Annotated in this window: 59 protein-coding genes and 1 tRNA gene (1 of these 60 running past the window's edge); 31 read left to right on the plus strand and 29 right to left on the minus strand. The window is 61.7% G+C overall.

What is annotated here, in order from left to right:
* Both AC1D0N_RS20905 and AC1D0N_RS20910 read left to right on the plus strand, forming a co-directional pair.
* Nucleotides 1-170 (plus strand): ATP-binding protein (locus AC1D0N_RS20905; RefSeq protein ID WP_477243127.1); only part of this gene is annotated, 170 nt, incomplete at its 5' end.
* Nucleotides 171-484: 314 nt separating this feature from the next.
* On the plus strand, nt 485-706 hold the full coding sequence (locus AC1D0N_RS20910; RefSeq protein WP_477247213.1) for a DUF768 domain-containing protein: 222 nt from the start codon (nt 485-487) through the stop codon (nt 704-706).
* A gap of 53 nt (nt 707-759) precedes the next feature.
* On the opposite strand, the gene AC1D0N_RS20915 is transcribed toward AC1D0N_RS20910, so the two are convergent.
* Nucleotides 760-1,434 (minus strand): DUF4145 domain-containing protein, encoded by a 675-nt coding sequence (locus AC1D0N_RS20915; protein WP_477247215.1) that lies wholly within the window; start codon nt 1,432-1,434, stop codon nt 760-762.
* Nucleotides 1,435-2,376: 942 nt separating this feature from the next.
* On the opposite strand from AC1D0N_RS20915, the gene AC1D0N_RS20920 reads away from it, so the two are divergent.
* The gene (locus tag AC1D0N_RS20920) at nt 2,377-2,640 is read left to right on the plus strand and encodes a hypothetical protein (protein WP_477247217.1); all 264 of its coding nucleotides are present in this window, start codon (nt 2,377-2,379) and stop codon (nt 2,638-2,640) included.
* A gap of 226 nt (nt 2,641-2,866) precedes the next feature.
* Here the strand turns inward: AC1D0N_RS20920 and AC1D0N_RS20925 are convergent, their stop codons facing one another.
* The 4 genes from AC1D0N_RS20925 to AC1D0N_RS20940 are packed head-to-tail and all read right to left on the minus strand — an operon-like array spanning nt 2,867 to nt 4,373.
* Entirely contained in the window at nt 2,867-3,202 is a 336-nt protein-coding gene (locus AC1D0N_RS20925; protein WP_477247219.1) for a helix-turn-helix domain-containing protein, read from the minus strand.
* Nucleotides 3,199-3,585, minus strand: coding sequence for a type II toxin-antitoxin system RelE/ParE family toxin (locus AC1D0N_RS20930; RefSeq protein WP_477247221.1), 387 nt, complete (start codon nt 3,583-3,585; stop codon nt 3,199-3,201). The genes AC1D0N_RS20925 and AC1D0N_RS20930 overlap by 4 nt, the downstream gene beginning before the upstream one ends.
* Nucleotides 3,586-3,639: 54 nt before the next feature.
* Nucleotides 3,640-4,143 (minus strand): hypothetical protein, encoded by a 504-nt coding sequence (locus AC1D0N_RS20935; protein WP_477247223.1) that lies wholly within the window; start codon nt 4,141-4,143, stop codon nt 3,640-3,642.
* Complete coding sequence (locus AC1D0N_RS20940; RefSeq protein ID WP_477247225.1) at nt 4,140-4,373, minus strand: helix-turn-helix domain-containing protein; 234 nt, start codon at nt 4,371-4,373, stop codon at nt 4,140-4,142. The genes AC1D0N_RS20935 and AC1D0N_RS20940 overlap by 4 nt, the downstream gene beginning before the upstream one ends.
* A gap of 89 nt (nt 4,374-4,462) precedes the next feature.
* On the opposite strand from AC1D0N_RS20940, the gene AC1D0N_RS20945 reads away from it, so the two are divergent.
* From AC1D0N_RS20945 to AC1D0N_RS20955, 3 genes are read left to right on the plus strand one after another with little or no spacing between them, the layout of a single operon-like run.
* Nucleotides 4,463-4,615, plus strand: coding sequence for a hypothetical protein (locus AC1D0N_RS20945; RefSeq protein WP_477247227.1), 153 nt, complete (start codon nt 4,463-4,465; stop codon nt 4,613-4,615).
* Nucleotides 4,612-5,022 (plus strand): hypothetical protein, encoded by a 411-nt coding sequence (locus AC1D0N_RS20950; RefSeq protein WP_477247228.1) that lies wholly within the window; start codon nt 4,612-4,614, stop codon nt 5,020-5,022. Before AC1D0N_RS20945 ends, AC1D0N_RS20950 begins: the two co-directional genes overlap by 4 nt.
* A complete protein-coding gene (locus AC1D0N_RS20955; protein ID WP_477247230.1) occupies nt 5,019-5,246 on the plus strand; it encodes a hypothetical protein in 228 nt (75 codons plus the stop codon). The genes AC1D0N_RS20950 and AC1D0N_RS20955 overlap by 4 nt, the downstream gene beginning before the upstream one ends.
* Nucleotides 5,247-5,332: 86 nt before the next feature.
* Here the strand turns inward: AC1D0N_RS20955 and AC1D0N_RS20960 are convergent, their stop codons facing one another.
* On the minus strand, nt 5,333-6,274 hold the full coding sequence (locus AC1D0N_RS20960; RefSeq protein WP_477247232.1) for an SDH family Clp fold serine proteinase: 942 nt from the start codon (nt 6,272-6,274) through the stop codon (nt 5,333-5,335).
* Nucleotides 6,275-6,757: 483 nt separating this feature from the next.
* Nucleotides 6,758-6,843, minus strand: a tRNA-Leu gene (locus AC1D0N_RS20965).
* A 254-nt stretch (nt 6,844-7,097) separates the two neighbouring features.
* Between AC1D0N_RS20965 and AC1D0N_RS20970 the strand changes: the two genes are divergently transcribed.
* Complete coding sequence (locus AC1D0N_RS20970; RefSeq protein ID WP_477247234.1) at nt 7,098-8,603, plus strand: HAL/PAL/TAL family ammonia-lyase; 1,506 nt, start codon at nt 7,098-7,100, stop codon at nt 8,601-8,603.
* 146 nt (nt 8,604-8,749) lie between these two features.
* Here AC1D0N_RS20970 and AC1D0N_RS20975 read toward each other — a convergent pair whose 3' ends face one another.
* The 3 genes from AC1D0N_RS20975 to AC1D0N_RS20985 form a co-directional block, all read right to left on the minus strand.
* Nucleotides 8,750-8,947, minus strand: a complete 198-nt coding sequence (locus AC1D0N_RS20975; protein WP_477247236.1) for a hypothetical protein — start codon at nt 8,945-8,947, stop codon at nt 8,750-8,752.
* Nucleotides 8,948-8,960: 13 nt separating this feature from the next.
* Entirely contained in the window at nt 8,961-9,203 is a 243-nt protein-coding gene (locus AC1D0N_RS20980; protein ID WP_477247237.1) for a hypothetical protein, read from the minus strand.
* 125 nt (nt 9,204-9,328) lie between these two features.
* Nucleotides 9,329-9,916, minus strand: a complete 588-nt coding sequence (locus AC1D0N_RS20985; RefSeq protein ID WP_477247239.1) for an NUDIX domain-containing protein — start codon at nt 9,914-9,916, stop codon at nt 9,329-9,331.
* 154 nt (nt 9,917-10,070) lie between these two features.
* Here AC1D0N_RS20985 and AC1D0N_RS20990 point away from each other — a divergent pair, with 154 nt between their 5' ends.
* The 4 genes from AC1D0N_RS20990 (at nt 10,071) to AC1D0N_RS21005 (ending at nt 12,305) form a co-directional block, all read left to right on the plus strand.
* The gene (locus AC1D0N_RS20990; protein WP_477247241.1) at nt 10,071-11,174 is read left to right on the plus strand and encodes an NADH:flavin oxidoreductase/NADH oxidase; all 1,104 of its coding nucleotides are present in this window, start codon (nt 10,071-10,073) and stop codon (nt 11,172-11,174) included.
* A 132-nt stretch (nt 11,175-11,306) separates the two neighbouring features.
* Nucleotides 11,307-11,624 carry an SH3 domain-containing protein gene (locus AC1D0N_RS20995; RefSeq protein WP_477247242.1) on the plus strand — a complete coding sequence of 106 codons (318 nt, stop codon included), beginning with the start codon at nt 11,307-11,309 and terminating at the stop codon, nt 11,622-11,624.
* Nucleotides 11,625-11,755: 131 nt separating this feature from the next.
* The gene (locus AC1D0N_RS21000) at nt 11,756-12,034 is read left to right on the plus strand and encodes a DUF982 domain-containing protein (RefSeq protein ID WP_477247244.1); all 279 of its coding nucleotides are present in this window, start codon (nt 11,756-11,758) and stop codon (nt 12,032-12,034) included.
* A 31-nt stretch (nt 12,035-12,065) separates the two neighbouring features.
* Nucleotides 12,066-12,305, plus strand: a complete 240-nt coding sequence (locus tag AC1D0N_RS21005; protein ID WP_477247246.1) for a DUF2188 domain-containing protein — start codon at nt 12,066-12,068, stop codon at nt 12,303-12,305.
* A 77-nt stretch (nt 12,306-12,382) separates the two neighbouring features.
* On the opposite strand, the gene AC1D0N_RS21010 is transcribed toward AC1D0N_RS21005, so the two are convergent.
* On the minus strand, nt 12,383-12,661 hold the full coding sequence (locus AC1D0N_RS21010) for a hypothetical protein (protein ID WP_477247248.1): 279 nt from the start codon (nt 12,659-12,661) through the stop codon (nt 12,383-12,385).
* Nucleotides 12,662-12,714: 53 nt separating this feature from the next.
* Nucleotides 12,715-13,728, minus strand: coding sequence for an alpha/beta fold hydrolase (locus AC1D0N_RS21015; protein WP_477247250.1), 1,014 nt, complete (start codon nt 13,726-13,728; stop codon nt 12,715-12,717).
* A 176-nt stretch (nt 13,729-13,904) separates the two neighbouring features.
* Between AC1D0N_RS21015 and AC1D0N_RS21020 the strand changes: the two genes are divergently transcribed.
* Nucleotides 13,905-14,648: a competence/damage-inducible protein A gene (locus tag AC1D0N_RS21020; protein WP_477247252.1), complete on the plus strand. Its 744-nt coding sequence runs from the start codon at nt 13,905-13,907 to the stop codon at nt 14,646-14,648.
* An 81-nt stretch (nt 14,649-14,729) separates the two neighbouring features.
* Nucleotides 14,730-15,563: a universal stress protein gene (locus AC1D0N_RS21025; protein WP_477247254.1), complete on the plus strand. Its 834-nt coding sequence runs from the start codon at nt 14,730-14,732 to the stop codon at nt 15,561-15,563.
* 11 nt (nt 15,564-15,574) lie between these two features.
* Here AC1D0N_RS21025 and AC1D0N_RS21030 read toward each other — a convergent pair whose 3' ends face one another.
* The gene (locus tag AC1D0N_RS21030) at nt 15,575-16,486 is read right to left on the minus strand and encodes a LysR family transcriptional regulator (RefSeq protein ID WP_477247256.1); all 912 of its coding nucleotides are present in this window, start codon (nt 16,484-16,486) and stop codon (nt 15,575-15,577) included.
* Nucleotides 16,487-16,816: 330 nt separating this feature from the next.
* On the opposite strand from AC1D0N_RS21030, the gene AC1D0N_RS21035 reads away from it, so the two are divergent.
* The 4 genes from AC1D0N_RS21035 to AC1D0N_RS21050 all read left to right on the plus strand — a co-directional run bounded on the left by AC1D0N_RS21035 (nt 16,817) and on the right by AC1D0N_RS21050 (nt 19,915).
* Nucleotides 16,817-18,220 carry a pyridoxal phosphate-dependent decarboxylase family protein gene (locus tag AC1D0N_RS21035; protein ID WP_477247258.1) on the plus strand — a complete coding sequence of 468 codons (1,404 nt, stop codon included), beginning with the start codon at nt 16,817-16,819 and terminating at the stop codon, nt 18,218-18,220.
* A gap of 74 nt (nt 18,221-18,294) precedes the next feature.
* A complete protein-coding gene (gene gpt / locus AC1D0N_RS21040) occupies nt 18,295-18,795 on the plus strand; it encodes a xanthine phosphoribosyltransferase (RefSeq protein ID WP_477247260.1) in 501 nt (166 codons plus the stop codon).
* Nucleotides 18,796-19,004: 209 nt separating this feature from the next.
* A complete protein-coding gene (locus AC1D0N_RS21045) occupies nt 19,005-19,493 on the plus strand; it encodes an NUDIX hydrolase (protein ID WP_477247262.1) in 489 nt (162 codons plus the stop codon).
* A 110-nt stretch (nt 19,494-19,603) separates the two neighbouring features.
* Entirely contained in the window at nt 19,604-19,915 is a 312-nt protein-coding gene (locus AC1D0N_RS21050; RefSeq protein ID WP_477247264.1) for a PilZ domain-containing protein, read from the plus strand.
* A gap of 65 nt (nt 19,916-19,980) precedes the next feature.
* Here AC1D0N_RS21050 and AC1D0N_RS21055 read toward each other — a convergent pair whose 3' ends face one another.
* Together AC1D0N_RS21055 and AC1D0N_RS21060 are read right to left on the minus strand one after the other, a co-directional pair.
* Nucleotides 19,981-21,786 (minus strand): ABC transporter ATP-binding protein, encoded by a 1,806-nt coding sequence (locus AC1D0N_RS21055; RefSeq protein WP_477247266.1) that lies wholly within the window; start codon nt 21,784-21,786, stop codon nt 19,981-19,983.
* A 408-nt stretch (nt 21,787-22,194) separates the two neighbouring features.
* Nucleotides 22,195-23,877, minus strand: coding sequence for an NAD+ synthase (locus tag AC1D0N_RS21060; protein WP_477247268.1), 1,683 nt, complete (start codon nt 23,875-23,877; stop codon nt 22,195-22,197).
* A 338-nt stretch (nt 23,878-24,215) separates the two neighbouring features.
* On the opposite strand from AC1D0N_RS21060, the gene AC1D0N_RS21065 reads away from it, so the two are divergent.
* Nucleotides 24,216-24,641: a hypothetical protein gene (locus AC1D0N_RS21065; protein ID WP_477247270.1), complete on the plus strand. Its 426-nt coding sequence runs from the start codon at nt 24,216-24,218 to the stop codon at nt 24,639-24,641.
* Between the two features lie 14 nt (nt 24,642-24,655).
* A complete protein-coding gene (locus AC1D0N_RS21070) occupies nt 24,656-25,612 on the plus strand; it encodes an SEL1-like repeat protein (protein ID WP_477247272.1) in 957 nt (318 codons plus the stop codon).
* Between the two features lie 174 nt (nt 25,613-25,786).
* Here AC1D0N_RS21070 and AC1D0N_RS21075 read toward each other — a convergent pair whose 3' ends face one another.
* Nucleotides 25,787-26,500, minus strand: a complete 714-nt coding sequence (locus AC1D0N_RS21075) for a DNA-3-methyladenine glycosylase I (RefSeq protein WP_477247273.1) — start codon at nt 26,498-26,500, stop codon at nt 25,787-25,789.
* A 96-nt stretch (nt 26,501-26,596) separates the two neighbouring features.
* On the opposite strand from AC1D0N_RS21075, the gene AC1D0N_RS21080 reads away from it, so the two are divergent.
* Both AC1D0N_RS21080 and AC1D0N_RS21085 read left to right on the plus strand, forming a co-directional pair.
* On the plus strand, nt 26,597-27,154 hold the full coding sequence (locus tag AC1D0N_RS21080; protein ID WP_477247275.1) for a DUF1003 domain-containing protein: 558 nt from the start codon (nt 26,597-26,599) through the stop codon (nt 27,152-27,154).
* On the plus strand, nt 27,151-27,756 hold the full coding sequence (locus tag AC1D0N_RS21085) for a DedA family protein (protein ID WP_477247276.1): 606 nt from the start codon (nt 27,151-27,153) through the stop codon (nt 27,754-27,756). The genes AC1D0N_RS21080 and AC1D0N_RS21085 overlap by 4 nt, the downstream gene beginning before the upstream one ends.
* Nucleotides 27,757-27,772: 16 nt before the next feature.
* On the opposite strand, the gene AC1D0N_RS21090 is transcribed toward AC1D0N_RS21085, so the two are convergent.
* From AC1D0N_RS21090 to AC1D0N_RS21100, 3 genes are all read right to left on the minus strand, one after another.
* The gene (locus AC1D0N_RS21090) at nt 27,773-28,366 is read right to left on the minus strand and encodes a hemerythrin domain-containing protein (RefSeq protein ID WP_477247278.1); all 594 of its coding nucleotides are present in this window, start codon (nt 28,364-28,366) and stop codon (nt 27,773-27,775) included.
* Between the two features lie 40 nt (nt 28,367-28,406).
* Nucleotides 28,407-28,766 carry a diacylglycerol kinase gene (locus tag AC1D0N_RS21095; RefSeq protein WP_477247279.1) on the minus strand — a complete coding sequence of 120 codons (360 nt, stop codon included), beginning with the start codon at nt 28,764-28,766 and terminating at the stop codon, nt 28,407-28,409.
* Between the two features lie 94 nt (nt 28,767-28,860).
* On the minus strand, nt 28,861-29,280 hold the full coding sequence (locus AC1D0N_RS21100; protein WP_477247281.1) for a GFA family protein: 420 nt from the start codon (nt 29,278-29,280) through the stop codon (nt 28,861-28,863).
* A 332-nt stretch (nt 29,281-29,612) separates the two neighbouring features.
* On the opposite strand from AC1D0N_RS21100, the gene AC1D0N_RS21105 reads away from it, so the two are divergent.
* From AC1D0N_RS21105 to AC1D0N_RS21115, 3 genes are all read left to right on the plus strand, one after another.
* Nucleotides 29,613-30,683, plus strand: coding sequence for a GGDEF domain-containing protein (locus AC1D0N_RS21105; RefSeq protein ID WP_477247283.1), 1,071 nt, complete (start codon nt 29,613-29,615; stop codon nt 30,681-30,683).
* A 106-nt stretch (nt 30,684-30,789) separates the two neighbouring features.
* Entirely contained in the window at nt 30,790-31,173 is a 384-nt protein-coding gene (locus AC1D0N_RS21110) for an antitoxin Xre/MbcA/ParS toxin-binding domain-containing protein (protein WP_477247285.1), read from the plus strand.
* Nucleotides 31,133-31,906 carry an RES family NAD+ phosphorylase gene (locus AC1D0N_RS21115; RefSeq protein ID WP_477247287.1) on the plus strand — a complete coding sequence of 258 codons (774 nt, stop codon included), beginning with the start codon at nt 31,133-31,135 and terminating at the stop codon, nt 31,904-31,906. Before AC1D0N_RS21110 ends, AC1D0N_RS21115 begins: the two co-directional genes overlap by 41 nt.
* A gap of 157 nt (nt 31,907-32,063) precedes the next feature.
* Here the strand turns inward: AC1D0N_RS21115 and AC1D0N_RS21120 are convergent, their stop codons facing one another.
* From AC1D0N_RS21120 to AC1D0N_RS21135, 4 genes are all read right to left on the minus strand, one after another.
* Nucleotides 32,064-32,768, minus strand: coding sequence for a hypothetical protein (locus AC1D0N_RS21120; RefSeq protein WP_477247289.1), 705 nt, complete (start codon nt 32,766-32,768; stop codon nt 32,064-32,066).
* A 189-nt stretch (nt 32,769-32,957) separates the two neighbouring features.
* Nucleotides 32,958-34,331 carry a class II 3-deoxy-7-phosphoheptulonate synthase gene (locus AC1D0N_RS21125; RefSeq protein WP_477247291.1) on the minus strand — a complete coding sequence of 458 codons (1,374 nt, stop codon included), beginning with the start codon at nt 34,329-34,331 and terminating at the stop codon, nt 32,958-32,960.
* Between the two features lie 130 nt (nt 34,332-34,461).
* Nucleotides 34,462-37,953: a transcription-repair coupling factor gene (mfd, locus tag AC1D0N_RS21130; RefSeq protein WP_477247292.1), complete on the minus strand. Its 3,492-nt coding sequence runs from the start codon at nt 37,951-37,953 to the stop codon at nt 34,462-34,464.
* An 8-nt stretch (nt 37,954-37,961) separates the two neighbouring features.
* Nucleotides 37,962-38,249 (minus strand): FAD assembly factor SdhE, encoded by a 288-nt coding sequence (locus AC1D0N_RS21135; protein ID WP_477247293.1) that lies wholly within the window; start codon nt 38,247-38,249, stop codon nt 37,962-37,964.
* A gap of 93 nt (nt 38,250-38,342) precedes the next feature.
* Here AC1D0N_RS21135 and recG point away from each other — a divergent pair, with 93 nt between their 5' ends.
* Nucleotides 38,343-40,451, plus strand: coding sequence for an ATP-dependent DNA helicase RecG (gene recG / locus AC1D0N_RS21140; RefSeq protein ID WP_477247295.1), 2,109 nt, complete (start codon nt 38,343-38,345; stop codon nt 40,449-40,451).
* On the opposite strand, the gene AC1D0N_RS21145 is transcribed toward recG, so the two are convergent.
* From AC1D0N_RS21145 to AC1D0N_RS21170, 6 genes are all read right to left on the minus strand, one after another.
* A complete protein-coding gene (locus tag AC1D0N_RS21145; protein WP_477247297.1) occupies nt 40,403-41,161 on the minus strand; it encodes a DUF502 domain-containing protein in 759 nt (252 codons plus the stop codon). The two genes, recG and AC1D0N_RS21145, sit on opposite strands and share 49 nt — an antisense overlap.
* Nucleotides 41,162-41,242: 81 nt before the next feature.
* Entirely contained in the window at nt 41,243-41,542 is a 300-nt protein-coding gene (locus tag AC1D0N_RS21150) for a HigA family addiction module antitoxin (RefSeq protein ID WP_477247298.1), read from the minus strand.
* 36 nt (nt 41,543-41,578) lie between these two features.
* Nucleotides 41,579-41,860, minus strand: coding sequence for a type II toxin-antitoxin system RelE/ParE family toxin (locus AC1D0N_RS21155; protein WP_477247300.1), 282 nt, complete (start codon nt 41,858-41,860; stop codon nt 41,579-41,581).
* A 117-nt stretch (nt 41,861-41,977) separates the two neighbouring features.
* Nucleotides 41,978-43,801 carry a glutamine--fructose-6-phosphate transaminase (isomerizing) gene (gene glmS / locus AC1D0N_RS21160; RefSeq protein WP_477247302.1) on the minus strand — a complete coding sequence of 608 codons (1,824 nt, stop codon included), beginning with the start codon at nt 43,799-43,801 and terminating at the stop codon, nt 41,978-41,980.
* A 190-nt stretch (nt 43,802-43,991) separates the two neighbouring features.
* Nucleotides 43,992-45,350 carry a bifunctional UDP-N-acetylglucosamine diphosphorylase/glucosamine-1-phosphate N-acetyltransferase GlmU gene (glmU, locus tag AC1D0N_RS21165; RefSeq protein WP_477247304.1) on the minus strand — a complete coding sequence of 453 codons (1,359 nt, stop codon included), beginning with the start codon at nt 45,348-45,350 and terminating at the stop codon, nt 43,992-43,994.
* A 125-nt stretch (nt 45,351-45,475) separates the two neighbouring features.
* Nucleotides 45,476-46,222 (minus strand): cytochrome c biogenesis CcdA family protein, encoded by a 747-nt coding sequence (locus AC1D0N_RS21170; RefSeq protein WP_477247306.1) that lies wholly within the window; start codon nt 46,220-46,222, stop codon nt 45,476-45,478.
* A 196-nt stretch (nt 46,223-46,418) separates the two neighbouring features.
* On the opposite strand from AC1D0N_RS21170, the gene AC1D0N_RS21175 reads away from it, so the two are divergent.
* The 6 genes from AC1D0N_RS21175 to AC1D0N_RS21200 form a co-directional block, all read left to right on the plus strand.
* Nucleotides 46,419-46,796, plus strand: a complete 378-nt coding sequence (locus AC1D0N_RS21175; protein ID WP_477247308.1) for a COG4315 family predicted lipoprotein — start codon at nt 46,419-46,421, stop codon at nt 46,794-46,796.
* Nucleotides 46,797-47,169: 373 nt separating this feature from the next.
* A complete protein-coding gene (gene topA / locus AC1D0N_RS21180) occupies nt 47,170-49,806 on the plus strand; it encodes a type I DNA topoisomerase (protein ID WP_477247310.1) in 2,637 nt (878 codons plus the stop codon).
* 4 nt (nt 49,807-49,810) lie between these two features.
* Entirely contained in the window at nt 49,811-52,117 is a 2,307-nt protein-coding gene (gene rnr, locus AC1D0N_RS21185; RefSeq protein ID WP_477247312.1) for a ribonuclease R, read from the plus strand.
* Nucleotides 52,117-52,569 (plus strand): DUF983 domain-containing protein, encoded by a 453-nt coding sequence (locus tag AC1D0N_RS21190; RefSeq protein ID WP_477247313.1) that lies wholly within the window; start codon nt 52,117-52,119, stop codon nt 52,567-52,569. Before rnr ends, AC1D0N_RS21190 begins: the two co-directional genes overlap by 1 nt.
* A gap of 176 nt (nt 52,570-52,745) precedes the next feature.
* Complete coding sequence (locus AC1D0N_RS21195) at nt 52,746-53,486, plus strand: NUDIX hydrolase (protein ID WP_477247693.1); 741 nt, start codon at nt 52,746-52,748, stop codon at nt 53,484-53,486.
* Between the two features lie 23 nt (nt 53,487-53,509).
* Nucleotide 53,510, plus strand: a 1-nt sliver of a protein-coding gene (locus tag AC1D0N_RS21200) for an MFS transporter (RefSeq protein WP_477247315.1). The gene runs 1,175 nt beyond the window's last position; just 1 of its 1,176 coding nucleotides falls inside the window; only part of the start codon is in view: it crosses the right edge, with 1 base visible at nt 53,510; its stop codon lies beyond the right edge, outside the window.

Below are 53,510 nucleotides of genomic sequence, written 5' to 3' on the forward strand. Positions count from 1 at the left end.
CCTCCAATCGGGTCGTGCAGGACTGGGGGACATATCTGCGAGACAACACCATGAGCACGACGATACTCGATCGGCTGATGCATCATTGCCATCTGCTTGAGTTCGATGGACGCAGCTATCGCCTCAAAGAGGCCGCTGAAGCCCTTGCTCGGGAAACAAAGTCAAACTAACAAGTCCACTTCTGTCCTGTCTTGCGGGTGGGGGATTTTGACTGACCCTACATGGAGGAATTTGAAGTGACCCGCGGGGTTTGTAGTCGTTTCTGCACTCTTTGCCTTGGAAGCTTTTAAAGGCTTTTGCATCGGCCATGCTGCTCAAAAGCATTCCTGAGCACGCTACCATCAAGCCCAGCCACAGATGCTTCCCCATTAGCCCTCTCCCCTGTTGCTCCAATAAATTAGGGTACGCTAATGGTAAGGGCTCTGCAATCCAGCGCCAACCAAGATGAGCGGAACCTAACTTACGGCGCGCGCTTTATCTGCCCATGAGCACACGCGGCACCAACTTCCTTCACAAGTGGATTTCCAGCAACGTCCCCGAAACGGTCGGCGCCGACATCATCTCAGTCGCCGAACTGACGCAAAACCTGTTCGCTGACGCCAAGGCGATCGGCATTAGCAGCGTGGAAATCGAGGAAGACACCGGCAGTGTCTATCAGGCAATTCTCGACGCGATCGTGCATCACAATGCCGGCTTGGCGGACTGACTGCCATAGCTCTATACTGACGCCATGCGCGCAGGACCTGCGCAACCAATTTATCATGGTGGTGTGGCGCCGGTAGCTGCTGCGATGCCACGTGTAATCTTGGCACTAAGGACAAACAGGAAATTCCCAAGTGCCTCCGCGAAGTCCACGGATTGCTTTGCCTCGTCGGGCAAAACATGCGGACGCGAGGCGTCGGCATGCCTGGGGCGGTTGGAGCCCAATCGAACAGAATGCGCCCACTCAGCCATTTCCTTTGTCAGAAGATTGGCCGCAAGCGCTTCATCGATCCTGTCGTAGAGACTTCCCTTCGTCAGGCCCTTCTCCTTCAGCATGGCGTCGACTGCACTTCCAGCCATGACAGCGGCGGCGTCTGGCGCGTGTAGCGTGTCGTATGCCTGCTGAAGATATTGCCGAGCAACTGGCGGAATGTCTTCATGAGCCTGTTTCGGCTCCGGGAAAAGCTGAACGCCGATGAACTTGGCGCCACCGTCATGGACGCCGGTAGCAGACACCGCCGAACCGCAAGAAATGCAGAGGTAGGTTGCCCAGTGACGGGGCACCCCTCCATCTCTGCGCACTGTGGGGCCTTCGCTGCCCCAGACGCGCGCCAGCGTTGGCGCGGCGATCGAACATTGAGGGCACCGCGTTAGACCGAGCAGTTGCTGCCCCATGCGGTAGCCGCTGACATGGTCAACCAATGTTGTCGCAACGCCCACAATCGATGCCATCGACCCCCCCCTCAAATTGAGGCGAGCACCAAATCACCATCGCAGCGCCTGCACAAGGACTCGCCAGGACGTTCGGAGCGCTTCCACACTGTAGGACAGCGGCCTACGGAACGCGCGCTGGTGAGGCTCTGGCGCGGCGTCAATCCTGTGTTACAACCCTTTTGGCAATACATGGGGGCAGTAATGAAGCAGCTTTTTCTAGGCTTAGTCATTGTGGCGGGATCAGTCGTTGTAGCCTTAGCGGGCCCGCCGGCAAGCTGCCGCGATAAGTTCGTTGGTACGTGGAAATCATCCTTTGGGGGATCTACCGAGGTCCACGCCGACGGTACCGCTACGCCTAGTACGGGTGTCAAATCTCAAACTTGGACCTGCGATGGAGACAAATACATTTTCAGCAATCCGGATGGACAGACCTGGACAGCGACACTCTCGCCCGATGGCAATAAGCTGATAGGTCCAGGTGTTGCCACGCGCGTTGGAGCTCCCCCGACGCCAAATGGTGGTAGTGTTGGTAAGCAGGGTCGATCAAAGGAAACAGCGCCCCGATGCGGGTCTGGAAGTGACCCTCACCAATGCGTGTCGCTTGAACAGCGGGGCACAAGTGGTCACTGGCATAACTATCGGTTAGTCAATACCTGCAACAGGCGATTTAAGGTCTCGGTGTCTTCGTGTGACGCAAAATGGGCGGGCGGATGTAAGGTTGAGAAGCTTTCGGTTGGCGCTTGTGAAACTACCGGCAGTGCAAACGAAGGAAAGCAGTCATGGGGCCAAGATGCGAAAGCTCTTTGGTAAAGATTTTTCTGTGGGCTCGCGATATTAGCAATTCGTGATGCCAGCCTCGCGCAGCCTCAGCCGAGTGCAACCCGGCTTGCTATCGCCACCAGTTTCAGGAATATAATCCTCCGTTGCGGCGATCCCCCTCAAACGGAGTTCGCCATTCCCATGACAATGAAATACCCCTTCGTCGAGGACACGCTCGGCAAGAAGCTGCAGGCCGGAACGGGGCTTTCGGTCGACTGCATGACCTGCCATCGAAACGTGAAGCTCGATGTCCAGGCGCTCGTCGACCGGTTGGGCGAAGATCACGGCTGCATGCACTGGGATCTGATCAAGGTGCTGTTCTGCCAACAATGCCGCGAGGCCGGACGAGGTGACCGAAATCTCGCCTTCACCAACCATGCCGTGACGCCTGACCAGCGGCGCTAGACGAATAGGCCCCGGCGCCAGGGTGAATGCGCCGGGGCCATTTCACCAAGTCCGCCGCACTTTAGCGATATCTGATTCTTGACGTAGCGTCATGTCGGGCTTGCCCGCCAGCTAACCGACCTTATCGCGCAACGGCTTCCTGCGTGTCGGCGCCACGAACTGAAACCCGTTACTTTGGAAGGTAACCGAAAACCCCGGCGCGAGGCCGGGGTTGAATGTCTTATTGTCAGCCGACCTTACGTGCCGGCGGCTCGTTCACAATCTCGCTGTGAAGGGCGCGAAGTGCGTGCACCATCTCGACAGGCCTAGAGTTGATCAGTAGCAGATAGGCACGCATTGCCTGCACCGGCCGCGAACGACCTTGTTCCCACTGCTTAAGCTGATCGAAGCCAAAACCAAACGTCGAGGCGAAATCCTTCTGCGAAAGACCCGTCTTCGAGCGGATCGCCTTAACGTCGATCTCGGCAGGTACATGAAGCTTATAGGGCTCGGCCTCGCCGCGTGCGACGGCAAGCGCTTCCTGCAGGCCCTCCGCGATCTGATCGAATACCTTTTTGCTCATGCTCTTTCTCCACTTGCGGCTAGCGGTTGGACGCGTCGCGCATATTCTTCCACAATTGCCTCTGTCAGCTTCCTCAGCCCATTGCGTTCCGCTTTGGAAAGATTGACCTTCTGGCTCTTCCCGAACACCGTGATCAAAAAGACCGGGAGCTCGGAACCTGTGTAGAATGTGATCGTGCGAACGCCTCCGCTTTTGCCTTTGTTATTGCCACGAATCGAAAACCTTACCTTCCGGCAGCCGCCCGTGCCGACGATCTCTTCGCCATCATCAGGGTTCGCTGCAATGTGGTCGACGAAGTCCTCGATGTCCTCATCGGACATCCCGGCTGCCTGCGCCGCCCGGCGGAAAGCTTTCAGTTCTGATACTGTATGCATGCCCGGCATAAGTATGTAAACTACGCACCTTGTCAACTGGTAAACAGGCTAGGCGGTTCCATCCTAATCCCCACGGTGAGGGGATTTTGTCAGTTGGCGGGGTGCCGGCAGGATCGCGGCGCGCAGTTCGTCACCGCTGATCGTCTTCCGTTCCAGCAGCAGGGTGGCAATCTTCTCGACAATCGGCCACCGACCATGAACCATGTCTTTGGTCCTGATCGACAACCACGCGAGATAGGCGGTGGCGCTTTCTCCACTGCCGCACAAACTCAAGGCTATATCGGTCGCGTGCGAGCGGTCCGCCGTACCGTGCCAGTGCCGGGACGAACGCGGATCATATCTGCGCTGCGCTATATCGCCTGCCAGAATCGAGATGATCCAATCCTCCGCCTTGATCCGCATGACGGCGGTAGCGCTTTTGAGGTCGACCTTTCCCCTTGGGCGATAAACGACCATCCCGGCATAGTCGGAGCCAGGGACGATAGTTGCGCTCGTGACCCTAAACCCGAGTAGGAAGGCAACCACGGCGTGGCCTGCCTCGTGATGGGCCGTCGCTTGGAGTTTCATGGTTTCCTGAGCCTTGCACCGGTGCCTTCGCCATTCGTGATATCGACGTTGTGCGCGGCATAGGCAGCGACAATCTTCGCCTTTGTGGTCTCGGTCGCAACCCCGGTGCTCTCGAACCTATGCACAGTCGTAAAGGCGATGCCTGCGGCGCTTGCGAGATCGCGCACTGACCATTTCAGGATCGCTCGCGCGGCGCGGTTTGCTTCCGGCGTCAAAGGCGCTTCATGCATACAGGTGTTCCTATTCCAATTGACAATGCGAACGCCTGTATGTTTTACATACGGTCGTAACTGAACGCAACATCTACTGGAGTTTTCCAATGCGGAACACCCATGTTCCGGCACCTGGCGGAGCTATGCCCGCCGCTTGCCGTGTCATCCGCCTACGCTTCGCGCTTCTGCTTTTGCGCACCGCGAACCAGCTTTCCGACCGTGCCGAACGCATCATCAAGAGCGAGGAGGCGCGGCGATGAACGCTCATGCCTCTCTCAAGCCCCTGGGGATGCCGAAGGGGATGAACCCGCGCGAATGGCGCCAGTCGGTCGAGAAGCGCCTCAACGACCTTCTAGACCGCGCAATGAGCCTCATCACGGCGCTCGACCTCATGCAAGCCGACTGCGATCTGGAAAGCACAGATGATGACGAGCCGTCGCTCGGCTGGACAGAACGCGGTCCTGCCGCCGGCGGCGCCAACGATGACCGCGAGGCCGACGATTGCGATCTGGAGGACGGCGGCGACACTGAGTTGAACGGCGACGAAACCGACCACTCCCGCAACGAGGATGAAATGTGTACGGGCGACGAGCGCGACCCCGCCGCTGCTCCTATGGCCGAACAGGCAATACAGCGCCTTCGGGAAATCCAGATGGTGCTATCATGAGCCGCTTTGTCGATCACCGCGATATGACGGCGGCAGATATCATGGCCTGCAGCTGCGAGGCATTGGCCATCATCCACCTTTGCGAAGCTGCCTCTTGGGCGATCCAGAACGGAGGCGGCAATACCTTAGGGCTCGCGGACGCCATAGGGACCGGGCTTCAGTTGGCACAGGCGCTGCTCGAACCCGTCCACGAAGCTCTCGCCAGTCATGAGGGCCGCAAGTAAACCGAGCCTCCGCCAATTGGCGGACCCAGCCCGCTGCCTCACGGTGGCGGGCTTTTCATTTTGGACGCGGAACGATTAGTGGATCGTCAGTTTTGTACCGCTCCCATTGGCATTTGCATGACCGCCAACTGTTGGCGAACCGTAGCTTTGCCGTCATGGTTCTCGACGATCTTGAACGCCTGCGTGTTGGCCAACGTGTGCATGTAACAGTGGTGGATAGTGAGAACGAGATCCTGCAGACGGTTGTCATTTTCAAGCGCAGCGACGTGCAAACCCATTTTCCGGCACTCATTAATGTGAAAGTGCCTATCATGTCCCTTGTTTTCTCCCAGATTCGTCAGCTTTTCGCGAACTCCGGCAGCCGCAGCGAGACGCGGCTTCTTTCTCAGTCCATGAAACATGTTGGCGCAGAGCGCTTCTTCGACGAACGCTTGTGATCTCTCAACCGCCCAATGGCATTGTTGGACGAATGACGGTGTCAACCGGGATAGAATAGGCTGCCAGATGGCGATGTACGACGGGTCGGCCGCGATCTGTTCATGAGCCCGTTTGATTTCCTCGAGAACACCTACTGCCGGGATTCCGTTGAAATGCGGATCCACCGGGCCGAGGCTAGAGTGCTTGCCCATCAGGATTTCTTTGCAGGAACATGCGATCATCGTGCCGGCCGACATTGCCAATTGTGGCACTATCGCGCGCACGTCGCGGCCAAACATTTCCATCAGGTAGGCCACTATCGATTCGGTCGCGGCTACACTCCCGCCAGGCGTGTGGAGTATCAGATCGAGGCCCTTGGACCTATCGAGCTCATGGATGCAAAGCATGAACCCGTTTTTGTCATCTTCAGTTATTTCGGTGCCTTCGACCCTCGGCTTTGTCAAAAAGCCAGAGTAGTAGGCGATGACATTCCTGCCAGTATGCTCGAAGAGCTGTCTGAGATATCGTCGGCGTACGAGATCGAACGCAGACTCAGTCTGCTTCGATTGCTCTACCGCGATTTCTCCAAGAACGTTCTTCCAATCCGGCATTGTCAGTCCCCATCCCGAGTGGGGCTGCTGGCGTGCTATATGTTGTAATAGCTGGCACTGCCGTAAGCATGGTCGGAAGCGTGAAAACTTCGTTCTGCAAAGCTGGAACGAAGACGCCGCGCCGCGCCATATCCTCGAACATTTCCACGGCCGTTTGCTGAGGTTGCATGTGCTTCCTCCTTCCCCCTGACAATGAAGCTATACTTCGTTGGGTTCCCAAGTCAAATAAGACTCGGAGGATGGTCGTTTGTATGAGGGGGCACTTGCCCGAAACTGACTTGCGACGCCACCGGCCATAATGTCGCGTGCGCCGGGCCTAGTCGAGAGAACGACTTAGCACCGCAATTGGCACCCGACGGTAAGCGCTGCCGCAAAAATGGCGAGGCTTTTTGATTGGGCGGCTACCCCTACGGCTACCCAGAAGCAAGTTTTTTAGGGTATCCAGTAAGTCGATAGAAAGCTAATAGTCGTGTGATTTCAACGTGGTGCGGACGACGGGAATCGAACCCGTACGATCATAGATCGAGGGATTTTAAGTCCCTTGCGTCTACCAATTCCGCCACGTCCGCGTGGCCGCCACTGGTAATAGAGCCAGACAGGATTGCAAGCCTGCTCTGGCGGCGGCGGCCTCCCGGCGTTCGACAACTTTGCCGTCCTTGACCCGGTTTATCCCCCGCGAGGTCGCTCCAGTCGCATCAGCCGGCAATTCCGTCGCCACTATGCATAGCGGCGAAGCTGTACGGTGCGGAGCCAAAAGCAAGGTTCTCACCCCGCCTTCGCGCGAGCCAACAGCGCTTGCGCGTCCGCCATTTCGGAACGACCAATGACAATAACGATAGACAAAAACGCCAGCTGGCGCGACATCGCGCAAGTGAGCGAAGGCGAATCCCTGGCACTCAGTCCAGCAGCGTGGGAGAGGATCGCCTTTGCAAACCAGATCGTTGCTTCCATCGTCGAAAAAGGCATCCGCGCCTATGGCGTCAATACCGGGGTCGGCGCATTGGCAAGCAAGATTGTGGCGCCTGCCCTGCAAAAGAAACTGTCGCGCAACATCATTCGCAGTCACGCTTGCGGCGTCGGGGACCTGGTGCCAAGACGCGGCGTGCGCGCCATCATTGCCGCGCAAGTGGCGAATTTCGCGCATGGCCATTCGGGCGTAAGCCCCACCATCGTTCGCAATCTGCTGACCTTTATCGAGCGCGACTGCGTTCCCGACGTGCCATCGAGGGGGTCGGCCGGCTATTTGACGCACAGTGCGCATGTGGCGCTGGTCTTGATCGGTGAAGGCAGTGCAACCGTGGCAGGCCGCTCCATGAGCGGGCTCGAGGCCCTGGCTGAAATGGGTCTGGAGCCCCTGGAGCTTGGCGCGAAAGAGGGCCTCAGTCTCGTCAATGGCACGGCATGCGCGACCGGCCTGACAAGCATCGCCGTGCAACGCGCGGAGCGTTTGCTGGGTTGGGCTGACGCCGCGGCCGCTTTGACGCTTGAAGCCGCCGGCGCACAAATGCCGGCCTTTGGCGAGCAAATCCTGGCGATGCGGCCCTCGCCCGGCATTCAGGATGTCGGCAGATCGTTGCGTCGCTGGCTCCACGGCAGCGAACTTATCGCGCTTGCCCATGGCAGCCGCACGCAGGACGCCCTCAGTCTTCGCGCCGTGCCGCATGTTCACGGCGCTGCTCGGGAGGTGCTGGATCGATCCGCCGAGTTGGTCGACCGTGAATTGGCAGCCGTCACCGACAATCCAGCGGTATTCGGATCGTTGGAGGATCCGCAGGTTGTTTCAGAGGCGCATGCGGTGGCGCCCGCGCTCGGGCAGGCCGCAGACGGCTTGACGATTGCCTTGGCGCAGGTGGCTGGAATGAGCGAGCGGCGGATCGACCGTCTCGTCAATCCACTTGTCAGCAATCTGCCGCCCTTCCTTGCCGATGAGGACGGCAGCAATTCCGGCTTCATGATTGCCCAATACACCGCCACGTCGCTGAGCAACGTCAATCGGCGCCTGGCCGCCCCGGCGGCGACCGACGGGGGCGTCACATCCGGCCTGCAAGAGGACTTTCTGGCCCACCCAACCGTCGCGGCCAACAAGCTGCTGGCGGTTATCGACAACGCTGAATACATTTTGGCAATCGAACTCATGGCGGCCGCGCAGGCCCATGATTTTTTGGCTGAACGCGGTGCACGTGCACCTGGTACCGACGCCATCTACCGACTGGTCCGGGAAAATATCGCTCACTATTCCGACGATCGGCCTTTGTCGGGGGATATGGAAGAATTGCGCAACTTCATCCGCGAAGTGGACGTGCCAATCTGTCCGCAGCCTACCGAGTGAGGCACCTACCCGCCGAGCTTCGAGCGGCTAGGCCTTCATCGGGCATAGCTCCAGGTGCTGGATCAGAATAATCGTCTTGGCGTCGACGAACCGGCCGCATTTAGCTTTGACGTCGGTTTTCGACTTAACCGACCCCGGCGAGTTTGTCAGTGCCTACGCCATGGCGCGAGACGGTCACCGAGCGCGTTTGCCTCAGCGAACCTGGCCAGCGCTTGTTCGACCTTCTGCGCCGAGGCGTCAGTGCGCTCGATGTGGTGGACCACTTGGTGCCTCAGCATCGCAAGCCTTGCAGCGCGATGCATGTCGCCGTTTCGCTGGATCTTGAGATTGAACGTCGGGAGCATCGTTGGCTCCGGGTCAATTCATGCTGGCGGGATCAATCTTCGTGAGGCGCTTTCTGGCCTCCAAGACGCGCCGTTGCGCGGACCTTATCGTGCTGCAGAGCGCGAGGTTGACGGCTACACCACAATTCTCGTCCAGCATTTCTTCCGCGCTTTCGAGGGCGAGTTTGGCTCGGCTAATGCGCTGTCTTGCTCTAGCGAGTTCCAGCGCCAGAATATCGGCCGCCATCCCGCGACCGTGGGGGTCCAATCTGTTCATCATGGGTTGCTAACACATGGCGGAGCGGTTCGTTCCCTTTTTACGTTGGTGCTGCGGCGGCTCGCCGCATGCTCTCAAGCGGGAGCAGGTGCATTGGCGTCCTGTCTCGCAAGTCTTTGCAGCAATCAGTCCTCCGGCGCAGGAATCGGGTTCAGCTTCAAATGCTGGATCAAGATGATCGTCTTGGCGTCGATGATGCGGCCGTCTGAGATGCCGGCCAGCGCGTCGTCGAGCGACATTTCCAGAACCTCGATGTCCTCGCCCTCGTCGGCCGCGCCGCCACCGGCCGAGATGCGGTCGGCAGGCGTGTAGCGGGCGATGAAGAACCAAAGCCGCTCGGTCACGCTGCCTGGGCTCATATAGGGCGCGAACAGCCGTTCGATGCTCTTCAGTCGGTAGCCGAGTTCTTCCTCCGCCTCCTTGCGGATGGCGGTCTCCGGATCGTTTTCGTCGAGCAGGCCGGCGCAGGCCTCGATCAGCGGTTCGCGATGGCCGGTGACATAGGCGGGGTAGCGGAACTGCCGGACCAAAAGCACCGTCGAGCGCGCCGGATCGTAAGGCAGGATCACCGCGCCGTCGCCGCGATCGTATGTCTGGCGGATTTGCGTCTCCCACTGCCCGTCACGCCGGCGATAGTCGAGGACGGTCTTTTTCAGAACCGCCCAGTCATCGGAAAGGACTTCCTCCGAACGGATGCGAATGCGATCTTCCATGATGAACTCCTTGGCGTCGGCGGCAAGGCGTAGCCGCGAACCGCTGTTTCCGCAATCCGGCCAGCGATTGGTCCAGAAGAGCGTTTCACCGCCTCGTGTCTGGTGCCGACAGCCGCCATTGCCTAGATAACAACATCCTTCCCGGAGTTTTCTGATGACCACATCGCTTTTCCAGCCGATCACGCTTGATGGCCTGACCTTTCAAAACCGCATCGCGGTGGCGCCGATGTGCCAGTATTCCGCCGACAACGGCTCAGCCAGCGACTGGCACCTCTACCACTGGATGAACCTGGCAATGTCAGGCGCCGGCATGGTCACCGTCGAGATGACCGATGTCGAACGGCGCGGCCGCATCACCCATGGTTGCCTCGGTCTTTATTCCGACGACAACGAGGCGGCGGCCCGGCGCACGCTGGATGCAGCCAGGCGGGTCGCCGCTCCGGCCACGAAATTCGGCATCCAGCTTGCCCATGCCGGCCGAAAAGCCTCCAACCGAAAGCCCTGGGAAGGCGGCGGACCGCTGCAACCAAGCGAAGACCCCTGGCAGACCGTCTCGGCCTCGGCCATTGCCTACGACACCGGCTGGAACGTGCCGCACGCGCTGGAAGAGGAACAGATCCTGCAGCTCATCGAGCGCTTTGCTCAAGCCGCAAGGCGGGCTGAACGCGCCGGCTTCGACTTCCTCGAGCTGCACGCCGCGCACGGCTATCTGGTCTTCCAGTTCCTGTCGCCGCTCTCCAACCAGCGCACCGACCGCTGGGGCGGCTCGCTGGAAAACCGCATGCGCTTTGTCACCGAGATCGCCAAGGCGGTGCGCAAGGCCGTCCCCGACCTGATGCTCGGCGCCCGCCTGTCGGTGAAAGACTGGGTCGATGGCGGTTTTGATGTCGAGGACGCGATCGAAGTGGCCAAGGCGCTGAAGGAAATTGGCATCGCCTATATCTGCTGTTCGAGCGGCGGCAATTCGCCCTTGCAGAAGCTGCCGACCGGCCCCGGCTACCAGGTGCATCTGGCGGAGGCGGTGCGCAAGGGCGCCGGCATCCCGACACGCGCCGTCGGACTGATCGACGATCCCAGGCAGGCCGAGACGATCATCGCCGATGGCCGCGCCGACATGGTGGCGCTCGCCCGCGCCTTCCTCGCCGATCCGCGCTGGGGCTGGCGCGCGGCCGCCACTTTCGACGAGAAAATCCACCCCGCCCCGCAATTGGCCCGTTCGGTGACGACAATGCAGCATTGGATGAAGGCGGCGGGCTGACCAGCCCGTTCTCCTGATGCCGGCGCGGCGCCGCTCATAGTTCTGGACGGTTTGCTCTCGCTTCAATTTTGTCCGCAAACTGTTACGCTGGGTGAGGCTGCGGCGGGCGCGGCCGAGGCTTGGGAGGAAATCATGTCATTCAAGCCATTCTTGCCGGTTGCAGCCCTGACAGCCGTGGCCGGACTTTGGATTGGCGCATCAACACCGGCCGGCGCACAGTACTGCGAAGGCACCGTGCACGGCCTTTCCCGCCACTACAATCTGGCGACGGGGAGCGGCTTTCTCGCCGTGCGCGCACGGCCGAATTCGTCGTCGCGCATGATCGGGCAATTGTTCAACGGCGATCATACCGAGATCTTCGACCGCCGCGGAAACTGGTACCAGGTCGAAATCGGTGGCGGCACCGGTTGGGCGAACGCGCGCTGGCTGCGCAACGATTGCGGCTACTGAGACGCTGTTTCGAAAGTCGCTCCGGCGAGTCATGTGGCCGCCGGAGCAGAGTTTCCAAACAGGCTCTGAGACGTTTGGGCGCAGGCTGACGGCCACTTTTGCAACCAAATTGGCTGTTTTGCGTTGCGCCCATGATGGACAACAAACCTTTTGAAACGCCAGTCGTGGTCGAACTCGGTCATGTCGGCAAATATCGCCATATCCGCAGCACCCAGGAGGCGGCGGAGTGCCTGATGACCGTTTGGCCGCTTAATCGCGGCCCCCGGCATCGTGATGCCCTCGACACTTGCCTCAAAGTGCTGGAAGGTTATCGTTCGACGGCGGATGCACGCCGCGCCTTGATCGAAGCGGCCAAGGAATCGGAAGTGCTGGTTCCCGACGACCGGCTGCTCGACAGCAAGCTGCATTGAACGAACGGGGCTTTTTCACCAGGAGGACTTCATGGCGAAGCTGACTTACAAGATCGTCGAGCACGACGGGGGCTGGGCCTACAAGGTCGGCTCGACATTCTCGGAGACCTTCCCTAATCATCAGGACGCGCTGCGCGCTGCCGAGATCGCTTCGGCCGAACAGCAGGTCGCTGGCTCGACCGACGGCATCCAGTACGAGGACGCCGATGGCAAATGGCATGATGAACTGGCCGACGGCCGCGACCGGCCACAGACCGAAGTTTCCGACTAGTTTTGATTTTGTTTGTCTCTGCCGGCCGTGGATACCCTTTGGAGGCATCCTGCCGGTCAGTCGAAGTCTGCAGCCGATTACTTGCCGCAATAGTGATCGTTTACACCGGAATCGGCGTTGGCGTCCGGTCCTGGCGTGTTCGAAGCGCAAGGTCCCATCGCCCCGGAGCCCATCGTGTTCAGACCGGACGCATCATGGTTCATCGTAATGCTGCCGGTGGTGTCCGGATCGACGGTCATCGTCTGTTCAACCGGGCGATGCCGGGTATGCGAGGTATAGACGCCTGACGATTGCGCCATCGCCGAAGTGGCGAGGCCGATTGTCAAAACCGATGCTGCAAGAATTCTGGTGATCATTGAAGTTACTCCGTGTCTGCGTCGCGATGCTGCGACACGGGTAAACCCGGCAATCACCCCAAAGGTTCAGTGAAATTGCCGTGAGCGCGCGGTGATATCGGGCTGGCAAACGCCCGCTCGGCGATGCGCTTGATGAAGGCGGTGACGCGTTCCGGCTCGATGAATTGCGGCATGTGCCCGAGCCCCTCGACGGGCTCGAAATCGAGCCCTCCGATCCTGTCCTTCATCGGCTCGCCATGGATACGCATGTCGATGACTCGATCGGCGGTTCCGAAGAAAATGCCGGCCGGCATGGCGATCTCGCCGTAACGCTGCTCGAGGCCGCCGAGGTCGCGCTCGATCGCGACGATATCGGTTGATGTCGCGTAGAAATGGCTCGGCCGCAATCCGCACCAACCGCCGCCATCCACCATATAATCGGCCGGCGTGATCTGCGGCGCGAACACGAATTTCAGCGTGCGCCGTGCGTATCTCAGCCCCGCCGGCATCGCCACGGTGTGGGCCATGATCCAGCGCAGCAGCGGCGACTGGATATAGAGCGAGCCGAATTTTTCCCGCACACGCGGTTCCAGATGCGTCAGCGGCGCCAGCAAGGCGATGCCGGAAATCGCTTGCGGGTGCTCCACCGCCAGCGTCAGCGCGATGGCGCCGCCCAGCGAATGGCCGACGATGAGCGGCTTTTCCAATCCGAGCGCTTCAATGAAGTGCCGCACGATTTCGGCCTGTTCGGGCAAGCGCCCGCTGGAGCCCCTGGCCCGCACCGAATGGCCCGAGCCCGGCCGATCGAGTGCGATCAGCCGGTATCCCGGGCCAAAGCGGCCGAACAGCGTATGGCGGAAATGATGCAGCTGCGCGCCCATGCCGTGCAGGAAGACGATGGGCCGCCCCTCGCCTTCCTCGACATAGTGGATGCGGTTGCCGTCGACCTCGACGAATTTGCCGCGCGCCGGCACCAGCCTTTCGGCCTTGGCGGCGATCCACAACGTCGCCAGCACCAGAAAGACGCCCACGGCGACCGCCAGCAGCAGCAGGCCGCCGAGCAGCCACAGCAGAATCGATAGATCCATTCTTCACCCGGGATCTGGACCGGCGCGCACCATCACCCACGGCCGGTTTGACCGCAAGGGAGCCGAGCGTGTTAGAGGCTGCATTGCCGCCGGTCCCATGTCGCGCTATCTCAGGCGACCTTGCCTGCCACGGGCGACCGTGTCTGCCCAAGTCGACCCGTTTGCCGGAGCTTGCCATGCCTGAAATCGTCACCGCCGCCATGCTCGTCATCGGCGACGAGATTCTGTCCGGCCGCACCAAGGACAAGAACATCGGCCACCTCGCCGACATCATGACGGCGATCGGCATCGACTTGAAGGAAGTGCGCATCGTTCCCGATGAGGAAGACGAGATCGTCGCCGCGGTCAACGCCGTGCGCGCCCGCTATACCTATGTCTTCACCACCGGCGGCATCGGCCCTACCCATGACGACATCACCGCGGATTCGATCTCCAAGGCCTTTGGCGTGCCGTGCGAATACGACGCCAAGGCCTATGCCATGCTGGAAGCAAGCTACGCCGCGCGCGGCATCGAATACACCGAGGCGCGCAAGCGCATGGCGCGCATGCCGCGCGGCGCCGACCATATCGACAATCCGGTGTCCATCGCGCCCGGCTTCCGCGTCGGCAACGTCCATGTCATGGCCGGCGTGCCGTCGATCTTCCAGGCCATGCTCGACAATGTCGTGCCGACGCTGAAGGCGGGCACAAAGATGCTGTCGGCAACGGTGCATTGCCCGTTCGGCGAAGGCCTGATCGGCGGTCCCTTGGGCGACATCCAGAAGGCCCACCCGGACACCATCATTGGCTCCTACCCGAAATATGGCGACGGCAAATTCTGGACGGAACTGGTCGTCCGTGCCCGCAGCCAGGAGGCGCTGGACGCCGCGCGGGCCGATGTCGAAGCCTTGGTCGCGGGCCTCGCCAGCACGGCAAGTTGATCTGGATCAGACCGGAACCAAGCACGGCGCTGTAGCGTTTCCCACAGACGATTTCGATCGTCGCAAAATGAGGGATTTGCCATGCGTTTCAAGACCATCGTCGCCATATTGCAGAATGAGCAGGATGCCGAGCGCGTGCTCGACTGCGCCATCCCGCTTGCCGAGCGCTTCCAGAGCCACCTCATCGGCATCCACGCCGAAGCGCTTCCTGTCCCCTACACCTCGGCCACCGGCTTTCCCGACACCGAATTCCTGCAGGTTTCCGCCGACATGAGCCGGGAGCGCGCCGACAAACTGCAGGCCGTTTTCCTCAAGCACATCGAGAATTCCGGTCTGTCCTTCGAATGGCGCAGCCTGGAGAGCTTTTCCGGCGACAGCGCGCTGACCGGCATCTCCAGCGTCCGCGCCGCCGATCTGATCATCGCCGCGCAGCGCGACACCGGCGGCGACCCGAGCGTCGACGTCGACACGCTGGTCTATGACGCAGGCCGGCCGGTGCTGGTGGTGCCGCATGCGGGTCCGCTCGCCACCAGCTTCAAGCACGTGCTTCTGGCCTGGAACGGCAGCAAGGAGGCCGCACGGGCCGCCTTCGACGCCCTGCCCTTCATCATCGAAGCCGAGAAGACCGACATCCTGGTCATCGATCCGCCGGATACGCTGGACGAGAATTCGGAGGCCGCCGGCGCCGAGATCGCTGCGGCTCTGTCCCGGCACGGCGCCACGGTCAGCGTCTCGGTGCTGCAATCGGGCGGTATCTCCGTCGATGACGTCATCCAGACCAGGATCACGGAGACCGGCGCCGATCTGCTCGTGCTCGGCGCCTACAGCCACTCCTGGCTGCGCCAGCTGTTGTTCGGCGGAGTGACGCGCACGGTGCTGCGCACCGTGCCGGTCGCGGCCTTTCTGTCGCGCTAGGATGCGTAGATCTAGGACCTCTGGCGCGCGGCGAAGTACGCCCCAACATGGTCGATGACGGCTGAAGTCAGGTCGTGGGCCACGTGAGGGCTGCGTCGCAAAGCGACGTCATAGTAACCGACGGATGGAAGGCCATGCTCCGATCCGAACGGCGCCAGGTCGCCTGACAAGGCTGCAATCGGCAACGGCGCAACCGCCAACCCAGCCAGTACCGGTGCGAGCTGACCAGCGAGATTCTCGCTTGTACAAATGACGTGATAGGAAATGCCGGCTGCGTCGAGCGCATCGATGGCTGACTTTCGCCACATACAACTCGTCGGACCTACGGCGACCCCTAGCGGACGGCGTAGGTGGGCCGTCCCATGTGCGAGGCCGGCCCACGCAAGCCGGTCTCTGTGGATGGCCGTGTCAGGCGATCCCGCTCGATCTGTCGCGCCCCCCGTTACGAGCGCTACATCCAATTCTCCCTCATCCAGCATCCGTGACAGCGTGCTGCTCACACGGCAGGTCACATTGATCTCCACCAGCGGGTACGCCGCTGAATAGCTGGCGAGAACAGAGGGAAGGAATGCAACGGCATATTCGTCCGTCATTCCCAGGCGGACGGGGCGTCCATGTGACAGGCGGTTGAAACGCATTACCGCCTCTTCGGCGATCCCAAGAACGCGCCGCGCATATGTCAGAAGCGCCTCTCCTGCTGACGTCAACATGACCGAGCGCCCTTGATGCACGAAGATCGGCTGTCCGATCTGCATTTCGAGCCGCTTCATTTGCATGCTGATGGCCGATGGCGTCCGGTGCACTGTTCGGGCAGCGCCGACGAAGCTGCCTGTGTCGACAACCGCCATCAGAGTACGCAGGAGCACGTTGTCCAGCCCCAACAGAACACCCGAATCCGTCCGTAAGCGCGCGTGGTTCGACATGAGCGGCAAGCCCCAATTCGCCAATTTCGCTGATGCCCAGTGTAAGTGCTTTTCGTTTGTCGGAGCAATCGACATTGGCCAAACTGAGTAAATCCAAACGGACCGATCGGGTTCAACGCACATGGCGGCCCGCCAGCAGCGCCCTACTCGTGTGGCACTGGCAATCGTCTACGGTGGATTCCGACCCGCGGATTTGAATTTGGCAGGTTTCGGGTGGTTGACTGAGAAATCCTCCGGCAACTTGGCGAATGGGTTCTTCCAGCACCAGATACATCACACTGGTGGGCCGCCCGGAGAAACGTCCACCACGAAGGAGAAGGGACCCACTCAATGAACACGGCGCTCAATCTCGCATACCATGCAGCACGGGCATGGATCGACGGACTGGATGATCGTCCGGTGGCGGCCACGGCCAACCTATCGGACCTCAAGCGATCTTTCGTCGGTCCATTGCCGCCCGATGGCAGCAGTGCGGAGGACGTGATCCAGACACTTGTCAAAGACGCCGGCGTCGGGATGCATGGTAGCGCAGGTGGACGCTTCTTTGCCTGGGTGATTAGCGGCGGGCTGGAATCCGCACTGGCGGCCGACTGGCTCGTTGCCACTTGGGATCAGAACGCAGCGCTCTATTCTGTCAGTCCTGCATCCGCAGTAATCGAAGAGACAGCCGGCGAATGGGTCAAGGAACTGCTCGATCTGCCGCGCGATGCGTCTTTTGCTTTCACCAGTGGTTGCCAGATGGCGCACATGACGAGCCTTGCCGCTGCGCGGGCCGCGCTGCTCAAGCGCGTCGGCTGGAATGTGGAAGAGGACGGGTTGTTTGGAGCACCTGAAATTAGAATACTCACGAGTGACCAGCGGCACGTCACCATAGACCGCGCGGTACGCTTTCTGGGGATCGGCCGCAACGCCATTGAACAATTGAAAACGGACAGGGATGGGCGCGTCTCTCCCGCGGTTCTCGATAGCGCGCTTTCCGAAAATTCCAAGCCGGCCATACTCGTGCTGAATGCCGCCGACTTGAACATCGGCGCATGCGACCCGTTCAAGGACTTGATCCCAATGGCACATTCGGCCGGCGCCTGGGTTCACATCGACGGCGCCTTCGGTCTCTTTGCACGCGCGAGCCGAACGTACCGCCACCTGCTCGACGGCGTGGAAATGGCCGACAGCTGGGCGACAGACGGCCACAAATGGCTGAACGTTCCCTTCGATTGCGGTATCGCGATCATCGTCGATCGCAACGCGCATCGGACTGCGATGGCATCGAACGCCTCCTATGTCGCGCCAGTAACTGTCGCGCGGGACCAGATAGACTGGAATCCGGAGTACTCTCGCCGGGCGCGCGGCGTTCCCGTCTATGCCGCGCTCAAGGAACTCGGCCGCAACGGCGTCGAGGCTCTGGTGGATCGCTGCTGTGCGCATTGTGCCAGCATCGTGGAGGGAATTGGAGAACTGCCGGGCGCAGAGATTCTGGCAAGACCAACACTCAATCAAGGTCTGCTCAGGTTCAGCCGGCCGGACTTGTCGCCCGAGGAGAACGATGATTTTACCGACGAAACAATTCAAAAAATCAACGCGACAGGCGAAGCCTTTTTCTCCGGCACGACATGGCGAAACCGCCGCGCCATGCGCGTCAGCGTGGTCAACTGGCGCACAAGCGAACAAGACGTACGGCGGGCGATCGCTGCCGCGACTTCTGTGCTAACGCCGGAATTAGCTACGCCCATTTAACCGAAGCTTGCCAATGCCCTGACTTTCCAGTTAATTCCGCGCGCATTCCATAGTGTTGCGCGCGGAGTGCACGAATGTCCCTTCCTGAAAAAGCTTTTCCGGTCTCCTGGGACCAGTTCCACCGCGATGCCCGCGCGCTGGCTTGGCGGCTTGCCGGCGCCAACAAGGGCCAGTGGAAGGCGATCGTCTGCATTACCCGCGGCGGTCTGGTTCCGGCCGCCATCATCTCGCGTGAGCTCGGTATCCGCGTCATCGAGACGGTCTGCGTCGCCTCCTATCACGACTACACCAGCCAGGGTCAGTTGCAGGTGCTGAAGGAGATCACGCCCGCGCTGCTCGTCGATGACGGCGTCGGCGTGCTGATCATCGACGACCTCACCGACACCGGCAAGACGGCGGGCATCGTGCGCGCCATGATGCCCAAGGCGCATTTCGCCACCGTTTATGCCAAGCCGAAAGGCCGGCCACTGGTCGATACTTTCGTCACCGAAGTCAGCCAGGACACCTGGATCTATTTTCCCTGGGACATGGGTTTTACCTACCAGAAGCCGATCGCCGACGACCACGCTGGTTGATTCGCGTCGGTTCTTCTTTCCAGTCGAAACGGCCAGGCGAGCACTCTTTGCTTTGGAAAGAGGCTTGCAGGGCACCATATTTCGTGAAGTCAACCGTTTCCGGTGACGTTTTGCGCACCGGTGTGAAGTTTTTTACTTTTATTGCTTATGATTAGCCGTAAGATTCGTGAGACGGCAAACGATTCTGGAGGCTGGGGCTAGCTTCTGCAATGTTGACGAGGCCAACGACGCACAACCATCTGGCCGAAAGGGTCCGGCGACTCTTCGGCTCGGCGCCGTGCCGCCTGCAGGTTGCCGCCTTGCCCTGGCGCGATACCGGGAACGGCGTCGAGATCATGCTGATCACCAGCCGTGACACTGGCCGCTGGGTCATTCCCAAGGGTTGGCCCGAGGCCAAGGAGCCACTTTGCGAGGCGGCGGCGCGCGAGGCCGGCGAGGAAGCCGGATTGCGCGGCACCGTCTCCCATCTCGAAGCCGGACGCTACTTCTATGCCAAAATGTTGGCCTCCGGCGAGGAAGTGCCGTGCGAAGTGCTGGTGTTTCCGCTGAAGGTCGACAAGGTCGCCGATCGGTGGAAGGAAAAGCGCGCGCGCACCCGCAAATGGGTGGATTCCACCGAAGCGGTGCGCATGGTCAACGAACCGGACCTTTGCCAGATCATCGCCTATTTCTGCGCCGATCCGCACCGGTTCGACTGACTCAGAGCTAGAATGACCGGCGACAGCCACTGATCTGTGGCATACTGTCTGTCGGCATGGGGGTGCCGCGACATCGAGGGATCGATTCGGCTGCTCTGGCGTTTTCATCAATGACGAACCCCGCTAACCCCCACGAAGAGAAGTCCGACGAGCACCGGCGCGAACACCGCCAGCGCGTGCTCAAGGGCGGGACGATCATCACCGGGATTCAGAATTCCGAGATCAGCTGCACCGTGCGCAACCAGCATGAAGGCGGCGCCGAGTTGAAGGTCGCGGCCGATGCCCGGGTGCCCGATCGCTTCCTGCTCTACATTCCCGTCGATGGAATTGGCTATCGATCCGAGGTTCGCTGGCGCCGCAACGACAGGATCGGCGTTCAGTTCACCGGCACCGAGGGCAAGCCGAAGCTGCATTACGGCTGATCATTCCGCATTTGGCACTCAGACCAAGGCACCCGGACCGGACTTCGATCCGGGTGCCTTCTCGATCAGATCACCAGCCCCTTGGTCAGTTCCAGCGCCTGACGCTCGAACAGGCGGCGGTAGATGCCGCCTTGCAGCCGGATCAACTCGTCATGCGAGCCCTCTTCGACGATGCGGCCGCGATCGAACACCAAAAGCCTGTCGAGCGCCCGCACCGTCGAAAGCCTGTGCGCGATGACCAGCGTCGTGCGGCCGACCATCAACCGCTCCATCGCCTGCTGGATCAGCACCTCCGATTCCGAATCGAGGCTCGATGTCGCCTCGTCCAGGATGAGGATGCGCGCATCGGCGAGGAAAGCGCGCGCGATCGCCACGCGCTGACGCTCACCGCCCGATAGTTTCACGCCACGCTCGCCGACCAGTGTGCCATAGCCCTTCGGCAGGCCGACGATGAAGTCGTGCGCGCTGGCCAGCCGTGCCGCGTGCTCGATCTCGGCCTGGCTGGCGCCCGGCCGGGCATAGGCGATGTTTTCGGCCAATGACCGGTGGAACAGGATCGGCTCCTGCTGGACGATGGCGATCTGCCCGCGCAGCGACGCTTGCGCCACCGTGGCAATATCCTGGCCGTCGATCAGGATCTTGCCAGCGTTGACGTCATAGAGGCGCTGGATCAGCTTAACGAAGGTCGTCTTGCCCGAGCCTGAATGACCGACCAAGCCAACACGTTCACCCGGCGCAATGTCCACCGAAAAGTCGCGGTAAAGCGGCAGTCGATGGTTGCCATAGTGGAAGGTGACATTGTCGAAGCTGATGCGGCCATCGGCAATTCGGATCGGCCTGGCGCCAGGCCGATCCTCGATGCCGAGCGGCTCGGACTGGAAGTCGACCAGTTCCTCCATGTCGTTGATCGAGCGCTGCAGATTGCGGATATGCGTGCCGATATCCCTGAGATAGCCCTGCAACACGAAGAACGCAGTCAGCACGAAGGCGACATCGCCGGCGCTCGCTTGCCCCCACGACCACAGCATCAGCGCCAGGCCGATCACGGCGGCCCTGAGCACCAGCAGCAGCGCCCCTTGCGTGGTGCCGTTGACGGTGCCGCGCACCCAGGTGCGGCGCGTGCGCGCGCGCCATTTGGCGACGACCCTGGCAAGGCGCGTTTCCTCGCGCACTTCGGCGCCAAACCCTTTGACCACGGCGTTGCAGCTCACCGCATCGGCGAGCGAGCCGCCGAGGCGTGTGTCCCAGCTATTGGCGAGCCGTGCCGCCGGCGCGACATAGCCGAGCGACAGCATCGCCGTCACCGTGATGAACAACACCGAGCCGGCCGCCACGACCGCACCCATCATCGGCCAGAACCAGCCGAGCAGCAGCGTCGAGCCGAGCAGCATGACGACGGACGGCAACAGCGCGATCAGGATGGTGTCGTTGAGCAGGTCGAGCGCCCACATGCCGCGCGTCACCTTGCGCACGGTCGAGCCAGCAAAGCTGTTGGCGTGCCAGTCGGTAGAAAAGCGCTGGACGCGGTGGAAGGCGTCGGCGGCGATATCCGCCATCATCTTCAGCGTCAGCTCGACGATGGCCATGAACGCCAGGTTGCGCAGCACGACGCCGGCAAGCGCCAGCGCCACCAGCATCGAAAACGCCGCCATTGCCGCGTTCCACGCCACCTCGTCCGCGCCGGCGCTGCTGGCGACGGCATCGACCAGCCGGCCGGAATAGAGCGGCGTCAAAACGTCGGCCAGGGTCGACAGCAGGAAGGTGCCCATGATGAGGGAAAGCCGCCACGGTTGACGCCGCCAATGGCCGAGCGTGAAGCCAAGAACGCTGCGAAAGGCGCCTGCGCGCAGATCGATTCGAAAACGAGCCATGATGTCATTCGGGCGCAAACGAGCCCGATCCCGGTAAGGTCGAAAATTGAAGAAACCGCGCTAGGGCAACTGGCCCAGGGAATGCGGAGGTTCGGCATATTTGGCGGCGCACCCGATTTGTCGGGTGGCGACCGGCATCGACGAACGCCTGTTCTCAGTCCGGCTTTGCCACAGAGGTAAAAACCTCGTAGCGCGCCGTCTGGAACCTAGGCTTCGCGGCCTCGCATGATGGTATCAAATGCTGGCATTCGGTCCTCCCAAAGGGGAATCGCGGAGACGTTCTTATAGGGACGGCTCAACGCCTCGCCAAGACAGGGAACTGCCGAAAGCGCATCTGGTCCACCCAGTGAGACGATTTTGCAACAACGGCGGGTTGTGCCGACACCGTCGGACATTCAAACCCAACGTCTACCCGCGATCCCTGAATCGATTGGTGATCGGATAGCGGCGGTCGCGGCCAAAGTTCTTGCGGGTGATCTTTACACCGGGTGCCGCCTGACGGCGCTTGTATTCGGCGATGTAGAGCAGGTGCTCGATGCGCGTCACCGTCGCCCGGTCGTGGCCGCGCGCGACGATGTCGTCGACGCCCATCTCGTTCTCGACCAGGCATTCGAGGATGTCGTCCAGCACCGGATAGGGCGGCAGCGAATCCTGATCGGTCTGGTTCTCGCGCAGTTCCGCCGACGGCGCCTTGTCGATGATGTTTTTTGGGATCACCTCGCCCGACGGGCCGAGCGCACCCGGCGGCACGTGGCCGTTGCGCCAGCGCGACAGCGCATAGACCTGCATCTTGTAGAGGTCCTTGATCGGATTGAAGCCCCCATTCATGTCGCCATAGAGCGTGGCATAACCGACCGACATTTCGCTCTTGTTGCCGGTTGTGACCACCATCGAGCCAAACTTGTTGGAGATCGCCATCAGGATGGTGCCGCGCGCGCGGCTCTGCAGGTTTTCTTCGGTGATGCCTTCCTTGGTGCCCTCGAACATCTGTGTCAGTGTGTGCAGGAAGCCTTCGACCGGCTCGAAGATCGGCACGATGTCATAGCGGCAGCCGAGCGCACGGGCACAGTCCTCGGCGTCCTTGAGCGAGTCCTTCGAGGTGTAGCGATATGGCATCATCACCGCGCGCAGCCGTTCTTCGCCAAGCGCATCGACGGCAAGGGCGGCGCAGATCGCCGAATCGATGCCACCGGAAAGGCCGAGCACGACATTCTTGAAGCCGTTCTTGTTGACGTAGTCGCGCAGGCCCAGCATGCAGGCGCGATAGTCGGCCTCCTCCCTTTGGGGGATTTTCGACATCGGTCCTTCCGAGCAGACCCAGCCCGCATCCGTGCGCTTCCAGGTGGTGACGTCGACCGTCTCCTCGAACTGGCTCATCTGGAAGGCAAGCGTCTTGTCAGAACCTATGGCAAACGAGGCACCGTCAAAGATCAGTTCGTCCTGGCCGCCGAGTTGGTTGGCATAGATCATCGGCAGGCCGCATTCGATGACCTGGCGGATGACGACCTGGTGGCGGACATCGATCTTGGCGCGATAGTAGGGCGAGCCGTTCGGCACCAGCAGGATTTCCGCCCCGCTTTCGGCCAGCGTCTCGCAAATGGCGACATCGCCCCAGATGTCCTCGCAGATTGGAATTCCGATGCGGATGCCGCGGAAGTTGACCGGCCCCTGCATTTCAGGGCCGGCCTGAAAGACGCGCTTCTCGTCGAACTCGCCGTAATTCGGCAAATCGAGCTTGTAGCGCTCGGCAAGGATCTTGCCGCCATCGGCAAAGATGATCGAGTTGTGGGTGCCGCTCTTGCGCTTCAGCGGCGTGCCGATGATGACGCCGGGGCCGCCATCGGCGGTGTCGGCGGCAAAGTCCTGCGCCGCCTTTTCACAGACTTTCAGGAAGGCCGGCTTCAGCACCAGATCCTCCGGCGGATAGCCGGCGAGGAAAAGCTCGGTGAACAGCACGAGGTCGGCGCCCTGGCGGGCGGCATCCGCCCTCGCCTCGCGCGCCTTGGCAAGATTGCCGGCGACGTCGCCGACCGTCGGGTTGAGCTGGGCAACTGCGATGCGCAGAATATCGGGAGCGGTCTTCTTGGTCATGCCTGCTGACTTAGCGCGACAAAATTCAGCGGGCAATGCCGTTCGTTTGGACCAATCCGGACTGATCGAATTCGATCATGTCCAGGACCGAATGACATGTGTCATTCGTGTCCTGACCTGATGGCGACCAGCCTATTCGCCCATATATTCGCGCAGTGTGTCAGGCGAATGGTTCTCGCCGGTCGACATCGCCAGGATGCGCAAAATATGCCGGCCGCGGCAGCCGGGTTTCCGCCGCACTGCGATGGGATCAGCTGACGCAAAGTTGATCTCCATCCCAGATTGACTTCAAAGAGGCGCAGCAGAATTCCTTCTAGCCAAGCGAAAGGGAGGAAGGAATGGCTGAAGAGGTCAATCCAAACAACGCTGCTGAGGCTGGGGCCGAAGTTACCAAGACAGACGGCATTACGCATGGTCCCATTACTATTGATCAATTTTGGGATGATAACCCGTTCATCATGCCTTGGATGGAAGAATATCTCCCAATAAATCGTATGTGGAAAGATGGAATATTCGTGGCATATAATTGCTTCTTTGGTGTTGTCATAATGGTTATACTATCAAAGATACTTTTAATTCCGGACAAAGTGGTCATTGCTCCGGGATTTATTATTATGATTTGGGATTCATATCTTTTGGCAAAGTTTAATACGAGAATGGCCCGTGCGCAGGGAAGATTTATTAGAGCCAAGCTGAATGAGAGATCCTTTTCCGAAAGGGTTCGGATCGGGGTGCTGGGAATCAAGGAATGGTTGAACCCGTAAATCGGAGACCCACCATGCAGAGCTGTTCGAAGTTGCTTTGTTTCGTCTCCGGCATGCTGGTGGCCGGCGTCGCCAATGCCGGGCAAGCGGAACGGGCCTATAAAAGAGGAGACTACGCAGCGGCTGTCTTGTTGTGGAGCGTCCTGGCTAACACCGGTGATCCCAAAGCGCAGGACAATCTTGGCACTGCTTACGCCGAAGGGCACGGTGTCACACAGGATTACGATCAAGCTGCGGCTTGGTACCGTAAGGCAGCAGACCAGGGTGATGCCCAGGCAGAGGAAAATCTCGCCAATCTTTACGACCGTGGCCAAGGCGTCAAACAGGACTATGCCGAAGCCGCAATTTGGTATCGCAAAGCTGCCGATCAAAGATTAGCAGCCGCTCAAACCGGTCTCGGATTGCTGTACAGATATGGAAGAGGCGTTCCACAGGACTATAAAGAAGCTGACACGTGGTTCCGTGAGGCCGCTGATCAAGGAACGGCCATTGCCCAATACTTTCTGGGATTGGCTTACCTCAAAGGTCAAGGCGTCGCCCAGGACTATGCTCAGGCAATCGCATGGTATCGCAAAGCGGCGGAACAAGGAGATGCCCTGGCGCAGCATGATCTTGGTGTAGTGTATGCGAAGGGCCTAGGCGTTGCGATTGACTACGCCCAGGCCGTCTCTTGGTTCCAGAAGGCTGCGGACCAGGGGAATGCGGGTGCTGAGTACGACCTTGGTGTTTCGTACTACAAGGGGCTAGGGGTCCCTTTAGACTATGTGCAGGCCGTCTCTTGGTTCCAGAAGGCTGCGGACCGGGGGAATGCGGGTGCTGAGTACGACCTTGGAGTAGCATACCTGGATGGCCATGGTGTGAAGCAGGATACTGCCCACGCTCTCATTTTGATTCGCAAGGCTGCTGATCAAGGGGATCCCACTGCCAAAGCCAATCTTATCAAGTTAGAGCCACCGGCAAAAAAGGCCTAGGTTGGGCCATTCCAATTTCCCAGAAGCCCTGCTCTTGTAGGAACAACTGTATCCAACGATCCGTGTCTCACAAGAGTTTCGTTGACATTTTAGGAATTCTGTCCCGCAATCCTTGGGAGGCTATTGGGAAGGGCTCTAAATTTAATCGGATACCGGCTGCGTCAAATCACCAGCCTATTCGCCCATATATTGGCGCAGCGATTGCGGCGAATGGTTCTCGCCGATCGACATCGCCAGGATGCGCGAAATGTGGCGACGCGGCAGGCCGGTTTCGGCTGCCCAGACATTGATCTGGACCTGGACCTTCTCAAGATCCCTCTTGGATGTCGGACTGTCCGCGATGTCGAGGCCGGCATCGCGCAGCGCCGCTCCCATGTCGGCCGAGATGATGAAGGCATCCCATTCCAGCCAGCGCAGGAAATACTGGCCGGTGTTGCCGCCGAGCCGGCTGCCATGCTTGCCGAGATATGCCATCAGCCCGACCTGGTCGTCGGCAGGCCAATCGGCGAGAAATTTGCCGAAACCACCATGCTCCTTCGATACGCGCTCGACGAAGGCGGCGTTGTCGCGCACGGATTTGATCTTCTGCGGGTTGCGCACGATGCGCTTGTCGGCCGTCAAATCGTGCCAGAAATCGTCAGGCTGGAACAACAGCCGCTTCGGTTCGAAGCCGAGGAACGCTTCCTCGAAGCCCGGCCATTTCTGCTCGATGACCCGCCAGACGAAGCCGGCGGCAAAGACGCGCTCGGCCATAGTCGATAGAATGCGGTCGTCTGCAACTTTCGCCACCGCGGCATTGTTGGGCACAGGCCCCAGCAGCGACGACAGCTGGGCCTCACCGCCCTTGCGTTTGGCGGCACGGGCGCGGATTTTCGCGAAATCGGGCATTTTGCTTCCCATCCTCACGCCACGCTTTTGACGGAGCGCCATCTTCCTATATGCAAACATGGCTGCCAAGCCGATGCTTTTCCTATGGAGACATCCATGAACAAAACCGTGCCAGAACTCGCCAACCGCTGGCTGAAGCGAACGCCGGAGGCTCTCAGCGAGCTTGAGCGACGCGTGCTGCAGAGCACCGTCGACCGCAAGCCGATTTCGCAAGACATCAACCAAAATCTTGCCGGCCTTCAGGGCGCGGGCGATCGTATCGCCGATGCCATCGCCCGCGTCGGCGGCTCATGGTCGTTCATCCTGTCCTTCATCGCCTTCCTGATCCTCTGGATCGGCGCCAATTGGTGGCTGCTGGGGCAAAGTTCGTTCGACCCCTACCCCTTCATCTTTCTCAATCTCGTCCTGTCGATGATCGCCGCCTTGCAGGCGCCGGTGATCATGATGTCGCAGAACCGCCAGGCCGCACGCGACCGCATCGACGCCGCGCACGACTACGAGGTCAATCTCAAGGCCGAGATCGAGATCATGGCGCTGCACGAAAAGCTCGACGAGTTGCGCCACAGCCAGATCATCGGCATGCGTGACGAGATCGCGCAGATCGCCGACCGGCTGAGACGGATCGACGAACGGCTGACGCCGCAGACATCATGACGGAGACCATCCATCATCTCATCGAGCAGTACGGGCTGATCGCCGTCTTTCTCGGCTGCGTCGCCGAAGGTGAAAGCGCTGCCATCCTCGGCGGCTTCTTCACGCACCAGCACGTCTTCATCCTGTGGCAGGCCTTCCTCGCAGCCGCCCTTGGCGCCTTCGTCGGCGACACTTTCTTCTTCATTCTCGGGCGGAGCTTTGCCGACCATCCTTACGTTCGCAAACTGAAAGCCAGGCCGGGCTTCAATCACGCATACCGTCTGGTCTCCTCGCATCCCAACATCTTCGTGCTGTCGAACCGCTACATCTACGGCTTGCGCCTGGTCGGCGGCATAGCCGCCGGCTTTGCCAGCATCACGGTGACACGCTTCGTCATTCTCAACGCCATCTCGTCGCTGGTCTGGGCGGCATTGTTCTGCACCATCGGCTATGTCTTCGGACTGGGTGCTGAGCGTATCGTCGGCCAGGCACTGCATCGTCACGAACGGCTGTTGGTGGCGCTCGCCATTGGCCTCGCCGTCGCCCTCCTCGCCTGGCTCATCGCTCGCACCGTCGCCAGCAAAGAGCGCGCCAAGGACGCCCGCAATAGCGAAGCCACGTAGTGGCGAGCCACGTAGTTCAGTCGTCGTCCCCGATCAGGGCGCGGTCGCCGCGGTCAAGGATTAGCGGGATGATCAAATCCTCCTCGTCGGCCAGATGCCGCTTCAGCATGGCGATCAGCCGACCGTTCTCGTCGGCATAAGCGTCCGCCGCAAAGCGCTGCTTGTCGTCGCTCTCCTGCAGCGTCCTGATAAAAGCGTTCGCCGTCTCGGCATTGCGCTCCAGCCCCTCGTGGATCGTGTGGTGATCGGCGTCGAGGATCTCGAAGCCGCGTTTCAGCCGCGGCTCTGCTTTGGCGAAGACCGGGAAGTATTGATAGTCCTCGACATTGTGGTGGCCGTCGAGGTTACCGAGAAAATGGTTGAGGCGCGGCGCGAACCAGCGGGCGAAATCCGGCGCCGTCAGCCTGCCCTCGCGATAGTCGCCAATGCCGTTGCTGAGCATGCCGCCAAGCTCGCGGAACATGTCGTGCCGCTGCAGCCACATGTTCGCCATTCCATGAATGTTGGCGTGGCCCTGCCAAACCTCGCGCGGATATTTCTCCGTCAGCCAGCGCAGATCATCCGGCAGGCCGGTGCGTTCGAGCAGCAGAAATTCGGCGGCCTCACTCATGACGGTCTCCTTTAGTAACCGTCATATAGGAGCCGGGATGTCAGATCGGTAGTCCCGTGATGCGCTCGATGATGGCGATGCCCCAGACACCAGCCACGATCAGCACCGAAATCAGCACCGCCAGCGATCCGCAATCCTTGGCCAGCTGGATATCGACGTTGAACTCCCGGCTGAACGCATCGCATGCCGCCTCGATGCCAGTGTTCAGAACCTCGACCATGATCAAAAGCAGCACCGCGCCGACCAGCAGCGCGTAGCCGCGCCATGACACCGAGACAAACCAGCCAAGCGGCAAGGCAAGCACGAGCAGCATCAGCTCCTGCTGAAAAGCCTTTTCGCTGGCGGCCAGCTTGCGAAACGCCCGCACTGAATTGAAGAAAGCATCGATAAGCCGCTGCATGCTCAAATCCCCTGGAATCACCGGCAGGGGATAACGCAATGGCCGGATCAAGGGAATAAGGCAGGCGCTTCAAAAATCATTGGCCCGCACCGTGTCACTCCTCGGCAACCTTGACCGACGGCGTCGACCTCTCGAACTGCGGCAGCGCATCGTCGATCGAATAATAGTCGCCCTTGTCGCCGACGAAGATGTGGCACTGCCCCACAAGCTCAGTGGGCTTGTCGAACAGCCCGGCCATGACCGAGACATAGGCGTCGTCGCGCGGCTTCCAGAACAGCAGCGAGCCGCATGTCTTGCAGAAGCCGCGTTTGGCAAACGAAGACGCCTCGTACCAGGTGATGCTCTCGGCGCCCGCTATCGTGATGTTTTCATCGGGCACATTGGTTGCGGCGTAGAAATGCCCGCTTTGCTTGCGGCATTGCGAGCAGTGGCAATAGATCACCCCGCGCAAGGCCCCCCGCGTCTTGAAGCGCACCGCCCCGCACAGGCACGATCCGCTGTGATTGTCATCCATCCCGGCCTCCGTTCGATAGCGCCATTCATGGCTTCGCCACACTGGCAGGATTCCAGTTCTGCTGCGTACAGGCAAACGCGACACAGCGCGGACGCGTTTTGAATTCCCGCTGCACGGCAGCAAAGCTTTTACAGCCTGAGGTAGAGAAAACGTGCTGAACCACGTGACATTAAGGAAACTTTAGCGCCCCCGCATCTATGGTCCTTGGCAGCGAAAGTCGTGATTGGGGACGCGGCTTTTCGAAGGTTGACCTGGAATTCGGCTCACGCCCCGTCGGCGACATCATGCACTCGCAGGTCTGCGAAGGCTCCCAGGGGTAGAGTGAACAGAACATGCAGCCGGTAGCCGTCCAGACCGACCGAAATGCAGACATCGCAACCAATGTTGTGATGACCATGCGCCAGCTCGGCGTGCTCGGTCTGCCGCGCAACTATGAAATCTTCTACGAGGCGCTGAACGGCACCAATCGCGAGCTCAGCCTTGCCGTCGTTTCGTTGAGCAACCGGCCGACGCAAGAGGAACTGGACCAGATCGGCCGCACCTTCTTTGCGCAGCATCATGGTCCCGGCATTGTCGAGCAGGCGCGCGACGTCCTTGCCAGCGAGCTCGAGGACATCGCCTCGCTGCTGCGCAATGAACGCAGCCATATCGAGAAATACGGCAGGATCCTCGACGAAACGTCGAGCGGACTTTCCAACCGCAGCCTGCTTTCGCAGGATCTGCTGCAAAAGGTCGTCAGCGCCATATCTGCCGCCACCAATTCGACGATCGACCACGGCAAGCAGGTTGCCAGCACGCTGAGCGACAAGACGGCCGAGCTCGAAAGCGTCAAGTCCAAGCTCGAGGAGTACAAGCGGCTCGCCGACACCGATCCGTTGACCCACATCTGGAACCGCCGCGCCTTCGACAAGCAGATCACCAGGATCTACACCAGCAACAAGGGCATCCTGTTCAACGCCCTGATCCTTGCCGACATCGACCGCTTCAAGGACATCAACGATCGCTACGGCCACCCGGTCGGCGACAAGATCATCCAGATTGTTGCCGACATTTTCCAGACCAGCATTGCCGCCGACATGTTCGTGGCCCGAACCGGCGGCGAGGAATTCGCGTTGATCATCGAGGGTGTCAGCGAGGACACCACCTACGAGATCGCCGAGCGCATACGCGCGCTGATTGAACAGACGCCGTTCACCAGCAGCCAGACCGGCACCAACTACGGCACCGTGACCGTATCCATGGGCATCTGCATGGCATCCGAGGCCGAAAGTGCCGAGGACCTGTACACCAAGGCGGACCGGGCGCTCTATCGCTCCAAGGTCAGCGGGCGTAACCGCGTGACCAGGCATTCGGCGATGGCCGGCCGCGCCGGCAAAAGCTGGCTGCTCTACAAGAAGGACTGATCCCTTTCGCCGCAAGAGTTTGTCGGCCGCGCCTCCAATTGTTTTGATCCAGAATCTTTCCATATGAATTTTTATGGCCTATATTTCCCATAGAAATGGAAAGACCATGTCTGTGATACAACCCAAAATCGCTGCCAACGCAGCCGAAAATGCGGTTTTGACCAAAGCCACGCTGCGCGCCGCCGACCTTCTGGACATCACCGCCAGGATGCTGGCTTCCGTCATCGGTGTTTCGGAAGCCACGGTTTCACGCATGCGCCGGCAGGAGTTCCTGCTGGAGCGCGGCACCAAACCGTTCGAGCTGGCGGTGCTGTTCGTGCGGCTGTTCCGCTCGCTCGACGCCATTGTCGGCGGTGACGAGACCGTTGCCCGCGCGTGGCTGAAGAACGCCAATACGGCATTCGACGGCAGCCCGCTGGAAAAAATCCTGACCATATCAGGGCTTGTCGATGTCATTGCCTATCTGGACTCCCGACGCGCTCTCGTCTGAAGCGGTCCGCCTCGACGGCAAATACTGGCGCATGGTCGAGGCGCAGCACCGTGTCTCGACATTGAAAGTCGTCGACACGCTGGACGAACAGGCGCTGCTGGAAGACCTGATCGAGGAAACCAAGCCGCAGATCCCGCTCGAATGCCGGCATCTCCATTATCTCCTGGCGACGCCGTTCCGCTACGGCTCGGTCTATCCGCACGGCTCGCGCTTCCGCCGCGCCGGCAAGACCTTGGGCGTCTACTATGCCGCCGAAACCATGATGACCGCGGTTGCCGAAATGGCCTTCTACCGTCTGCTGTTCTTTGCCGAATCGCCGGACACACCCTGGCCACGCGACGCCGCCGACTACACCGCCTTCGCCGCCGCCATCAAATGTGCCAACGCCATCGACCTGACACGGCCGCCGCTTGATCGCGATGCCGCGGCGTGGACGCATCCAACCGACTATGCCGCTTGCCAGGCGATTGCCGATGTCGCGCGCATGGACGGGATGCAAGCAATCCGCTATCGCTCGGCGCGTGACCCCAAGGGCGCCAACATCGCACTGCTGACCTGCAAGGGGTTCGCCAAGGCAAAGCCGCTGGAGCCGCAGACCTGGCGCATCCGCCTCGGCGCCTTCGGCGTGCAGGCGATCTGCGAATTCCCGGAAAAGCGCATCGAGTTTTCCAGGACCGCCTTTGCCGCCGATCCCCGACTGAATGGACTGCGCTGGGAACGCGGGCGCAAATAGCTCGAGCTCGGCTCCAAGGTGTGTTGAGATTCAGGTCAGGCCGAGTCGAAAATGGCGGATTCCGAGAACCGGAGCGGAGCGTACTTTTCGTACGTGAGCACCGGAAGCGCAGGAAGCCGCCATTTGCAGGCCGGCATCACCTGAATACCGACACAGCTTACGCGAGGATGTTGACGGTACGCGCCGCCACCAGCGCGATCGTCAGCAGCGAGATCATCGCCTCCGCCATCATCAGCAGCTTGGCGCGCTGGCTGAGCGGCAAGGTGTCGGTGGGCGAGAACGCCGTCGCGTTGGTGAAGGCCAGGAACACGTAGTCGACAAAGCCGGGCAGCCAGTCATGGGTTTCGCGGTCGGGCAGCGTCATTTGCGGGAACAGGAAGTCCGCCTGCGCGCGCTTGACCAGACCGCAGGTCGGCGGCCCGCCCCGGTCGGTGCTCCAGAACCATAGAGCAAACACGATGACGTTGGTCACCCAGATGTTCAGCGCGTCGACCAGCAACGTCGTTCCGGCGCCGGCGTGGCCTTCGAGCAGCGCCTTGACCAGCAGAACCAGCGCCCCGCAGTTCATGATGCTGATGACGCCGGTCGTGACCAGTGCCGTCCGGCGGATGTAGACGCGAAACCGGCCGATCGCATACCAATGCTCGTGGTCGACGGCCTTCTGCGTCGCCATTTGTGTCCAGGCGGTCGCGATCGACAGCGGTACAAGCAGGGTCGCCTCGATCACAGGCGCCAACCAGCGCGGCCCGAACGACAAATCGTTGATGACGAGAAGCTGCAGGCAGATGATGACGAGGACCGCAGCGCGCGCCGACCAGAAGTCAAGCGCGCGGTGGTGGATGATGGCATGCTCGTGGCGCATGGTGTTGGCGACCGGATGGAGAGGGCTCGGAGCTTCCGCGTTCCGCCCCAATCTTGGTTTTGCAATGGTCGCGTGCGAACACATTTTCGTATGCTCGGATGTGATGACGGCCCGCCATGCATCGCCGCGAAACGAAAAAGCGCCGGATTTCTCCAGCGCTTTTGATCAACCAAACTCAAGCCGGCAGGCTTAGCCGTTTGCAACCTGCTTGTGCTGCACCGGATGGCTCTTCTTGAGCAGGTCCGAGACCAGGAACGCCAGTTCGATCGCCTGGTCGGCGTTGAGGCGCGGGTCGCAATGGGTGTGGTAGCGATCCTGCAATTCCTCGGCGGTGATGGCGCGAGCGCCACCAGTGCATTCGGTGACGTTCTTGCCGGTCATCTCGACATGGATGCCGCCCGGATGCGTGCCTTCGGCGCGATGCACCTCGAAGAAGGTCTGCACCTCCTTGAGAATGCGGTCGAACGGCCGCGTCTTGTAGCCGGCGGCCTCGATGGTGTTGCCATGCATCGGGTCCGACGACCACACCACGCTGCGGCCTTCCTTCTTCACCGCGCGCACCAGCTTCGGCAGATGGTCGGCGACCTTGTCGGAGCCGAAGCGCGCGATCAGCGTCAGCCGTCCCGGCTCATTTTCCGGGTTGAGCAGGTCGATGAGCTGCAGCAAACCGTCCGGCGTCAGCGACGGCCCGCATTTCAGGCCCAGCGGGTTCTTGATGCCGCGGCAATACTCGACATGCGCATGGTCGGGCTGGCGCGTGCGGTCGCCGATCCAGATCATGTGGCCGGAGGTTGCGTACCAGTCGCCGGAGGTGGAATCGACGCGGGTCAGCGCTTCCTCGTAGCCCAGCAGAAGCGCCTCGTGGCTGGTATAGAAATCGGTCTCGCGCAACGCGTAGTTGGTCTCCGAGGTGATGCCGACGGCCTTCATGAAGTCCATCGTCTCGGTGATGCGGTTGGCCAGCGACTCGTATTTTTCGCCCTGCGGGCTGTCGGAGACGAAGCCGAGCATCCAGCTGTGCACGTTCTCCAGGCTGGCATAGCCGCCCTGCGCGAAGGCGCGCAACAGGTTGAGCGTCGCCGCCGACTGGCGGTACGCCATCTCCTGCCGTGCGGGATCCGGAATACGCGACTTGGCGTCGAACTCGATGCCGTTAATGATGTCGCCGCGATAGCTCGGCAGCGTCACATCGCCCTTGGTCTCGTTGTCGGACGAGCGCGGCTTGGCGAACTGGCCAGCGACACGGCCGACCTTGACCACCGGCTGCGCGCCGGCAAAGGTCAGCACCACAGACATCTGCAGGAAGACGCGGAAGAAGTCGCGGATGTTGTCCGCGCCATGTTCGGCAAAGCTCTCGGCGCAATCGCCGCCCTGCAGAAGGAACGCATCACCGGCAGCGACAGAAGCAAGCTGCTTCTTCAGCTTGCGCGCCTCACCTGCAAAAACCAGCGGCGGAAAGGTGGCGAGCTGGGCTTCCGTGTTCTTGAGCGCGGTGAGATCCGGATAAGCAGGAACCTGCTTGATCGGCATCGATCTCCAGGAATTCGGCGACCATTTCGTCATCGTTGCACCCAACGCTCTTTCCCGCGAACACCCGCGTCCGCCATTTCAGCCCCTATATGGGGTGGCGGCTCCATACACGAAGCCGATTTCCTATTCTAGACCGGAATTTCAGCGCTGGCGAATGAGCCGGCTATGCCGCAGCCAGCCGCGCCAATTGCGTCATCACCACAGCCGAACCCGCCAGCCGCTTTTCGGCAGTCGCCCAGTCGCGGCTGAACACGACGCTGTGGTCGGGCCGGATCTTGGCCAGCGAGCCCTGCTCGCCGATGAACTTGACCAGTCCGACGGGATTGGAAAACTCGCGTTTGCGGAAATGGATGACGACACCTTTCGGCCCGGCATCGAGCTTTTCGACATTGGCCTTGCGGCAGAGCGCCTTGATGAAGACGATCTTGAGCAGATGCTTCACCTCCTCCGGCAGCGGTCCGAAGCGATCGATCAGCTCGGCACCGAAGGCATCGATCTCCTCGGTGTTTTCGAGATCGCCCAGGCGGCGATAGAGCGCCAGCCTGAGCTGCAGGTCCGGCACATAGCTTTCCGGGATCATCACCGCCGTGCCGACGGCGATCTGCGGCGACCAGCCGCCATCCTGCACTTCGCCGGAATCCTTCACTTCGGCGACCGCTTCTTCGAGCATCTGCTGGTAGAGCTCGAAGCCGACCTCCTTGATGTGGCCGGACTGTTCTTCGCCGAGAAGATTGCCGGCGCCCCTGATATCGAGATCGTGGCTGGCGAGCTGGAAGCCGGCGCCCAGCGTGTCGAGCGACTGCAGCACTTTCAGCCTGCGCTCGGCGGTGTCGGTCAGCTTGCGGTTGGCCGGCAGCGTGAACAGCGCATAGGCGCGCACTTTCGAGCGGCCGACGCGGCCGCGCAACTGATAGAGCTGCGACAGGCCGAACATATCGGCGCGATGCACGATCAGCGTGTTGGCGGTCGGAATATCGAGGCCGGATTCGACGATAGTCGTCGACAACAGCACATCGTACTGGCCGTCATAGAAGGCGTTCATGATGTCGTCGAGTTCGCCGGGCGGCATCTGGCCATTGGCCACCGCAACCTTCAGTTCCGGCACGGATTCGCGCAGGAAATCATGGATTTCGGCGAGATCGCTGATGCGTGGCACGACATAGAAGGAATGGCCGCCGCGATAACGCTCCCGAAGCAGCGTCTCGCGGATGACCAGCGGATCGAAGGGCGAGATGAAGGTACGCACCGCCATGCGGTCGACCGGCGGCGTCGCGATCAGCGACAGCTCGCGCACTCCGGTCAGCGCCAGCTGCAGCGTGCGCGGAATCGGCGTCGCCGACAGCGTCAGCACATGGACATCGGTCTTGAGATCCTTCAGCCGTTCCTTGTGCTTGACGCCAAAGTGCTGCTCCTCGTCGATGATCAGCAGGCCGAGATTCTTGAACGAGATCGCGGAACCGAGCAGCGCATGGGTGCCGATGACGATGTCGACCTGGCCTTCGGCGATGCCTTTCTTGGTCTCAGCCAGTTCCTTGGCGCCGACCAGCCGCGAGGCCTGCCCGACGCGGATCGGCAGGCCGGAAAAACGCTGCGAAAACGTCTTGAAGTGCTGGCGCGACAAAAGCGTCGTCGGCACCACCACCGCGACCTGAAAACCCTCCATGGCCGCGATGAAGGCCGCGCGCAGCGCCACTTCGGTCTTGCCGAAGCCGACATCGCCGCAGATCAGCCGGTCCATCGGCTTTCCGGCCGCCAGATCGTCCCTGACCGAGTCGATCGCCGTCTGCTGGTCGTCGGTCTCCTCATAGGGGAAGCGGGCGGCGAACTCCCCATAAAGGCCTTCCGCCGGCACCAGGCTCGGCGCGGCGCGCATCTGCCGCTCGGCGGCAATGCGGATCAACTGCCCGGCCATGTCGAGCAGGCGCTTCTTCAGCCGCGCCTTGCGCGATTGCCAGGCACCGCCGCCAAGCTTGTCGAGGGAGGCTTCGGCCGAATCCGAACCGTAGCGCGACAGAAGCTCGATGTTTTCCACCGGCAGGAACAGCCGGTCGTCGCCGGCATAGTGGATTTCGAGGCAGTCATGCGGCGCGCCGACCGCTTCGATGGTGCGCAGGCCTATGAAGCGGCCAATGCCGTGGTCGGCGTGGACGACGATGTCGCCTGATGACAGCGATGAGGCCTCGGCGATGAAGTCCGATGCGCGCTTCTTGCGCTTGGAGCGCCGGATCAGCCGGTCGCCCAAAATGTCCTGCTCGGCGACGACGACCAGTTTTTCGGTCTCAAAACCGGATTCGAGCGGTAGCACGGCAAGTGCCGCTTGCCCCGGCTCGAGCTTTTCCGCCTCGGCCAGCGTCGCGACCTGGCTGAGGTTGCCAAGATGGTGCTCGGCGAGGATCTGGCCAAGCCGGTCGAGCGAGCCCTCGGTCCAGCCGGCAACGACGATGCGGCGGCGCGCCGCACGCTCGTCGGCAATGTGTTTGACGACGACGTCGAAGACGTTGACACCGGGATCGGCACGCTCCTCGACGAAGCTGCGGCCATGGCGCGAGCCGGCATGGTAGACTTTCTTGGCGCCGGCATCGGGCGCGTCGAAAGGCGTGAAGTCGATCGCTTCGCGCGGCCCGAGCGACGCCACCAAATTTTCCGGCGAGAGATAAAGCAAATCCGGCGGCACCGGCTTGTAGGGCACGGCGTCCTTTAGCGCGCCATCGGCCTGCTTCTTGCGCGCCTCGTAGTGATCGAGGATCAGCGTGTGGCGTTCGGCCAGCGCCTCATGCGCCAGATGGTCGAAAATGACCGGCGTATCCGGCAGATAGTCGAACACGGTCTCCAGCCGCTCGTAGAAGAACGGCAGCCAGTGCTCCATGCCGGCAAAGCGGCGGCCTTCGCTCACCGCCGCATAGAGCCCGTCATCGCGCTGCGGCGCGCCAAAAGCCTCGATATAGGAGCGGCGGAAGCGGCTGATGGTTTCCGGCGTCAGCGCCACTTCGCTCATCGCCTGCAACGCCATCGATTTGCGTTGGCCGGTGGTGCGCTGGGTGGCGGCGTCGAAGACGCGGATCGATTCCAGCGTATCACCGAAGAAATCGAGACGAAGCGCCTCGGTCCAGCCGGGCGCGAACAGGTCAAGAATGCCGCCACGCACCGCGAACTCGCCAACGCCGCGTACGGTCGGCACCCGCTCGAAACCGGATGTTTCCAGCCGCGATACCAGCGCGTTCATATCGATCTGGTTGCCGGGCTTGGCGTGGAAGGTCTGCGACTCGACCAGGCTTGCCGGCGGAATGCGCTGCAGCAGCGCATTGGCGGTGGTGAGGATGACGGCGCGATGCGGCTTCTTGGCCAGCGCAATCATTGCGGTCAGAGCATCGAGCCGTTTGGCGGCGGCGTCCGAACCTGGCGAGACGCGGTCGTAGGGCAAACAGTCCCAGGCCGGCAGTTCCAGCACCGGCAGGCCGGGCGCGGCAAAGGCCAGCGCCTCCACGATCGACGGCAGGCGCTGACCGTCGCGCGCCACGAACAGCACCGGCTTGTCGGGCGCGATCTCGAGTGCCGCCTGCACCAGCGCAAAGGCCTCGTAGCCGTCGGCAACGCCGTCGACGATGAACTGGCCGGCGCGGCCCTTCGGCAGGCCGATTGTAGGGATAAGGCTCATAAAATCTTTCAGAATGTCATGGAGCGGCGGGACGCGAGGATTTTTTGCAGGACCGAACAGTCGATCTCTTGGGGAACCGGGCGCTCGCCGGTGACCATGGGCAGGAATTCGGTGTCGGGAATGTCGAGGAGCCTCTCATATTGGTCGATTTCGTCGCCGGTCAAGGCGCCGATCTCGGCATCGGCGAAGCTGCCGAGGATGAGGTCCATCTCGCGCATGCCGCGATGCCAGGAGCGAAACAGCAGCTTACGGCGGCGGGCGTCGAGCCCCTCGCTTGATCGTGTCGTTCCGGTCATTGTGCCGCGTCCCAAGTCGTGAACGGCGCATATAGCGTGGATAGAGGGCGGTGTCAGCCTTGCGCTGCGGCCGTCGCGACATAAGCTGACATCATGCGTCCTTCCATCCTCGATCCGCTGTTCGTCCCGATCACGTCGCTTGCCGGCGTCGGGCCGAAGGTTGGCACGCTGATCGAGAAAATCGTGCCGGCCGATCTTGGCGACCGCACTGCCCGCGCAGGCGACCTTTTGTTCGTGCTGCCGCACACGGTGATCGACCGCCGCAATCGGCCGGGCATCGCACTTGCCGCCGAAGGCGCAATCGTCACGCTCGAGCTGCGCATCGACCGCCATCAGCCACCGCCGCGCGGCAACCGGTCGGTGCCTTACCGGGTCTACGCCCATGACGACACCGGCGAGATCGGGCTGACCTTCTTCCATGCCCATGCCGCCTATCTCGAAAAGGCGATGCCGGTGGGCGAGCATGTGGTCGTGTCCGGCCGCATGGAATGGTTCAACGGCCGCCCGACCATGGTCCATCCCGACCATATCGCGCTGGCCGGCGACGCCGAAAACCTGCCGCTGGTCGAACCGGTCTATCCGCTCACCGCCGGCTTGTCAGGAAAAGTGCTGCGCCGTGCGATCGGCCAGGCGCTCGGAAGACTGCCGGAACTGCCGGAATGGCAAGACGATGCCTTTATGCGCAAGCAGACCTTCCCTGCCTTCGCCGATGCGCTTGCCCGCATTCACTATCCGGCGGATCCGATCGATGTCGCCATCGAGGGGGCGGCATGGCGCCGCCTAGCCTATGACGAATTGCTTGCCGGCCAGGTGTCGCTCGCTTTGGTGCGGGCAAAGGTGCGCCGCCTATCGGGCCGGCCGCTGGTCGGCGACGGCCGCATCGTCGAGAAATTGCGCGCTGCCCTGCCCTACAAGCTCACCGCTTCACAGGAATTCGCCCTCGCCGAAATCAACGCCGATCTCGCCGACCCCGAACGCATGCTACGCCTGCTGCAGGGCGATGTCGGCTCGGGCAAGACGGTGGTGGCGCTGCTCGCCATGGCGCGCGCCGTCGAAGCCGGAGGCCAGGCGGCGCTGATGGCGCCGACCGAAATCCTGGCGCGTCAGCATCTTGCGACCATCACGCCGCTGGCGGAACGAGCCGGCTTGCGCGTCGCCATCCTCACCGGGCGCGAAAAGGGCCGCGAGCGCATCGACACGCTTGCCGGTCTGGCGAGCGGAGAAATTGACATCGTCGTCGGCACCCACGCCCTGTTCCAGGAGACGGTGACCTACAACGACCTCGTCTTCGCCGTCGTGGACGAGCAGCACCGCTTTGGCGTCCACCAGCGGCTCGCCATCACCGCCAAGGGCGACGCGCCCGACATGCTGGTGATGACAGCAACGCCGATCCCGCGCACTCTAGTGCTGACCGCTTTCGGCGACATGGACGTCTCCAAGCTGACGGAGAAACCGGTTGGCCGCCGGCCGATCCGCACCGTCACGCTGCCGCTGGAGCGGCTCGACGAACTGGTCGGCCGCATGCAGGATGCCGTTGCAGATGGCCAGAAGATCTACTGGATCTGTCCACTGGTCGAGGAATCCGAAGAGATCAAGCTGATGTCGGCCGAGGACCGTTTCGTCTCGCTGCAGCCCCTGTTCGGCGACCGCATCGGCCTTGTCCATGGCCGCATGAAGGGCGCCGAGAAGGACGAGGCGATGCGCGCCTTCAAGCAAGGCGAGACACGCATCCTGATCGCCACAACAGTGATCGAAGTCGGCGTCGATGTGCCGGATGCGACAATCATGGTCATCGAGCACGCCGAGCGTTTTGGCCTCGCCCAGTTGCACCAGCTGCGCGGCCGGGTCGGGCGCGGCGACAAGCCCTCCTCCTGCGTGCTGCTCTACAAGGACCCACTCGGCGAGACGGCAAAACGCCGCCTGTCGGTGATGCGCGACACGGAAGACGGCTTCCGCATCGCCGAGGAGGACCTGAAACTGCGCGGCGAAGGCGAGTTGCTCGGCACCCGCCAATCCGGCACGCCGGGCTTCCAGGTGGCGCGCCTGGAAGTGCATGCCGACCTGCTGGAAGCCGCCCGCGACGATGCAAGGCTGGTCCTGTCGCGCGATCCGGAACTGCAGTCCGAGCGCGGCGAAGCGCTGCGGCTGTTGCTTTATCTGTTCGGCCGCGACGAAGCCGTGCGGCTCCTGCGCGCCGGCTGAGACAAGGCACCGATTGACGGATTGGCGAGATCTCCATCGATCTGCTCGCCGTTCAGCGTCACCAATTTGGCGTTGAGCTCCGGCGCCACCAGCCCGGCCGAGACGATCAGCTTGGCCCCATCCTCGATCGTCATGTCGAGAAGCACGATGTCGGATTTCGGCACATACATCAGGAAGCCGGTGGTCGGGTTGGGGGTACACGGCATGAACACGGCGATCAGCGGATCGCCTTCCTGATCGAGCTTCTGGTTGATTTCGGTCTCCTTCTCGCTGGCGACGAAAACCAACGACCAGACACCCTTGCGCGGATATTCAACCAGTCCGACCTGGCGGAACATGTCGCCCTTGTTCGACAGCACGGTTTCAAAAATCTGTTTCAGCGATCCATAGATGCCGCGCACCAGCGGCATGCGGCCAAGCAGGCGCTCGCCGAAATTGACGATGGCGCGGCCGACGATGTTGGCGGTGAGGAAACCGATCATGGTGATCAGGAACAGCGCCACGATCAGCCCAAAACCCGGGACCTGGAACGGCAGATAGGTGTCCGGGCTGTAGCGGGCCGGAATATAGGGCTTTACCCAGGAATCGACCCAGCCGACGACGGACCAGGCGATATAGGCCGTGATCGCCAGCGGCGCGCAGACGACAAAGCCCGTCAGGAAATAATTCCTCAGCCGGGTCATGCCGGAAGTTCGTGGAGCATCGGACATGGTTCACCGGGGGCGCGGGTTGCACCGCAACACTAGTGGACCGGAAAGCGCTTTGGAACTGCGAAGTTTTTAAAGAACCAATTATGCCGCCGCTTCCAGCGGTTCGATCTTTGCGAGTTCCGGCGCGAGTTTCCTAGCCTCGGTCTCAAGCTCGTAGGCCTGCTGAAAATTCATCCAGAACTCGGGTGTCGTGTTGAAGAACCTGGCGAGGCGAAGGGCCGTATCGGGGGTCAAACCGATCTCCTCCTTGGCAATGCGCTCGATACGGGTGCGCGGAAGATTGAGCTTTTTCGCCAGCGCACCGGCACTCATGCCGAGCGGGACGAGATACTCTTCGCGCAGGAATTCTCCAGGGTGAATGGGGCGTGCGAACTTGAGCATAGTTCAGGGTCCTCAAGGGTCAGGGCAGGTGCCCACTCAATGGTAGTCGACGATCTCCACGTCTTCGGCGCCAGCTGCGGTCCATCTGAAGCAGATGCGCCATTGGTCATTGATGCGAATTGAATGCTGTCCGACTCGGCTCCCTTTCAGGGCTTCAAGGTGGTTTCCTGGTGGCGATCGAAGGTCGTTCAATTGCGCGGCATTTTCGATTGCACGAAGACGGCGTTCGCCACGGGCAACCAGATCGGGTGGAAATCCTTTCGGCGCCTTGCCTGCAGCAACCGCTTCCACGGCCTTGCCCTTGAACGAAACGATCAACGTCCTACCCCTTGCTCTGTATCATACATTGATACATCGCGGCACGCAATGCAAATGTATCGTTGGATGATACCGATGCTGGATCGACGGTTGGCTAAATTGAGATTTGCCGTCGCCCTATTCCACCGTCACCGACTTCGCCAGGTTGCGCGGCTGGTCGACGTCTGTGCCCATGAACACGGCGGCGAAATAGGCCAGCATCTGGATCGGCAGCGCATAAATGATCGGCGAGATGATTTCCGGCACGTCGGGCAGGATGATCGTCTCCATCGTCTTCACGCTCGCCTGGGCCGCACCCTTGGCGTCGGTGATCAGGATGATCTTGCCGCCGCGTGCTGCCACTTCCTGCATGTTCGACACGGTTTTTTCGAAAATGCGGTCATGCGGAGCGATGACGATGACCGGCATGTTTTCGTCGATCAGCGCGATCGGCCCATGCTTCAACTCGCCGGCGGCATAGCCCTCGGCGTGGATGTAGGAGATTTCCTTGAGTTTCAGCGCGCCTTCCATGGCCAGCGGAAAATTGGTGTCGCGGCCGAGATAAAGCACATCGGAGTAGCGCGACAGTTCCCGCGCGATCCGTTCGATCTGCGCCTCGAGTTTCAGCACCTGGTTGGCATAGCGCGGCGCTTCGGAGAGCTCGCGCACCAGGATTTTCTCCTGCTCCTTCGAGATCGTGCCGCGCGCTACGCCGGCCCGCACGGCAAGCGATGCCAGCACCGAGAGTTGGCAGGTAAAAGCCTTGGTCGAGGCAACGCCGATCTCGGGGCCGGCGAGCGTCGGCAGCACCACGTCGGATTCGCGCGCCATGGTCGATTCACGCACATTGACGATCGCGCCGATCTTCATGCCTGCCTTGCGGCAATAGCGAAGCGAGGCCAGCGTGTCGGCGGTTTCGCCCGATTGCGAGATGAAGAAGGCGGCGTCATTCGCCGACAGCGGCATTTCGCGGTAGCGGAATTCCGAGGCGACATCGATGTCGACCGGCAGCCGCGCATAGCGCTCGAACCAGTATTTGCTGATCAGCCCAGCGAGATAGGCAGTGCCGCAGGCCGAGATCGCCAGCCGGCCGATTTTGGCAAAGTCGAACGGCAGGTCGAGCGGCTTCGAGACCCCACCAACGAAATCCACGTAGTGCGCCAGCGTGTGGGAGATCACCTCAGGCTGTTCATGGATTTCCTTTTCCATGAAATGGCGCCGGTTGCCCTTGTCGACCATGAAGCTGGTCGAGAGCGACTGCTGGCGCTTGCGTTCGACCTTCTTGCCATCCATGTCGAAGATGCTGACCCCGTCGCGGCGCACCACCGCCCAGTCGCCGTCTTCCAGATAGGTGATCGAATTGGTGAACGGGGCGAGCGCGATGGCGTCGGAACCGAGAAACATCTCGCCGTCGCCATGGCCGACGGCCAGCGGCGGGCCGTTGCGGGCGCCGACGATCAGGTCTTCGTCACCCCTGAACATGATGGCCAGCGCGAAGGCGCCTTCCAGGCGCTTCAACGCCTGGTGCGCGGCCTCGACCGGTTTCAGCCCCCTGGCCAGTTCGCGCGCCACCAGATGCGCCACCACCTCGGTGTCGGTCTGAGACGCGAAAGAATAGCCGTCGCGGATCAGCTCCTCGCGCAGTTCGGCGAAATTCTCGATGATGCCGTTGTGGACGATGGCGACGCCGTCGGAAAAATGCGGATGCGCATTGGTCTCGTTGGGCACGCCATGCGTCGCCCAGCGCGTGTGGCCGATGCCGATCGTGCCGTCGAGCGGCTCGTCCTTGAGCCGGCGCTCGAGGTTGACCAGCTTGCCCTCGGCGCGGCGGCGGCCGAGTTGGCCATGCTCGATGGTGGCGACGCCGGCGGAGTCATAGCCGCGATATTCGAGCCGCTTCAGCGCATCGACGATGAGCGGCGCCACCTGCGAATGGCCGACAATCCCAACAATACCGCACATGGCTGCTTGCCCCCGATTCCCTGCAGAAAACCCAGCGCTATTTAGGGATGGCCGGCCTGCCGCGAAAGTCACATTGCGTTTCGTCCCGTATCAGCCGGGACGCTTCTGCACCGATGCACCATGCCAGACCGCTCTTGCAATCCGGTTACTGCAATCATTCAGTTTTTTCAGGCGATCGACCTGAAAATATTCACTTTTTCTTCGCCGCCGCGACCGAAGCGAAACGCTCGCGTATTTCCTTGCCCTTGCCGGGAATGGTCTTCTGGCGGGCGCGGCCAAAGGCCAGCGCGTCGTCAGGCACGCTTTCGGTGATGACGCTGCCCGAGGCGATGTAGCTGCCCCTGCCGATCGTGAGCGGCGCCACCAGCGAGGAATTCGAGCCGATGAAAGCTCCTTCGCCGATATCGGTGAAGAATTTCGAGTAGCCATCATAGTTGCAGGTGATGGTGCCTGCGCCAATGTTGGCGCCCGGACCGACGCGGGCATCGCCGACATAGGTGAGGTGATTGACCTTGGCGCCCTCCTCGATGGTCGCCTTCTTGACCTCGCAGAAATTGCCGACCTTGGCTTTGTTCCTGAGATCGGCGCCCGGCCGCAGCCGCGCGAACGGCCCGACCTCGCAATTCGAGGCGATGGTGGCGCCTTCGAAATGGCTGAAGGCGTGGATCCTCGACGCCGTGCCGATCGTTACGCCCAGCCCGAACCAGACGTTGGGTTCGACGATGGTATCGGCGCCGATCTCGGTGTCGTGCGAGAAGTACACGGTTTCGGGCGCGATCAGCGTAACGCCGGAGAGCATCGCCGTGCGCCGCCGGCGCGTCTGCCAGATGCCTTCGGCCTCAGCCAGTTCCGCCCGGTTGTTGATGCCGAGCGCGTTTTCGAAGCTCGCCTCGGTGGCGACGACATCGAGGCCTTGCCCGCTGGCGATCTCGACAATATCGGTGAGGTAATATTCGCCCTTGGCGTTGGTGTTGCCGACGGCATCGAGCAGCTTCAGCGCCTGGCTGCCGGCAACCGCCATCAGCCCGCCATTGCAGAAGTTTATTGTCCGCTCCTCCTCGGAACAGTCCTTTTCCTCGCGGATGGCGACGAGCTTGCCGCCCTTTTCGATAAGCCGGCCATAGCCGGTCGGATTGGGCGTGCGAAAGCCGATGACGACGACGGCCGCACCTTCCGCCAGCTTCAGCCGCGCCACGGTCAATGCATCCGGATCGATCAGCGGCGTGTCCCCGAACATCACCAGCACATCGTCGTAACCCCTTGATATCGCAGCGCGCGCCGCCAGCACGGCATGTGCAGTGCCGAGGCGTTTTTCCTGAACGAAAGTCTCGGCCTTCGGTGCGAACTTCTGCGCCGCCTTGCGCATCTCGTCGGCGCCATGGCCGATCACCAGCGCCTGGTCGCCGGCGCCTGCGGCTTCGGCCGCCTTGACGACATGAGCGACCATCGGCAGCCCGGCGATCTGATGCAACACCTTCGGCAGCGCACTCTTCATGCGCGTGCCTTCGCCGGCGGCGAGGATGACGGACAGGCAGGATCTCTGGCTCATGGAATGGCAACCGTATGAAAAAGGATCAGGAATCGGAACTATCTAGCATTGGCGCCATGCTGAACCAATGCGGTTAAATTCCGGTGAGATGACAGAGCTGCTGACTCTCAATGAGACGGTCTAGCCTACCCCAGCTGCCCTAGCACCGGAAAATTCTCCAGCAGCCAGTAGGACGCGGCCTGCACGCCGCCGGTGAGGAAAAACACCCCGGCGATCACCAGCAGCGCGCCGATGGCCTTTTCGACGCGGCCGAGATGGACGCGGAATTTTCCGAGGAAGCGCATGAAGGCGCCGGAAAACAGCGCCGCGATCAGGAACGGGATGCCGAGCCCGAGCGAATAGGCGGCAAGCAGCAGCGCGCCCTCGCCCACCGTCTCGCGGCCACCGGCCAGCGTCAGGATCGGCCCCAGCACCGGGCCGATGCACGGTGTCCAGCCGAAGGCGAAGGCCAGTCCCATGACATAAGCGGCTATCAAGCTGGCCGGCTTGCCTTGCGATTGGAACCGCGCCTCGCGCGACAGCAGCGGAATGCGCAAGATGCCGAGGAAATTCAGCCCCATCAGGATGATCAGCACGCCGGCGGCCATCGCCAGCGGCTCCTGCCAGACGCGCAGCAAATGACCGATGGTCGAGGCGCCGGCGCCGAGCGCCACGAACACCGTGGAGAAGCCGAGCACGAAGGCGAGCGAGGAATAAAGCAGCGCCCCGCGCGCACCCTCCCGTGCCGTCACGCCGGCATTGCCGCGGAAATCGTCGACCGAGACGCCGGCCATGTAGCAGAGATAGGGCGGCACCAGCGGCAGCACGCAAGGCGACAGGAACGAGATCGCCCCCGCTCCGATCGCGCTGACATAGCCGATGTCCAATGCCATTTCCGTCTCCTGGTCCTTGCGCTGCCATATAGCCGCGACCGCACCCGTCCGCCAATCACCATCGCGTGGCAAGTCGTCGCCATACGCAAGAGGCCATACGCAAGAGGATTGCCTGGGAAGAAAGCGCAGCCGGGCAGCGTTTGTAGAACGAGGCCGCGATTTTCCGCGCGCTTCGAGATCACCCAGGGAGATTCCGATGAAAACCATAACAGCAGGCTTGGCCGCGCTTTTGCTCAGCACCGCCGCATCTTTCGCCGCCGAGGCATGGAAGGAAGCCGAGGTCGGGGGCGTCAAGATCTACACCGATGCCAACGGCATGACGCTCTATACCTATGACAAGGACGAGAAGGGCAAGACCAACTGCTACGACAAATGCGCCACCAACTGGCCGCCGCTGAAGGCCGAGGCCGGCGCCAAGGCGGATGACGAATGGAGCATCGTCGACCGCACCGACGGCACCAAGATGTGGGCCTATGACGGTAAGCCGGTCTACACCTTCATCAAGGACAAGAAGGCCGGCGATACGACCGGCGACGGTGTCGGCGAGGTCTGGCATATCGTCAAGGCCGACTGATTTTCGAACTGGATTCCCGCTCCATCGGCGGGAAACGGGCTGGCTGCCGGATATCCCCCTCCAAGCACTCCGGCGGTCAGCCTTTTGCCTATCTCGACGCTCGATCGTGTGTGGCACCCGGCCTGATCTAAACGGACGGTGAGGCGACGGAGCCCCGAGTCGTTTTCCGAGACGCGAGACACAAAGTGCCCTTGCCCAAAATTCTGTGATTTTCTCCATACACTCTAAGAGTGTATTGCTGCGGACATGCCGGCAATTTGGCCGCTTCCCCTTGACCGGATGCAAAAGCGCGGCCATGTGAGCGACAAATAGAACGAGATTTCGTCGCGCGCAGCGGAATCCTTCTGCCGCACCACAGCTGATATGAGACCTCATGGACGTCGTCGTCGTCGAATCGCCGGCCAAGGCAAAGACAATCAACAAGTACCTCGGCAAGAACTATAAGGTTCTGGCCTCGTTCGGGCACGTCCGCGATCTGCCGGCCAAGGATGGCTCGGTGCGTCCGGACGAGGATTTCGCCATGTCCTGGGCGGTCGACACGGCCTCGGGCAAGCGCCTTGCCGACATCGCCAAGGCGGTCAAGGACGCCGATGGCCTGATCCTCGCCACCGATCCCGATCGTGAGGGCGAAGCGATTTCCTGGCATGTGCTGGAAGTGCTGAAGCAGAAGCGCGCGCTGAAGGACAAGCCGGTCAGCCGTGTCGTCTTCAACGCCATCACCAAGTCGTCGGTGCTGGAAGCGATGGCCAATCCGCGCCAGATCGACGGTCCGCTGGTCGACGCCTATCTCGCCCGCCGCGCGCTCGACTATCTCGTCGGTTTCACGCTGTCGCCGGTGCTGTGGCGCAAGCTGCCGGGCGCCCGCTCCGCCGGCCGCGTCCAGTCCGTGGCGCTGCGCCTCGTCTGCGATCGCGAATCCGAGATCGAGCGCTTCATCCGCGAGGAATACTGGCAGATCGCCGCCATTCTCGGCACACCGCGCAAGGAGAATTTCGAAGCGCGGCTGACCGCCTTCGACAGCAAGAAGCTGCAAAAACTCGACATTGCCAACAAGGCGCAGGCCGACGACATCAAGGCGATGCTCGACGGCGCCACCTTCAAGGCGCGCTCGGTCGAAGCCAAGCCAACCAGGCGCAATCCAGGCCCGCCCTTCACCACCTCGACACTGCAGCAGGCCGCGTCGTCGGGCCTCGGCTTCTCCGCCAGCCGCACCATGCAAGTGGCGCAGCGGCTCTATGAAGGCATGGAAATCGGCGGCGAGACCACCGGCCTGATCACCTATATGCGAACCGACGGCGTGCAGATGGCGCCCGAGGCAATCGCGGCTGCGCGCGACGCGATCGTCAAGGAGTTCGGCCCCAAATACTTGCCGGAAAACCCGCGTCAGTACACGACCAAGGCCAAGAACGCCCAGGAAGCGCACGAGGCGATCCGCCCGACCGATTTCATGCGCACCCCGGCATCGGTCAGGCAGTATCTCGATTCCGACCAGATGCGGCTCTATGAGTTGATCTGGAAGCGCGCCATCTCCAGCCAGATGCAGCCGGCCGAGATCGAGCGCACCACGGTCGAGATCGAGGCGGTCAACGGAGCCCGCACCGCCGAGCTTCGCGCCATCGGTTCGGTGGTCCGCTTCGACGGCTTCATTGCCGCCTACACCGACCAGAAGGACGACGATGCGGAAGACGAGGAAAACCGCCGTCTGCCCGAGATCCGCGCCGGCGAGCAGCTTGCCCGCGAAGCGATCAACGCCACCCAGCACTCCACCGAACCGCCGCCGCGCTATTCCGAGGCATCGCTGATCAAGAAGCTGGAAGAACTCGGCATCGGCCGTCCGTCGACCTACACCGCGATCCTGAAGACACTCGAGGACCGCGACTATGTCACCCTCGACAAGCGCCGGCTGGTGCCGCAGGCCAAGGGCCGGCTGCTGTCGGCCTTCCTCGAAAGCTTCTTCCGGCGCTATGTCGAGTATGACTTCACCGCGTCTCTCGAAGAAAAGCTTGACGAGATTTCCGACGGCAAGCTCGCCTGGAAGGACGTGCTGCGCGATTTCTGGAAGGATTTTTCCGGCGCCGTCACCGACATCAAGGAACTGCGCGTCACCGATGTGCTCGATGCGCTGAACGAGGAACTGGCGCCGCTGGTGTTTCCCGCGCGAGAGGACGGCTCCAATCCACGAATCTGCCCGAAATGCGGCACCGGCAATCTGTCACTGAAACTCGGCAAATTCGGCGCCTTTGTCGGCTGCTCGAACTACCCGGAATGCTCCTTCACCCGCCAGCTCGGCGACGCCGCCAATCCCAATGGCGAGAATGGCGGCGGCGAAGACGGCACCAAGGTGATCGGCAAGGATCCCTACACCGCCGAGGAAATCACGCTGCGCAGCGGCCGCTTCGGCCCCTATCTGCAACGTGGCGACGGCAAGGAAGCCAAGCGCTCCAGCCTGCCCAAGGGCTGGACGGTCGAGTCCATCGACCACGAAAAGGCGCTCGCTCTGCTGTCGCTGCCACGCGATGTCGGCAAGCATCCGGAGAGCGGCAAGATGATTTCGGCCGGGCTCGGTCGCTACGGGCCCTTCGTGCTGCATGACGGCACCTACGCCAACCTCGAAGGCATCGACGAGGTGTTTTCGATCGGCCTCAACCGCGCCGTGTCGGTGATTGCCGAGAAGCAATTGAAGGGCAAGGGCGGCCGCAATGGCGGCACCCCGGCTGCCTTGAAGGAGCTTGGCGACCATCCCGATGGCGGCGGCAAGATCGTCGTGCGCGACGGCAAATACGGACCCTACGTGAACTTCGGCAAGGTCAATGCGACGCTTCCCAAGGGCAAGGACCCGCAGTCGGTGACGATCGAGGACGCGCTGGCGCTGATCGCCGAGAAGGAAGCCAAGGGCGGCGGCGGCAAGAAGCCATTCCGCAAGGCGGCGGCGGCCAAGGCCCCGGCAGCCAAGAAGACAGCAACCAAGAAGGCGGCGGCGAAAAAACCGGCGGCCAAGAAAAAAGGATAACGGCGTGGCGCGCAGGATCACCGGCAGAACCCACGGCGATCCGCGCACCGCTGATACCCGCGCCAAGGTCAAGGACGACTATCGCCCGTCGCGCGACGAAATCCTGCGCTATATCGCCGAAAATCCCGACCGTTCCGGGAAACGTGAGATCGCCAAGGCGTTCGCGCTGCGCGGCGACGACCGCATCTGGCTGAAGGACATTTTGCGCGACCTGCAGGACGAGGGCCTGCTGACCAAGGAGCGCAAGCAACTCGCCCGCGTCGGCGCCCTGCCCCATGTCGCCGTGCTCGACATTTTTGGCCGCGACGGCGACGGCATCTTGCTGGCGCATCCGGCCGAGGCCGTCGGCCCTGGCGAACCGCCCGTCGTCTCGATCCGTGTGTCGCGCAGCGGCAACGGGCCGGCGCCCGGCATCGGCGACCGCGTGCTGGCCAAGACCTTTCCGACCAATGAGGCGACCGGCCCCGCCTATACCGGCCGGGTGATGAAGATCTTCGAGAAGCGCACCGATGCCGTTCTCGGCATCTTTCGCATCTTGCAGGACGGCACCTTTCGCATCGAGCCGGTGGAGCGCCGCCAGCCCGAGCTGATCGTCGACAAGGAATTCCAGAACGGCGCCAAAAACGGCGATCTGGTCGAGGTCGAGCCCGCGAGGGCCTCGCGCTATGGCCTGCCGCGCGCAAAAGTGCTGGCGGTGCTGGGGTCGCTGACCAGCGAAAAGGCGGTCTCGATGATCGCCATCCACGCCCATGACATTCCGCACATTTTTCCGGCCGACGTCATCGCCGAATCCGAGGCCGTGAAGCCGGCGACGCTTGATCACCGCGAGGATTGGCGCGACCTGCCGCTGATCACTATCGACCCCGCCGACGCCAAGGACCATGACGACGCGGTGTTCGCCACGCCGGATCTTGATGAGAAGAACCCTGGCGGCGTCATCGCCACCGTCGCCATCGCCGATGTCGCCGCCTATGTCCGCTATGGCACCGCCCTCGACCGCGAGGCGCTGAAGCGCGGCAATTCGGTCTACTTTCCGGACCGCGTCGTGCCGATGCTGCCCGAGCGCATTTCCAACGATCTCTGTTCGCTGCGCGAAGGCCAGGATCGCCCGGCTCTGGCGGTGCGCATGACTTTTGCCGCCGATGGCCGCAAGCTCAGGCATTCCTTCCACCGCGTCATGATGAAGTCGGCGGCAAAACTGGCCTACCCGCAGGCGCAGGCGGCGATAGACGGTGTGCCCGACGACAGGACCGGCCCGATCCTCGACAGCGTGCTGAAGCCGCTGTGGGACGCCTACGGCATTCTCAAGCGCGGCCGCGACGGACGCCAACCGCTGGAACTCGACCTGCCCGAGCGCAAGATCGTGCTCAAGGAAGACGGCACCGTCGATCGCGTCATCGTCCCGGAACGGCTCGACGCCCACAAGCTGATCGAAGAGTTCATGATCCAGGCCAATGTCGCTGCCGCCGAAACGCTGGAGGCGAAGAAGCAGGCACTGGTTTTCCGCGTCCATGATGCGCCGTCGCTGGCCAAGCAGGAATCGCTGCGCGAGTTTCTGCAGACGCTCGGCATGTCCTTGGCGCGCGGCGCGCAGATGCGACCAAGCCAGTTCAACGGCATTCTGGAGCGCGTGCGTGGCGCCGACAATGAGGGGCTGGTCAACGAAGTGGTGCTGCGTTCGCAGAGCCAGGCCGAATATTCGCCAAAGAACATCGGCCATTTCGGCCTCAACCTGAAACGCTACGCGCATTTCACCTCGCCGATCCGCCGCTATGCCGACCTCATCGTGCATCGCGGGCTGATTGCCGCCCTTGGCCTCGGTCCGGGCGGGCTGACACAGGATGAGGAAGCACGGCTCGAAGACGTGTCCGTGCTGATCTCGGGCACCGAGCGCCGCGCCATGGCCGCTGAGCGCGACACGGTCGACCGGCTGATTGCCGCCTATCTTGCCGAGCGCATCGACGATCGTTTCGACGCGCGCATTTCGGGCGTCACCAAATCGGGACTATTTGTCCAATTGCCACAATTTGGCGCAGATGGTTTCATCCCGGTGTCAACTCTCGGCGGCGATTACTATATATACGACGAGACGGCCCGATCGCTCTACGGAGAGCGCACCGGCAAGGGTTATCAGCTTGCCGACCGCGTCGAAGTCCGCCTCATCGAAGTGGCGCCAATGGCCGGTGCGATGCGTTTCGAGATGCTGACCGACCCGAAGCCGCTGCCCGGCTCCAAGCGGTCGTTTCACAAGGCCAAAGGCCGCGCCCGTGCGTCGCAATCGCGTCCAGGCTCGCGCGGCAGGAGACGATGATGCAAAACGAACTGGGTCTCGAACAGCCGATCTTCGGTGGCGAACATCACTCGGGCCGGGCCGCCCGCCCGCTGTGGACGGCGATGAAGCGCGGCGCGCTCGGCCGCTGCCCGCATTGCGGCGAAGGAAAACTGTTCCGAGCCTTCACCAAGACCGTCGAAAAATGCGATGTCTGCGGCGAGGACCTTCATCACCACCGCGCCGACGACCTGCCCGCCTATCTCGTCATCGTCATCGTCGGCCACATCGTGCTGGGCGCCTTCATGGGTATCGAGGCGACCTCCACCCTGTCGCTCTGGCAGCACATCGTCATCTGGGTGCCGCTGACCATCCTTCTGGCGCTGGCGCTGCTGCAGCCAGTCAAGGGCGCCGTCATCGGCCTGCAATGGGCGTTCTATATGCACGGCTTCGGTGGTGAAGAAGACAGGATCGAGTCTCATCCCGAGGCTTGAAATCAAGACTGGCGCAATCGGCCACGGCCGAACGCCACTTTCGCATTCGAGAAGATTCCGCTAAAGCGCGTCGCGTGTGAAGGGATTCATGCGACGCGCTTTTGATTTGTGTTTTCATGCATGTCGTTGTCCCAAACCGCTACGCACTTTTGGGCGGCATGCATCAGGTCGAGCGTATGGACGGGATGACCAAGGCAGAAGTCGACAGGGTTGAGCGGCGCGAAATACCGCGTGACGCCAGGCCTATGCGCCCGCGTGACGCCGCGACGCTGATCCTGCTCGACCGCCAGGGCGATGAGTTTCTGGTGCTGATGGGCCGTCGCCACGCCGGCCACGCCTTCATGCCGGGGAAATTCGTCTTTCCCGGCGGCCGCACCGATCCCGCCGACAGCCGTATCCCCGTCGCCACCGCCTTGCATCCGCAGGAAGAAGCGAATTTGACCGCCGGCGTCGGCCGCACCAGCCTGGCGCGTGCCCGCGCCATTGCGCTCTCAGCAATCCGCGAAACCTACGAGGAAGCCGGCCTGCTCATCGGTCAGAAAGGCGCCTTTGCGACGGACAAGCGCGATTGGCAGGGTTTCGTCGAGCACGGCGTAACGCCTTCGCTGGCAGCGCTGCGCTTCATTGCCCGCGCCATCACCCCGCCCAACCGGGTGCGCCGTTTCGACACGCGCTTCCTCAGCGCGTGGCGCAGCGATGTGGTGGTCGAATTGCCGGGTGGCGGCCCGACCAACGAACTGGAAGAACTGGTCTGGTTGCCGCTGGCCAAGGCCAGGGAGGCCGACATACCCGACATCACCCGCATGATCCTGGACGAGTTGCAGACCCGGCTCGCCCGCGATCCGCTGCTGCATCCCGGTGGTTCGGTGCCCTTCTACCGGCTGGTCCGCAACCGCTTCACCCGCGAAATTCTGTAAAGCATCGAGTAATCAGGCATCTCA

This window comes from Mesorhizobium sp. P2_E10, from assembly GCF_056404235.1.

What these genes read in the sequence shown, in the direction of transcription:
- AC1D0N_RS20910 (WP_477247213.1), top strand. Translation starts at nt 485, where the DNA reads ATGAGCACACGCGGCACCAACTTCCTTCACAAGTGGATTTCCAGCAAC.
- AC1D0N_RS20915 (WP_477247215.1), bottom strand. Translation starts at nt 1,434, where the DNA reads ATGGCATCGATTGTGGGCGTTGCGACAACATTGGTTGACCATGTCAGC.
- AC1D0N_RS20920 (WP_477247217.1), top strand. Translation starts at nt 2,377, where the DNA reads ATGACAATGAAATACCCCTTCGTCGAGGACACGCTCGGCAAGAAGCTG.
- AC1D0N_RS20925 (WP_477247219.1), bottom strand. Translation starts at nt 3,202, where the DNA reads ATGAGCAAAAAGGTATTCGATCAGATCGCGGAGGGCCTGCAGGAAGCG.
- AC1D0N_RS20930 (WP_477247221.1), bottom strand. Translation starts at nt 3,585, where the DNA reads ATGCCGGGCATGCATACAGTATCAGAACTGAAAGCTTTCCGCCGGGCG.
- AC1D0N_RS20935 (WP_477247223.1), bottom strand. Translation starts at nt 4,143, where the DNA reads ATGAAACTCCAAGCGACGGCCCATCACGAGGCAGGCCACGCCGTGGTT.
- AC1D0N_RS20940 (WP_477247225.1), bottom strand. Translation starts at nt 4,373, where the DNA reads ATGCATGAAGCGCCTTTGACGCCGGAAGCAAACCGCGCCGCGCGAGCG.
- AC1D0N_RS20945 (WP_477247227.1), top strand. Translation starts at nt 4,463, where the DNA reads ATGCGGAACACCCATGTTCCGGCACCTGGCGGAGCTATGCCCGCCGCT.
- AC1D0N_RS20950 (WP_477247228.1), top strand. Translation starts at nt 4,612, where the DNA reads ATGAACGCTCATGCCTCTCTCAAGCCCCTGGGGATGCCGAAGGGGATG.
- AC1D0N_RS20955 (WP_477247230.1), top strand. Translation starts at nt 5,019, where the DNA reads ATGAGCCGCTTTGTCGATCACCGCGATATGACGGCGGCAGATATCATG.
- AC1D0N_RS20960 (WP_477247232.1), bottom strand. Translation starts at nt 6,274, where the DNA reads ATGCCGGATTGGAAGAACGTTCTTGGAGAAATCGCGGTAGAGCAATCG.
- AC1D0N_RS20970 (WP_477247234.1), top strand. Translation starts at nt 7,098, where the DNA reads ATGACAATAACGATAGACAAAAACGCCAGCTGGCGCGACATCGCGCAA.
- AC1D0N_RS20975 (WP_477247236.1), bottom strand. Translation starts at nt 8,947, where the DNA reads ATGCTCCCGACGTTCAATCTCAAGATCCAGCGAAACGGCGACATGCAT.
- AC1D0N_RS20980 (WP_477247237.1), bottom strand. Translation starts at nt 9,203, where the DNA reads ATGAACAGATTGGACCCCCACGGTCGCGGGATGGCGGCCGATATTCTG.
- AC1D0N_RS20985 (WP_477247239.1), bottom strand. Translation starts at nt 9,916, where the DNA reads ATGGAAGATCGCATTCGCATCCGTTCGGAGGAAGTCCTTTCCGATGAC.
- AC1D0N_RS20990 (WP_477247241.1), top strand. Translation starts at nt 10,071, where the DNA reads ATGACCACATCGCTTTTCCAGCCGATCACGCTTGATGGCCTGACCTTT.
- AC1D0N_RS20995 (WP_477247242.1), top strand. Translation starts at nt 11,307, where the DNA reads ATGTCATTCAAGCCATTCTTGCCGGTTGCAGCCCTGACAGCCGTGGCC.
- AC1D0N_RS21000 (WP_477247244.1), top strand. Translation starts at nt 11,756, where the DNA reads ATGATGGACAACAAACCTTTTGAAACGCCAGTCGTGGTCGAACTCGGT.
- AC1D0N_RS21005 (WP_477247246.1), top strand. Translation starts at nt 12,066, where the DNA reads ATGGCGAAGCTGACTTACAAGATCGTCGAGCACGACGGGGGCTGGGCC.
- AC1D0N_RS21010 (WP_477247248.1), bottom strand. Translation starts at nt 12,661, where the DNA reads ATGATCACCAGAATTCTTGCAGCATCGGTTTTGACAATCGGCCTCGCC.
- AC1D0N_RS21015 (WP_477247250.1), bottom strand. Translation starts at nt 13,728, where the DNA reads ATGGATCTATCGATTCTGCTGTGGCTGCTCGGCGGCCTGCTGCTGCTG.
- AC1D0N_RS21020 (WP_477247252.1), top strand. Translation starts at nt 13,905, where the DNA reads ATGCCTGAAATCGTCACCGCCGCCATGCTCGTCATCGGCGACGAGATT.
- AC1D0N_RS21025 (WP_477247254.1), top strand. Translation starts at nt 14,730, where the DNA reads ATGCGTTTCAAGACCATCGTCGCCATATTGCAGAATGAGCAGGATGCC.
- AC1D0N_RS21030 (WP_477247256.1), bottom strand. Translation starts at nt 16,486, where the DNA reads ATGTCGAACCACGCGCGCTTACGGACGGATTCGGGTGTTCTGTTGGGG.
- AC1D0N_RS21035 (WP_477247258.1), top strand. Translation starts at nt 16,817, where the DNA reads ATGAACACGGCGCTCAATCTCGCATACCATGCAGCACGGGCATGGATC.
- gpt (WP_477247260.1), top strand. Translation starts at nt 18,295, where the DNA reads ATGTCCCTTCCTGAAAAAGCTTTTCCGGTCTCCTGGGACCAGTTCCAC.
- AC1D0N_RS21045 (WP_477247262.1), top strand. Translation starts at nt 19,005, where the DNA reads ATGTTGACGAGGCCAACGACGCACAACCATCTGGCCGAAAGGGTCCGG.
- AC1D0N_RS21050 (WP_477247264.1), top strand. Translation starts at nt 19,604, where the DNA reads ATGACGAACCCCGCTAACCCCCACGAAGAGAAGTCCGACGAGCACCGG.
- AC1D0N_RS21055 (WP_477247266.1), bottom strand. Translation starts at nt 21,786, where the DNA reads ATGGCTCGTTTTCGAATCGATCTGCGCGCAGGCGCCTTTCGCAGCGTT.
- AC1D0N_RS21060 (WP_477247268.1), bottom strand. Translation starts at nt 23,877, where the DNA reads ATGACCAAGAAGACCGCTCCCGATATTCTGCGCATCGCAGTTGCCCAG.
- AC1D0N_RS21065 (WP_477247270.1), top strand. Translation starts at nt 24,216, where the DNA reads ATGGCTGAAGAGGTCAATCCAAACAACGCTGCTGAGGCTGGGGCCGAA.
- AC1D0N_RS21070 (WP_477247272.1), top strand. Translation starts at nt 24,656, where the DNA reads ATGCAGAGCTGTTCGAAGTTGCTTTGTTTCGTCTCCGGCATGCTGGTG.
- AC1D0N_RS21075 (WP_477247273.1), bottom strand. Translation starts at nt 26,500, where the DNA reads ATGCCCGATTTCGCGAAAATCCGCGCCCGTGCCGCCAAACGCAAGGGC.
- AC1D0N_RS21080 (WP_477247275.1), top strand. Translation starts at nt 26,597, where the DNA reads ATGAACAAAACCGTGCCAGAACTCGCCAACCGCTGGCTGAAGCGAACG.
- AC1D0N_RS21085 (WP_477247276.1), top strand. Translation starts at nt 27,151, where the DNA reads ATGACGGAGACCATCCATCATCTCATCGAGCAGTACGGGCTGATCGCC.
- AC1D0N_RS21090 (WP_477247278.1), bottom strand. Translation starts at nt 28,366, where the DNA reads ATGAGTGAGGCCGCCGAATTTCTGCTGCTCGAACGCACCGGCCTGCCG.
- AC1D0N_RS21095 (WP_477247279.1), bottom strand. Translation starts at nt 28,766, where the DNA reads ATGCAGCGGCTTATCGATGCTTTCTTCAATTCAGTGCGGGCGTTTCGC.
- AC1D0N_RS21100 (WP_477247281.1), bottom strand. Translation starts at nt 29,280, where the DNA reads ATGGATGACAATCACAGCGGATCGTGCCTGTGCGGGGCGGTGCGCTTC.
- AC1D0N_RS21105 (WP_477247283.1), top strand. Translation starts at nt 29,613, where the DNA reads ATGCAGCCGGTAGCCGTCCAGACCGACCGAAATGCAGACATCGCAACC.
- AC1D0N_RS21110 (WP_477247285.1), top strand. Translation starts at nt 30,790, where the DNA reads ATGTCTGTGATACAACCCAAAATCGCTGCCAACGCAGCCGAAAATGCG.
- AC1D0N_RS21115 (WP_477247287.1), top strand. Translation starts at nt 31,133, where the DNA reads ATGTCATTGCCTATCTGGACTCCCGACGCGCTCTCGTCTGAAGCGGTC.
- AC1D0N_RS21120 (WP_477247289.1), bottom strand. Translation starts at nt 32,768, where the DNA reads ATGCGCCACGAGCATGCCATCATCCACCACCGCGCGCTTGACTTCTGG.
- AC1D0N_RS21125 (WP_477247291.1), bottom strand. Translation starts at nt 34,331, where the DNA reads ATGACGAAATGGTCGCCGAATTCCTGGAGATCGATGCCGATCAAGCAG.
- mfd (WP_477247292.1), bottom strand. Translation starts at nt 37,953, where the DNA reads ATGAGCCTTATCCCTACAATCGGCCTGCCGAAGGGCCGCGCCGGCCAG.
- AC1D0N_RS21135 (WP_477247293.1), bottom strand. Translation starts at nt 38,249, where the DNA reads ATGACCGGAACGACACGATCAAGCGAGGGGCTCGACGCCCGCCGCCGT.
- recG (WP_477247295.1), top strand. Translation starts at nt 38,343, where the DNA reads ATGCGTCCTTCCATCCTCGATCCGCTGTTCGTCCCGATCACGTCGCTT.
- AC1D0N_RS21145 (WP_477247297.1), bottom strand. Translation starts at nt 41,161, where the DNA reads ATGTCCGATGCTCCACGAACTTCCGGCATGACCCGGCTGAGGAATTAT.
- AC1D0N_RS21150 (WP_477247298.1), bottom strand. Translation starts at nt 41,542, where the DNA reads ATGCTCAAGTTCGCACGCCCCATTCACCCTGGAGAATTCCTGCGCGAA.
- glmS (WP_477247302.1), bottom strand. Translation starts at nt 43,801, where the DNA reads ATGTGCGGTATTGTTGGGATTGTCGGCCATTCGCAGGTGGCGCCGCTC.
- glmU (WP_477247304.1), bottom strand. Translation starts at nt 45,350, where the DNA reads ATGAGCCAGAGATCCTGCCTGTCCGTCATCCTCGCCGCCGGCGAAGGC.
- AC1D0N_RS21170 (WP_477247306.1), bottom strand. Translation starts at nt 46,222, where the DNA reads ATGGCATTGGACATCGGCTATGTCAGCGCGATCGGAGCGGGGGCGATC.
- AC1D0N_RS21175 (WP_477247308.1), top strand. Translation starts at nt 46,419, where the DNA reads ATGAAAACCATAACAGCAGGCTTGGCCGCGCTTTTGCTCAGCACCGCC.
- topA (WP_477247310.1), top strand. Translation starts at nt 47,170, where the DNA reads ATGGACGTCGTCGTCGTCGAATCGCCGGCCAAGGCAAAGACAATCAAC.
- AC1D0N_RS21190 (WP_477247313.1), top strand. Translation starts at nt 52,117, where the DNA reads ATGCAAAACGAACTGGGTCTCGAACAGCCGATCTTCGGTGGCGAACAT.
- AC1D0N_RS21195 (WP_477247693.1), top strand. Translation starts at nt 52,746, where the DNA reads ATGGACGGGATGACCAAGGCAGAAGTCGACAGGGTTGAGCGGCGCGAA.